47 protein-coding genes and 1 tRNA gene (2 of these 48 cut by a window edge) are annotated in these 57671 nt (G+C 55.7%); 16 read left to right on the top strand and 32 right to left on the bottom strand.

What is annotated here, in order from left to right; translation table 11 throughout:
- Together ACQKLP_RS01285 and ACQKLP_RS01280 are read left to right on the top strand one after the other, a co-directional pair.
- A protein-coding gene (locus tag ACQKLP_RS01285; RefSeq protein ID WP_427319312.1) for a sensor histidine kinase crosses the window boundary here: on the top strand, positions 1 to 763 show its 3' portion. 647 nt of this gene lie to the left of the window's left edge; the window shows 763 of its 1410 coding nt (coding positions 648-1410); its start codon lies beyond the left edge, outside the window; its stop codon occupies positions 761 to 763.
- A 48-nt stretch (positions 764 to 811) separates the two neighbouring features.
- The gene (locus ACQKLP_RS01280) at positions 812 to 2248 is read left to right on the top strand and encodes an ATP-binding protein (protein WP_427319310.1); all 1437 of its coding nucleotides are present in this window, start codon (positions 812 to 814) and stop codon (positions 2246 to 2248) included.
- A 4-nt stretch (positions 2249 to 2252) separates the two neighbouring features.
- Here the strand turns inward: ACQKLP_RS01280 and ACQKLP_RS01275 are convergent, their stop codons facing one another.
- Together ACQKLP_RS01275 and ACQKLP_RS01270 are read right to left on the bottom strand one after the other, a co-directional pair.
- Positions 2253 to 3167: a DUF6528 family protein gene (locus tag ACQKLP_RS01275; protein WP_427319308.1), complete on the bottom strand. Its 915-nt coding sequence runs from the start codon at positions 3165 to 3167 to the stop codon at positions 2253 to 2255.
- A gap of 85 nt (positions 3168 to 3252) precedes the next feature.
- Complete coding sequence (locus ACQKLP_RS01270; RefSeq protein ID WP_109695608.1) at positions 3253 to 3405, bottom strand: lmo0937 family membrane protein; 153 nt, start codon at positions 3403 to 3405, stop codon at positions 3253 to 3255.
- A gap of 235 nt (positions 3406 to 3640) precedes the next feature.
- On the opposite strand from ACQKLP_RS01270, the gene ACQKLP_RS01265 reads away from it, so the two are divergent.
- Entirely contained in the window at positions 3641 to 4102 is a 462-nt protein-coding gene (locus ACQKLP_RS01265) for a PA2169 family four-helix-bundle protein (protein ID WP_427319305.1), read from the top strand.
- Between the two features lie 286 nt (positions 4103 to 4388).
- Here the strand turns inward: ACQKLP_RS01265 and ACQKLP_RS01260 are convergent, their stop codons facing one another.
- On the bottom strand, positions 4389 to 4574 hold the full coding sequence (locus tag ACQKLP_RS01260; protein WP_427319303.1) for a CsbD family protein: 186 nt from the start codon (positions 4572 to 4574) through the stop codon (positions 4389 to 4391).
- A gap of 281 nt (positions 4575 to 4855) precedes the next feature.
- Between ACQKLP_RS01260 and ACQKLP_RS01255 the strand changes: the two genes are divergently transcribed.
- From ACQKLP_RS01255 to ACQKLP_RS01245, 3 genes are read left to right on the top strand one after another with little or no spacing between them, the layout of a single operon-like run.
- On the top strand, positions 4856 to 5242 hold the full coding sequence (locus tag ACQKLP_RS01255; RefSeq protein WP_427319301.1) for a response regulator transcription factor: 387 nt from the start codon (positions 4856 to 4858) through the stop codon (positions 5240 to 5242).
- Positions 5243 to 5276: 34 nt separating this feature from the next.
- Positions 5277 to 6737 carry a sigma-54-dependent transcriptional regulator gene (locus tag ACQKLP_RS01250; RefSeq protein WP_427319299.1) on the top strand — a complete coding sequence of 487 codons (1461 nt, stop codon included), beginning with the start codon at positions 5277 to 5279 and terminating at the stop codon, positions 6735 to 6737.
- A gap of 4 nt (positions 6738 to 6741) precedes the next feature.
- Entirely contained in the window at positions 6742 to 7200 is a 459-nt protein-coding gene (locus ACQKLP_RS01245) for a low affinity iron permease family protein (protein WP_427319297.1), read from the top strand.
- Here ACQKLP_RS01245 and ACQKLP_RS01240 read toward each other — a convergent pair whose 3' ends face one another.
- From ACQKLP_RS01240 to aspA, 5 genes are all read right to left on the bottom strand, one after another.
- The gene (locus tag ACQKLP_RS01240; RefSeq protein ID WP_427319295.1) at positions 7201 to 7689 is read right to left on the bottom strand and encodes a VOC family protein; all 489 of its coding nucleotides are present in this window, start codon (positions 7687 to 7689) and stop codon (positions 7201 to 7203) included.
- A gap of 105 nt (positions 7690 to 7794) precedes the next feature.
- On the bottom strand, positions 7795 to 8988 hold the full coding sequence (locus ACQKLP_RS01235; protein WP_427319293.1) for a porin: 1194 nt from the start codon (positions 8986 to 8988) through the stop codon (positions 7795 to 7797).
- A 19-nt stretch (positions 8989 to 9007) separates the two neighbouring features.
- A complete protein-coding gene (locus ACQKLP_RS01230; protein ID WP_427319291.1) occupies positions 9008 to 10348 on the bottom strand; it encodes an anaerobic C4-dicarboxylate transporter family protein in 1341 nt (446 codons plus the stop codon).
- A gap of 37 nt (positions 10349 to 10385) precedes the next feature.
- Positions 10386 to 11447, bottom strand: coding sequence for a type II asparaginase (locus ACQKLP_RS01225; protein ID WP_427319289.1), 1062 nt, complete (start codon positions 11445 to 11447; stop codon positions 10386 to 10388).
- A gap of 14 nt (positions 11448 to 11461) precedes the next feature.
- A complete protein-coding gene (gene aspA, locus ACQKLP_RS01220; RefSeq protein WP_341842233.1) occupies positions 11462 to 12868 on the bottom strand; it encodes an aspartate ammonia-lyase in 1407 nt (468 codons plus the stop codon).
- A gap of 127 nt (positions 12869 to 12995) precedes the next feature.
- On the opposite strand from aspA, the gene ACQKLP_RS01215 reads away from it, so the two are divergent.
- Together ACQKLP_RS01215 and ACQKLP_RS01210 are read left to right on the top strand one after the other, a co-directional pair.
- Positions 12996 to 14318: an APC family permease gene (locus ACQKLP_RS01215; RefSeq protein ID WP_427319287.1), complete on the top strand. Its 1323-nt coding sequence runs from the start codon at positions 12996 to 12998 to the stop codon at positions 14316 to 14318.
- On the top strand, positions 14315 to 14950 hold the full coding sequence (locus ACQKLP_RS01210) for a MarC family protein (RefSeq protein WP_427319285.1): 636 nt from the start codon (positions 14315 to 14317) through the stop codon (positions 14948 to 14950). The genes ACQKLP_RS01215 and ACQKLP_RS01210 overlap by 4 nt, the downstream gene beginning before the upstream one ends.
- Before the next feature lie 3 nt (positions 14951 to 14953).
- On the opposite strand, the gene ACQKLP_RS01205 is transcribed toward ACQKLP_RS01210, so the two are convergent.
- Positions 14954 to 15412, bottom strand: a complete 459-nt coding sequence (locus ACQKLP_RS01205; protein WP_427319283.1) for a hypothetical protein — start codon at positions 15410 to 15412, stop codon at positions 14954 to 14956.
- A 441-nt stretch (positions 15413 to 15853) separates the two neighbouring features.
- On the opposite strand from ACQKLP_RS01205, the gene ACQKLP_RS01200 reads away from it, so the two are divergent.
- The 3 genes from ACQKLP_RS01200 to ACQKLP_RS01190 are packed head-to-tail and all read left to right on the top strand — an operon-like array spanning position 15854 to position 17331.
- Complete coding sequence (locus tag ACQKLP_RS01200) at positions 15854 to 16036, top strand: hypothetical protein (protein WP_427319281.1); 183 nt, start codon at positions 15854 to 15856, stop codon at positions 16034 to 16036.
- Positions 16037 to 16045: 9 nt separating this feature from the next.
- Complete coding sequence (locus tag ACQKLP_RS01195) at positions 16046 to 16948, top strand: SAM hydrolase/SAM-dependent halogenase family protein (RefSeq protein WP_427319279.1); 903 nt, start codon at positions 16046 to 16048, stop codon at positions 16946 to 16948.
- Positions 16945 to 17331: an acyl-CoA thioesterase gene (locus ACQKLP_RS01190; protein ID WP_427319277.1), complete on the top strand. Its 387-nt coding sequence runs from the start codon at positions 16945 to 16947 to the stop codon at positions 17329 to 17331. Before ACQKLP_RS01195 ends, ACQKLP_RS01190 begins: the two co-directional genes overlap by 4 nt.
- Here ACQKLP_RS01190 and ACQKLP_RS01185 read toward each other — a convergent pair.
- The 7 genes from ACQKLP_RS01185 to rimP all read right to left on the bottom strand — a co-directional run bounded on the left by ACQKLP_RS01185 (position 17328) and on the right by rimP (position 28550).
- Positions 17328 to 18848, bottom strand: a complete 1521-nt coding sequence (locus ACQKLP_RS01185; RefSeq protein WP_427319275.1) for a serine hydrolase — start codon at positions 18846 to 18848, stop codon at positions 17328 to 17330. The genes ACQKLP_RS01190 and ACQKLP_RS01185 overlap by 4 nt on opposite strands.
- Positions 18849 to 19060: 212 nt before the next feature.
- The gene (locus ACQKLP_RS01180; protein ID WP_126245985.1) at positions 19061 to 19564 is read right to left on the bottom strand and encodes a SixA phosphatase family protein; all 504 of its coding nucleotides are present in this window, start codon (positions 19562 to 19564) and stop codon (positions 19061 to 19063) included.
- Positions 19565 to 19753: 189 nt separating this feature from the next.
- Positions 19754 to 21601 carry an amidophosphoribosyltransferase gene (locus ACQKLP_RS01175; RefSeq protein WP_427319273.1) on the bottom strand — a complete coding sequence of 616 codons (1848 nt, stop codon included), beginning with the start codon at positions 21599 to 21601 and terminating at the stop codon, positions 19754 to 19756.
- Positions 21602 to 21790: 189 nt separating this feature from the next.
- The gene (locus ACQKLP_RS01170; RefSeq protein ID WP_427319271.1) at positions 21791 to 23185 is read right to left on the bottom strand and encodes a peptidylprolyl isomerase; all 1395 of its coding nucleotides are present in this window, start codon (positions 23183 to 23185) and stop codon (positions 21791 to 21793) included.
- A 118-nt stretch (positions 23186 to 23303) separates the two neighbouring features.
- Positions 23304 to 26696: a translation initiation factor IF-2 gene (gene infB / locus ACQKLP_RS01165; RefSeq protein WP_427319269.1), complete on the bottom strand. Its 3393-nt coding sequence runs from the start codon at positions 26694 to 26696 to the stop codon at positions 23304 to 23306.
- Between the two features lie 128 nt (positions 26697 to 26824).
- The gene (nusA, locus tag ACQKLP_RS01160; RefSeq protein ID WP_126245989.1) at positions 26825 to 28072 is read right to left on the bottom strand and encodes a transcription termination factor NusA; all 1248 of its coding nucleotides are present in this window, start codon (positions 28070 to 28072) and stop codon (positions 26825 to 26827) included.
- 13 nt (positions 28073 to 28085) lie between these two features.
- The gene (gene rimP / locus ACQKLP_RS01155) at positions 28086 to 28550 is read right to left on the bottom strand and encodes a ribosome maturation factor RimP (protein ID WP_427319267.1); all 465 of its coding nucleotides are present in this window, start codon (positions 28548 to 28550) and stop codon (positions 28086 to 28088) included.
- A 175-nt stretch (positions 28551 to 28725) separates the two neighbouring features.
- On the opposite strand from rimP, the gene ACQKLP_RS01150 reads away from it, so the two are divergent.
- The 3 genes from ACQKLP_RS01150 to ACQKLP_RS01140 are packed head-to-tail and all read left to right on the top strand — an operon-like array spanning position 28726 to position 29688.
- The gene (locus tag ACQKLP_RS01150; protein ID WP_427319265.1) at positions 28726 to 29010 is read left to right on the top strand and encodes a DUF2752 domain-containing protein; all 285 of its coding nucleotides are present in this window, start codon (positions 28726 to 28728) and stop codon (positions 29008 to 29010) included.
- The gene (locus tag ACQKLP_RS01145) at positions 29003 to 29368 is read left to right on the top strand and encodes a TM2 domain-containing protein (protein ID WP_126245992.1); all 366 of its coding nucleotides are present in this window, start codon (positions 29003 to 29005) and stop codon (positions 29366 to 29368) included. Before ACQKLP_RS01150 ends, ACQKLP_RS01145 begins: the two co-directional genes overlap by 8 nt.
- Before the next feature lie 50 nt (positions 29369 to 29418).
- A complete protein-coding gene (locus ACQKLP_RS01140) occupies positions 29419 to 29688 on the top strand; it encodes a DUF4834 family protein (protein ID WP_427319262.1) in 270 nt (89 codons plus the stop codon).
- A gap of 3 nt (positions 29689 to 29691) precedes the next feature.
- On the opposite strand, the gene ACQKLP_RS01135 is transcribed toward ACQKLP_RS01140, so the two are convergent.
- The gene (locus ACQKLP_RS01135) at positions 29692 to 30315 is read right to left on the bottom strand and encodes an HAD family hydrolase (protein ID WP_427319260.1); all 624 of its coding nucleotides are present in this window, start codon (positions 30313 to 30315) and stop codon (positions 29692 to 29694) included.
- A gap of 130 nt (positions 30316 to 30445) precedes the next feature.
- Between ACQKLP_RS01135 and ACQKLP_RS01130 the strand changes: the two genes are divergently transcribed.
- Positions 30446 to 30519: transfer RNA gene (locus tag ACQKLP_RS01130), tRNA-Ile, on the top strand.
- Positions 30520 to 30694: 175 nt separating this feature from the next.
- Here the strand turns inward: ACQKLP_RS01130 and ACQKLP_RS01125 are convergent.
- Complete coding sequence (locus ACQKLP_RS01125; RefSeq protein ID WP_427319258.1) at positions 30695 to 31150, bottom strand: hypothetical protein; 456 nt, start codon at positions 31148 to 31150, stop codon at positions 30695 to 30697.
- A gap of 227 nt (positions 31151 to 31377) precedes the next feature.
- On the opposite strand from ACQKLP_RS01125, the gene ACQKLP_RS01120 reads away from it, so the two are divergent.
- On the top strand, positions 31378 to 32445 hold the full coding sequence (locus tag ACQKLP_RS01120; protein ID WP_427319256.1) for a mechanosensitive ion channel family protein: 1068 nt from the start codon (positions 31378 to 31380) through the stop codon (positions 32443 to 32445).
- Positions 32446 to 32500: 55 nt separating this feature from the next.
- On the opposite strand, the gene ACQKLP_RS01115 is transcribed toward ACQKLP_RS01120, so the two are convergent.
- The 14 genes from ACQKLP_RS01115 to ACQKLP_RS01050 form a co-directional block, all read right to left on the bottom strand.
- A complete protein-coding gene (locus ACQKLP_RS01115; RefSeq protein WP_427319254.1) occupies positions 32501 to 32986 on the bottom strand; it encodes a heme-binding domain-containing protein in 486 nt (161 codons plus the stop codon).
- Between the two features lie 23 nt (positions 32987 to 33009).
- Positions 33010 to 34416 carry a dihydrolipoyl dehydrogenase gene (gene lpdA / locus ACQKLP_RS01110; RefSeq protein ID WP_427319253.1) on the bottom strand — a complete coding sequence of 469 codons (1407 nt, stop codon included), beginning with the start codon at positions 34414 to 34416 and terminating at the stop codon, positions 33010 to 33012.
- Between the two features lie 252 nt (positions 34417 to 34668).
- Complete coding sequence (locus ACQKLP_RS01105) at positions 34669 to 36447, bottom strand: RagB/SusD family nutrient uptake outer membrane protein (protein WP_427319251.1); 1779 nt, start codon at positions 36445 to 36447, stop codon at positions 34669 to 34671.
- 18 nt (positions 36448 to 36465) lie between these two features.
- Entirely contained in the window at positions 36466 to 39885 is a 3420-nt protein-coding gene (locus ACQKLP_RS01100; protein WP_427319249.1) for a TonB-dependent receptor, read from the bottom strand.
- Positions 39886 to 40247: 362 nt separating this feature from the next.
- Positions 40248 to 41345: a FecR family protein gene (locus ACQKLP_RS01095; RefSeq protein ID WP_427319247.1), complete on the bottom strand. Its 1098-nt coding sequence runs from the start codon at positions 41343 to 41345 to the stop codon at positions 40248 to 40250.
- A gap of 81 nt (positions 41346 to 41426) precedes the next feature.
- On the bottom strand, positions 41427 to 42026 hold the full coding sequence (locus ACQKLP_RS01090) for an RNA polymerase sigma-70 factor (RefSeq protein WP_341842201.1): 600 nt from the start codon (positions 42024 to 42026) through the stop codon (positions 41427 to 41429).
- 178 nt (positions 42027 to 42204) lie between these two features.
- Positions 42205 to 43620, bottom strand: coding sequence for an arylsulfatase (locus tag ACQKLP_RS01085; protein WP_427319244.1), 1416 nt, complete (start codon positions 43618 to 43620; stop codon positions 42205 to 42207).
- 56 nt (positions 43621 to 43676) lie between these two features.
- On the bottom strand, positions 43677 to 45461 hold the full coding sequence (locus ACQKLP_RS01080) for a RagB/SusD family nutrient uptake outer membrane protein (RefSeq protein WP_427319242.1): 1785 nt from the start codon (positions 45459 to 45461) through the stop codon (positions 43677 to 43679).
- Positions 45462 to 45481: 20 nt separating this feature from the next.
- Positions 45482 to 48871 (bottom strand): TonB-dependent receptor, encoded by a 3390-nt coding sequence (locus tag ACQKLP_RS01075; protein ID WP_427319240.1) that lies wholly within the window; start codon positions 48869 to 48871, stop codon positions 45482 to 45484.
- Positions 48872 to 49105: 234 nt separating this feature from the next.
- Complete coding sequence (locus tag ACQKLP_RS01070) at positions 49106 to 50224, bottom strand: FecR family protein (RefSeq protein WP_427319238.1); 1119 nt, start codon at positions 50222 to 50224, stop codon at positions 49106 to 49108.
- Positions 50225 to 50289: 65 nt separating this feature from the next.
- Complete coding sequence (locus tag ACQKLP_RS01065; RefSeq protein ID WP_427319236.1) at positions 50290 to 50859, bottom strand: RNA polymerase sigma-70 factor; 570 nt, start codon at positions 50857 to 50859, stop codon at positions 50290 to 50292.
- 110 nt (positions 50860 to 50969) lie between these two features.
- The gene (locus tag ACQKLP_RS01060) at positions 50970 to 53261 is read right to left on the bottom strand and encodes an alpha-galactosidase (RefSeq protein ID WP_427319234.1); all 2292 of its coding nucleotides are present in this window, start codon (positions 53259 to 53261) and stop codon (positions 50970 to 50972) included.
- Between the two features lie 23 nt (positions 53262 to 53284).
- The gene (locus ACQKLP_RS01055) at positions 53285 to 55030 is read right to left on the bottom strand and encodes a RagB/SusD family nutrient uptake outer membrane protein (RefSeq protein WP_427319232.1); all 1746 of its coding nucleotides are present in this window, start codon (positions 55028 to 55030) and stop codon (positions 53285 to 53287) included.
- Positions 55031 to 55048: 18 nt separating this feature from the next.
- On the bottom strand, positions 55049 to 57671 hold the 3' portion of the coding sequence (locus ACQKLP_RS01050) for a SusC/RagA family TonB-linked outer membrane protein (RefSeq protein WP_427319230.1). It continues 431 nt past the right edge of the window; the window shows 2623 of its 3054 coding nt (coding positions 432-3054); its start codon lies beyond the right edge, outside the window — the gene reads right to left on this strand; the stop codon is at positions 55049 to 55051.

The raw sequence follows: 57671 nt of genomic DNA, 5'->3' as shown, positions 1-57671 counted from the left end.
CCAGGAAAACATCAACCTGCTCAATAAATCGAACCAGGAGCTCGAACAGTTCGCCTACGTGGCTTCGCATGATCTGCAGGAGCCCCTGCGCAAAATCTCCACGTTTTCCGACCGGCTGCTCCTCAAATACCGGGAAGATCTCCCCGCCGAAGCAGGCCAGCTGGTAGACCGGATGATATCCGCCGTAGGCCGCATGCGCGTGCTCATCAACGATCTGCTCGTCTTCTCCCGCGCCGGCCGCATCACGCCGGATACCATCGCAGAAGTAGACCTAAACGAACTGCTGCGCGACGTGCTCGGCGATCTCGAAGCGCCCCTGCAGGAAAAGAAAGGCGCCGTGTCTACCGACAAACTTCCGGCAGTGGAAGGCTCAGACACGGGGCTGCACCAGCTTTTCCAGAATATCCTTTCCAACAGCATCAAATTCGCCTCGCCCGACCGCCCGCTGGAAATCCGTATCACCGGCGAAACGCTTACCGGCGCGGAAGTCCGCGTTCCCAGCGAAAAACGGGCGCAGGAAAAATACCTCCGCATCCGCGTGCAAGACAACGGCATCGGGTTCGACCCCGCTTACGCAGACCGCATCTTCCTCATTTTCCAGCGGTTGCACGGCGTGAGCGAATATAAAGGCACCGGCATCGGGCTCGCCATCTGTAAAAAAATCGCCGACGCCCACCAGGGCTTTATTTCCGCCGAAGGCGAACCCGGAAAAGGCGCGGCATTCATTATCACCCTCCCGCTCCGCCAATTGCGGGAAGACTGATTTTTGAGCATGTTTCTTGCTTAAAAACAGGAATACACAGTCAACACTATGAAAGATAAACGTAAACGCATCCTGATGATCGACGATGATGAAGACGATTTCTTCCTCGTCAACACCGTGCTGCAGGATGTGGCTCCCGACCAGTACGAATTAACCTGGGCCCCTACCTACGACAGAGCCCTCGAAGCCATCGGGCGGCGCGAGCATGAACTGTACCTCGTCGATTACCGCTTGGGCATGCACACGGGGATCGACATCCTCCGGCATTTCCAGTCTATCGGCTACGAAGCCCCCGTGATCATGCTCACCGGCAAAGGCGACTACGCCATTGATAATGAAGCGATGATCGCCGGGGCAACCGACTATCTCGTGAAAGGCGATATCACCGGCCCCGACCTGGAACGCGCCATCCGTTACGGCATCTCCGAATTCAAGCACCTGCGCGCCATCGCGGAAAACGAGCGCAAATATTTCGGCATCTTCGAAAAAAGCCACGACATCATCATCCTGGCCGATTGCGACATGAATATCATCGACGCCAATCCCAACGCCCGGAAAAAATTGAATTACTCGCGCGATGAACTGCTGACCATGAACATGGACAAGCTCTTCTTCCTCGAATCCGAAGCCAAACGCTTTTTCGAAGAAATCTGTACGGACGACGCCATCCTGCAGAAAGAATTCACCTTCCGCGACAAAACCGGGAAAAAGATCGCCGTGCTCGTCAACGCCAGCAAACTCGACGAGCAGCTGGGCACCTTCCTTTGCGTGGCGGAAGACATTACCGACAAAAAACGCGAAGAACAGGAAAAACGGCAACAGGAAAAGTTCGTGATTTCGGGCCGCATCGCCCGGGTGATCGCACATGAAGTACGTAACCCGCTCACCAACATCATATTAGCGGTAGGGCAATTCAGGGGGGAAGATTCCACCGACCCCGAAGACACTACGCTCTACCTCGACATCATCGAGCGCAACTGCACGCGCATCAACCAACTCGTGACCGAGCTGCTGCAGTCGACCCGCATGATGGAGCTTCACCTCCAGGAACATGACCTGAACGATCTTATCCACAGCTCGCTGGCCCTGGCCACAGACCGCCTGCAGCTCAACGGCATCAGGCTGGAAGAGGATTATGCGAAGGAGAAAATCATGCTGACGGTGGATGATGAAAAGATCCGCATCGCGCTGCTGAACATTCTCATCAACGCCATCGAAGCCATGATGCCGGGGAAAGGCGTACTGACCGTTTCCACGTACGCCGAAGGGAAATCCGCCATCATCCGTATCCAGGACAACGGCACGGGCATTCCGGAAGAGAACAAATCCCGCCTGTTCGATCCGTTCTTTACGTCGAAAACGAAAGGCACGGGGCTGGGGCTCACCTCCACCCAAAACATCATCATCAATCACAAAGGCCACATCCAGGTGGAAAGCACTATCGGGGAAGGCACTACGTTCATCATCACGTTGCCGGCCAATTAGGTGCTTACCATTTTTTGAAGTAGGTCGTATCGCCTTTGGCGTTGATTTCCGCGTAAGAGCTCATGAAACCCTTCATCCAGCGCGCCTTGTAGATCTTGGCGCCGGGGATGCGCAGGACGGCATTGCCTTGCAGGTCGGTTACCTCGTCGGTCCACCATTGCTCTTTCGGAATAGTGACGATGGCCGGGTAATCGTTCCCCCCTTCCGAAAAGCTCTTGATATTGCGGGTGACCTTGCTGTTGACGGGATGGAAGGAATGGTCCTGGGTATGGAATTCCAGGAGAGTATCCACCGTTGTTACGTAAAAAACGCCTGTGCGGGAGCCATAGCTCATGTCGTGCGCACCTTTTCCGGGGATAGTGGCCGAGTTGGCGATTTGCACGTCGGCCACACCGTTGCGCTTTCCTTTCCGGAACAGGCAGATCCAAATCTTGTCCCTTCCGGCGATGTAAAAGCTGTCCTGGTAAAAATTGACGGAATGCGCGTCGGGGGCGGCGATAGACGTACGGGGCCGTCCGGGCTCGTAGGCTTTCGTGGTATCGTACCGGAAAACGGTGTACATGTTCCCGGTGCTGGAGGCCACTACAACGGTATGGAAGGGCGCGATGTCGATGGAATGGGGATTTCCGCCCACGGAGTCGTACCACAATGTTTTGGCGTCATTCAAGCGGATGATGGCGGCTCCGCCGCCGGAGGCGCACATGAGGATGTACTTCAGGTCGCGCGAGGCTTTCACTTCGCTGGGGTTGCGGAACCATTTGCGGTGGTGCTCCGGGATATCGGCCGCCCGCCATTCGCGGATCAGCTCGCCGGAAGGCAGATTCATGAGGAGGATGCGGTGCTCCGTCTGGTCGGTGACCAGCATCGGCATGGAATAAGCCTTAATAGCCAGGGTCAGGAATAACAGGATGGGATTCATATCCTGAATTAATGCAAAAAGCGGGAGAAATGGAAACAAGTATTTCCATTTTCCCCGCTTTTTATCTAGTGGCGTTACGGTAAAACTATGCCGCCCTGCCCCGGATGATATTGATCAGGATGGCGATGATGGCCAACACAAGCAAAGCATGGATGAGGCCGCCCGCGGAATACACGAAGAATCCCAGCAACCAGCCGATGATCAGGATCACCGCAATGAGATACAGTAAGGAATTCATATCTGACTGTTTTTGGTTCATGATTTATCATGTAAAATTCATGCCAGCGGCGCATCAGCCGTAGGTTTCCCATCCACCGGAAATATTCGCCCCAACCGATGTGGACGCACTTCCACCAACAGGGGCGCCGCTTCGCCAAAGCCACCCTCCATCCCCGCATAAAACCGGCATGGCAGCTTTTTTGGACGATATGGTACGGAACCATATCATTATATCACCCATAAAATAGCATATCATGGAACACCTGCAAAAAACGGCCTCGGTCGTGGAAGACCTGGTGAAAATCAATAACGACCGGGTAGAAGGATACAACAAAGCCCGCCTGCAAACAGACGATCTCGACCTGAAGGAATTATTCGATTCGATGATCGCCGACAGCAAGCAAAACACCACCGAACTGAATAAATACCTCCGCAGCCTCGGCGAAGAACGCGAGCGCGACACCACCTTCGCCGGGAAGCTGTACCGTACCTGGATGGACGTCAAAGTCTCCTTCGGCGGTGGAGACCGCCGCGCCATCCTCGCCACCTGCGAATACGGGGAAGACGCCGCCCAGAAATCGTACAACACCGCGCTGGAGCAAGACTTCCTCCCGCCCGAAGTGCGCACCATGATCTCCGATCAACGCATCAAACTGCGCGCCGCGCACGACAAAATCCGGTACCTCCGCGACCTCGAAACCGCCAACAAAGGCTGAGTCCTGTAGTATCGATATATAAAAACAGAAAGTTCCGGCAGTTTTTGCCGGAACTTTCATTTTATGAGCAGGATGATCAAATGGTCACAAACTGGATGAACGCTTACAATGGATCAATCTATGAAATACGTTTTTTTGCTCGACAAAAGGCTGTCCCGCACCGGATGATGCAGGACAGCTGGCAAGCTTTACGGTTTTAATGATGCTTTAACTGCATTTTAAAACCAATCGAAGCTGCCAATAACTAAAACAACAGCTATGATAAAAGTATAATCGTATACTGCGTTTACAGCTCGTCGATGAGCTTTTTCACTTCCTCTTTCGACTTGCCGAGTTTCTGCTGAAGCCTTCCCAGCAGTTCGTCTTCCTTTCCTTCCGTATACGTCAGATCATCGTCGGTCAGATCCGCGTACTTTTGTTTCAATTTGCCCTTGATTTCATTCCAGGCACCTTTCAATTGCAGACTGTTCATACGTTAACATTTTTGGATGAAGTAAATGACTCTGCATAAATTCGAACAATTTCCATACCACCGGGCCAATACGGGGGAAACGGCGAGGTTTGGGCGGGATGTCTGAACATTTTGGGGAAATAGCGCGTAAATTCCGGGGAAGATTATCCACAAATTTGTTTGTTGGAACAGATAAATGTTTCCGGCAGACAGTTTGCAGATACATAAGTTATAAATGACAGTAACATCCGGTTTGACGGCCTCGGTGGCAACCGTTTCCCGGTGTAAAAATTCGACGAGCCATGGGAGATTTGATATTAATTATAGATGACGAGCCGGATATTTGTCAACTTTTACAGTTAAGCCTGACGAAACACGGATATAAGGTAAAATATGTGCATGCACTGAAAGACGGACTGCTGTTTCTCCAGCAGCAGCAACCCGACATTCTGTTCCTGGACATTCACCTGCCCGATGGGTCGGGGCTAGATATACTGCCGAAAATAAAGGCAGATTATCCCGATTTACCGGTAATATCCATTAGTGCTTACGACAACGGGATGGAAAAACAGAAAGCCCTGACTTCCGGCGCAGTGCATTTCCTGCCAAAGCCGTTCAATGTGAACGAATTAACTGATGTCTTGTTTGAAATGAAGCGGAACGATGTAAAACCGCATATGCATAATTAGTTGTAAATTTAATGTCCGTCCAACATATTCGAATATGAAGAAAATCCTCATTGTAGATGATGAAATAAACATTTGTACCCTGCTCAGCCGATTCCTGGGCAAGCATGGCTTTAAGACAGAAAGTACGATGACGGGCGCCGGCGCCCTGAAGTTGCTCAAGGAAGCGCCCTTCGACCTGGTCCTTTGCGATTACCGGCTCAAAGATACCGACGGGTCGCAGCTGCTCAACGATATCCGGACCCTCAGTCCGCAAACCGTCGTTATTATCATCACGGGCTATTCCGATGTCCGCATCGCGGTAGACATGGTGAAGAACGGCGCATACGATTATATTTCCAAACCATTATATCCGGACGAGATCCTGGCCCTGGTCAACAAGGCCCTGGAAAGCCCCGGCGCCGCCATGCCCCAACCCGTGCAGGCGGCTCCCGCAGCGCCCGTCCGGGAACAGGACGCCCAGCGCCTCCAACCTTCCGGCGGCACCGGGAACGGCATGCAGTACGTCTACGGCGAAAGCGACCCTTCGCGCCAGCTCATCCGCGAGCTCACCCTCGTGGCCCCTACAGACTACAGCGTGATCATTTTCGGGGAAACCGGCACCGGCAAGGAATCCGTAGCCCATCTCATCCATGACCATAGCAGCCGCAAAAACCAGCCGTTCATCCCGATCGACTGTGGCGCGCTTTCCCGCGAGCTGGCCGCCAGCGAATTGTTCGGTCATGAAAAAGGATCGTTCACCGGCGCCATCGGCACCAAGATCGGCGCGTTCGAACAGGCGCACGGCGGCACCATCTTCCTCGACGAGATCGCCAACCTTCCCTACGACGTTCAGGTAGCACTGCTCCGCGTCATCCAGGAAAAACAGATCCGTCGCGTAGGAAGCATGAAAGAAATTGCAGTGGATGTGAGATTGATCGTAGCTTCCAACGAAAACCTGTTCGAAGCCGTGCAGAAAGGCAAATTCCGGGAAGATCTTTTCCACCGTTTCAACGAATTCACCATCCATATTCCGCCGCTGCGCGACCGTGGCGACGATCTCCGCTCATTCGTAGACGCTTTCCTGGCGCAGGCCGGCAGGGAGCTGAACAAGCCCGAAGCCACGCTCAGCGAGGAAGTCTGGGAATGTTTCCGGAACTACGACTGGCCGGGCAATATCCGCGAACTGAAAAACGTCATTCGCCGCGCGAGCCTGCTCACGCCCGCCGGAAAGGAAATTTCCATGGCGGCGCTGCCGCTGGAAATGAAAGCCGGTAAAATGACGCGCTCCCTGACGTCCTCCGGCATCGAGCCCGTTTCCGGGGAAGGGGCAGAAGAGCCCAATCTCCCGATGCTGGACGATAACGATCTCAAATCCGTAGCCCTGAAAGCGGAATACAACAAGATCATCAACGTCCTGAAAGAAGTGAAGTATAACAAGACGAAAGCCGCGCAGTTATTGAACATAGACCGGAAAACCCTCTACAACAAACTGCGCCTGCTGAACATCAATTACTAATATTATGCAGCAGCAAGAAGCAAAAAAGAAAGTGCCGCTCTTCGAGCGGTTCGCAGGCAAAGCCGTGTCCGCCACCGGCAGCCCCTGGGCCTTTATCATCGCCTTCTTCGTGATCGTCGCCTGGGCCGTCACCGGCCCGCTGTTCGGGTTTTCAGATACCTGGCAGCTGGTCATCAACACCGGCACCACCATTGTTACCTTCCTCATGGTTTTCATCATCCAGAAATCCCAGAACAAGGATTCCAAATCCATCCAACTGAAACTCAACGAGTTGATCGCCTGCACCAAAACGGCCAGCAACCGCCTGATAGACGTGGAATCGATCTCCGAGGAAGAACTGAACACCCTGCACACTTTCTATTCCAAGCTGGCGGAAGACACCAAGCACCACCTCGATTTACGGAAATCCCATTCCATCGACGAAGCGATGGAAAACAGCAAAGACAAACTGAAAATCCGGTAATTATCGCTCCAGTTCGTGCAGCAGATCGCTGATATTGAGGCGATGGGTGTACATGGTCAGGTTCCCGTTCTCGTCTTTCGGCCACTGCTCCCGGGGGCGGTCCCAATACAGTTCCAGCCCGTTCATATCCGGATCGTTGAGGTACAACGCTTCCGACACGCCATGGTCGGCGAAGCCGGTGAAAGCCACCCCGGCGCCGGTGAGCCTTTTGTAAATCTCCGCCAGGTCTTTCCGGGTAGGGTAGAGGATAGCCACATGATAAAGGCCCGCGGCATTTTCCGGCGCGGGCGGCATGCCCTTGCTATGCCAGGTGTTGAGGCCGATGTGGTGATGATAGCCGCCGGCGGAAATGAAAGCCGCCTGGTCGCCGAACTTCGTCATCAGTTCAAATCCCAGTAATCCGCAATAAAAATCGAGGGAACGCTGCAGGTCGGAAACCTTCAGGTGCACATGGCCGATGGTGGTGGCCGCAGGAACGGTATAGCTCATGTATAGTTGGTTCGTTTTGATACAAAGATAAACGGATCCCTCCTGCCTGCGATGTGTTGTTTGTCCGCTGATAAAACCGCCGGCGCTCAGGATCCGTTCCGTAAGTTATAAGATGACCAATGGGCTGATAATTCCGATCGACGCACGGTAATTATCCGTGTTGGCCATACCGAAATTCGATTTCGCGTAATCGGTATATACGTATTTTCTGCCGATGAAAGTCCCGAACACTTTGAGGTTCAGGTTTTTGAACGGGTACACTTCCACACCGGGAATATATCCCCAAGCCGTCCGCAACTTGTTGGTAGACGTGTTCGCCGGCAACGTGGTCCCCGAAGGTTTCCAGTAAGCGTCGTCCATCATGCCCACGAAAAACAGGTTGACTTTAGGCGACAGGTGCCAGTCGAGCCGCACCCAGTGGCTCATGTACCTGGCGCGATACGCGTGTTTGATGCCCATGTTGTCTGTGATCCCCGAAACGATGCCTTTCCGGTCAAGCGCTTCGCGGCTCCATTTGAAATCGTACTGGATATGGAACTTCCCGGTCTGGAACTGGTTCCCCAGTGCCAGGTAGTTCATGTATTCGTTTTCGGACTCGCGGAACACGGAGTACGACCACAAAGTGCTGAATTTCCCGAAATTGCCGCGCCAGTTCAGCACCCCCGCGAAAGGGAACTTCGCCGGTTTGATGCCCGGCAGCGCCGTGGTATCGTACAATTCCGTGAAACGCGCCGTACGGCTGTTCAGCAACTGAACGGTGAACTGGTTCTGCTTGTCGGGCAACATATACGAAACGCCCGCGCCTACCAGAAAATTGTCGGCGTACTCGATGATATCGGAATACTCGTAAATCTCGATGGGATTGGCGTCGAACTCGAACCCTCCCCAGTCGGCGCACAGTTTACCGGCGTAAATGCTCCAGCTGTCGCTCGCGTCGAACCGGAGAAAAGCCAGGTCGGTGCTGCGGCTGATATTGTCGATCGTTTGCGGCACCACGCCACGGGTATACCGGTCGCGGAACCGGAAATATACCTTGTCGTGTACCTTCCCGCGGATCTCCAGCCGGAACTGGTTCATCACGAAGCGGGACTGCTGATAAGTGCCTTCGTTGAATTCGTTCTGGAAAGACATCTGCATATTGGCGATCACGTCCACGTTCGACAGCAGCGACTGTTTACTGACCGGGATAAAGGGGATACTGTGGATCGACGTATCGTCTGTCTGCCGCTCGTGCACCTGCGCCATGAGCGCAGCGGGCATCAGGAGCAGCAACCAGAGAAGGGTACGGCTTTTCTTCATACATCGGTTTTTTAGGGTTCTACCAGAATAGGTGGGCAAACAGGAACCCCGAGGCCACGCTCGCCGACACGGCCACGAGCCCCGGTAACATGAAACTATGATTGATGAGGTATTTCCCGATATAGGTGCTGCCCGTGCGGTCGAAGTTGATGGCGGCCAGCAGCGTGGGGTAGCCCGGCAGCACGAAATCGCCGTTGGTAGCGGGGAACATGGCCACGAGGTTCATCGGGGCGATGCCCAGCAATACACCCAGTGGCATGAGCGCCTTGGTAGTGGCGGCCTGGCTGAAAAGCAGCATGCTCAGCAGGAACAGGGCGATGGCGAACGTCCATGGAGCGGCTTTCACCATATCTCCCAGCGCACCTTCGATGGCGACGGAATTCGCTTCCATGAAAGTGGCGCTCATCCACACCACCCCGAAAATCGACACTACGGCCTGTGCGCCTGCGGTAAACAGGCTGGCCTTGGCCACGTCTGTGGTGGATGTTTTGGTGAACAGTAGCATCAGCGCCGCGGCGCCCAGCATCACCAGTTCGATCACCGCCGCCATTTTGATGGTACCGTTGGCGTTCACGGAAAGGTTCGCGGCACCGGGCTCGAACGATGGCAGCATCGTCGGGAAAGCCCCTACCAGCACGATCAGCAGCACCGCCACGGCAAAAATGATCACGGAGATTTTGGCGCCGGGCTTCAGCGGGGTGTTGTCAGACGCGGAGTGCGCATCCAGCTCCCGCGCAAATTCCGGATCTTTCATTTTCTCCAGGAACACGGGGTCTTTCTCCAGTTCCTTCCCCTTCTTCCATACCACCGCCACGCCGCAGAGAATGCCGACAATACAGGCGGGAATGCATACTTTCAGGATATGCACCAGTTCGATCTGACCGGCCAGTATGGTGATCATGGCCGCAGTTGCCGCGGAAATGGGGCTGGCCGTGATGCCCAGGTGCGAGGCGATCACCGATATGCTCAGGGGCCTTTCCGGCCGGATGCGCTTTTTGGTAGCCACTTCCGAAATGATCGGCAGCAGGGAATACGTGATATGCGCCGTTCCCGCGAAGAGAGTGAACGCGAACGTCACCAAGGGTCCCAGCAGCGTGATCATCGATGGTTTGCTCCGCAGGATCTTTTCCGCAATGCGGACAAGATAATCCATCCCGCCGGCCGCCTGCATGGTGGCCGCTGTGGAAACCACGGCGAGGATGATGAGCATCACGTCTATGGGCGGCTCTGCCGGCCGCATGCGGAATACGAAAAGGTAAAGGGCTAGGGCCGCCATGCCCATCACGCCCAGGCCGATGCCTTTCATGCGGGCGCCGATGAGGATAGCCACCAGGAGAATGGCAAATTGGATCCAGATCATGTTTTCTTTTTACGTGGTTGTTATGTAGGAAGCGATGTCAATACTCAAAAAACATTTCCTGGATCTTCTTCGTGTCTTTCGTCTTCAGTAATGCCAGCTGCAGGAGGATGCGGGCTTTCTGCGGATTGAGGTCGTCTGCCGCGATGGTGCCCAATGCGGCGTCGTCGGTTTCCGCGTTCATCAGCACACGGCCGCTGCCGGTGCGGTTGGAGCGCACCACCGCGATGCCCTGTCGGGTGATCTTCTTCACGCGCTCTTCCACGGTAGGGTAAAGGTTACCGTTCCCCACACCCGCTATCACGATGCCCTGTACGCCGTCTTTCACCAATGCATCTACCAGCACGGGGTTCGTATTGGCGTACCCGTACAAGATATCGACTTTTGGCAAGGAATTCACCTTGTTCACGTCGAACTCCGTCTGGTGCGTATGCTTGCGGATGATGCGGTGATAAAATTCCACCTTCCCGTCCATCACCACGCCCAGCGGGCCCGTGTTCGGCGCCTGGAACGTGGAAACGTTGGTGGTATTGGTTTTGGTGACGTCTCTCGCGGAATAGATATAATCGTTCATGGCCACGAGCACACCGCGGTCTGCCGAAGTTTTATTCGCCGCCACCACGATGCCATTGTAGAGATTGAGCGGCCCATCGGCCGACAGCGCGGTAGCGGAGCGCATCGCGCCTACGAGGACTACGGGTTTGGTGGTTTTGACGGTCAGCTGGAGAAAGAAACCCGTTTCGCCTTCCGTATCCGTTCCGTGCGTGATCACGATCCCGTCTACATCGCTGCGCTGCGCGAGCTCGTTGATGCGGTGGGCGAGCTTCAGCCACACGCTGTCGTGCATGGCCTGGCTGCCGACGCTGGCCACTTGTTCGCCCCGGAGATTAGCGATTTTCCGCGCTTCCGGGACGGCGTTCAACAGATCGTCTATCGGGAGCTTCCCCGCCGTGTATGCCGTTCCCACGCTGGATTCCCCTGCCCCGGCAATCGTGCCGCCCGTTGCCAGGATCACGACATTGGGTAAATTGGCGTTCTGTCCGCGGGCAGGGCGCAGCATCCAGCAGGTGCTTGCCAGCAATAGTAACAATACGTTTTTCATAAGCACAACAACAATTAACTGTTAATGAATTTGGGGCGGATCATATTGTCGAACGTAAATATTTCATCCCACTTTTGCTGCGTCACCAATTTCTTTTCCTTTACGGCGATGTCGTGTACCGACTTTCCGGTTTCCAACGCCTCCCGCGCGATCGCGGCCGACTGTTCGTAACCGATGATGGGGTTGAGCTGCGTTACGATACCGATGCTTTGCATGACCATTTCCTGGGTATGCTTCGCGTTCGCCGTGATCCCGTCCACACATTTTTCGCGGAGGGTATTGCAGGCGTTCGTCATATAGGTGATGGACGTGAACAGCGCGAACCCGATCACCGGCTCCATCACGTTCAGCTGTAACTGGCCGGCTTCGGCCGCGAGGGTCAGCGTAAGGTCTTGCCCGATCACGTAAAACGCCGTCTGGTTCACGACTTCCGGGATCACGGGGTTCACTTTGCCCGGCATGATGGACGAGCCCGGCTGCATGGGCGGCAAATTGATCTCGTTGAGGCCACAACGCGGGCCGGAGGAAAGCAGGCGCAAATCGTTACATATCTTGGAAACCTTCACGGCCGTGCGTTTCAGCACGCCTGACAACTGCACGTACGCCCCCGTGTCTACCGTTGCTTCGATGAGGTCGCTGGCCAACACCAGCGGCAGGCCCGTGATCCTGGCGAGGTGTTTCGTCACGAGCTCGGCGTAACCGTCGGGCGCGTTCACGCCGGTACCGATGGCCGTAGCGCCCATGTTGATCTCGGAGATCAGCCGTTTGCTTTCTTCTACGCGGGCCAGTTCTTCACGGATAGTGGTGGCGAAGGCCTTGAACTCGTCGCCCATGCTCATGGGCACCGCGTCCTGCAATTGCGTGCGCCCCATTTTGAGGACCTGCTTGAATTCGTCGCCTTTTTTGTCGAACGACTCTGCGAGCGCAGCGAGGCTCTGTTTGTAGGACGACAGTTTATTGATCAGCGCGATGCGAAACGCGGTAGGATAGGCGTCGTTGGTGGATTGCGAGCAATTGACGTGGTTGTTGGGATGGCAGAAATCGTATTCGCCTTTCTTTTTGCCCATCATTTCGAGCGCCACGTTGGCGATCACTTCATTGGCGTTCATATTCACGCTGGTGCCAGCTCCGCCCTGGATGAGGTCGGTGATGAACTGGGAATCGAATTCGCCGTTGATCACCCGGTCGCTGGCTTTAATGATATGCTCCGCGATGTTCTTATCGAGCGCGCCGAGCTCTGCATTGGCCATGGCGGCACCTTTCTTCACATATGCGAGGGCTTGTACGAACAGGGGCTCCGTGTTCAGCGGGATGCCGGTGATGTGGAAATTCTCGATAGCCCGGAGGGTCTGGATTCCATAATATACGTCGGCCGGGATTTCGCGTTCGCCTAAAAAGTCATGTTCTCTGCGTTGTGCCATAATAGGGGGATTGAGATTGTTTGTGCAAAATTCGTTTCCATTAAAACAGTGCGGCGGCGGAATTTGTTTACAAGCGGAGAATGAACAATTTGTAGTGTTCCGCATTACTTAAGAACATACACCTCAAATGGTAAAAAAGACCAAGAAGGGCCATCTTTCCCTTTCCGCCGCCATATCCATGGGGATCGGCGCCATGATCGGCGCGGGCATTTTTGCCTTGCTGGGCCAAACGGGCGCCATCGTTGGTCCGGCCACCTGGCTGTCTTTCCTCATCGCCGGAGGCATCACCATCCTTTGCGGATATTCCTTTGCCCGCCTCGGCGCGCGCTACCCGTCTAACGGCGGGGTGCTCGAATACCTGGTCCAGGCTTACGGGGTAAACATTTACTCCGGCGGGATGGGGATTTTCTATTACGTCAGCATGATCGTACTGTCTGCCGTGGTCGCCAAATCCTTCGGCGCTTACGCAGCCGTGCTGCTGGGCTACGGCGGGGCAGACTGGGTACAGAACCTCACGGCCGCGGGCATCGTGGCGGCGCTGGTGGTCCTCAACTTCGTGAGCGTCACGGCGTTCGCGCGGGTGGAGAAAATTTTCGTGGCCGTAAAACTGACCGTATTGTTCGGTTTCGCCATCCTTGGTTTTTATACCATCCAGCCCGAAAATCTCGCCTACCCGGAACACCTGGCGCCCAGCAGTCTCCTCAGCAGCGTGGCCGTCACTTTCTTCGCCTATACCGGCTTCAACGTGATCAGCGGCGCCGTAGAGCATATCGACAATCCCGCCAAAACGCTCCCCCGGGCCATTATGACCACTATTCTGCTGGTGACCGGCGTGTACATTGTACTGGCGATCGTCGTGTTCGGGAACCTCAGCGCAGACCAGGTGGTAGCCGCAAAGGAAACCGCTCTCGCCGAAGCCGCGCGCCCCATGCTGGGGAACACCGGCTTCGTGATCGTGTCTGTAGCCGCGCTGGTGTCGAGCATCACGGCCATCAACGCCAATCTCTTTTCCACGGGCAATAATTCCTACGTCATGGCCGCATACGGCACGCTGCCGAAGGCTTTCGAGAAACACCTGTGGGGCCGCGGCACGGAAGGGCTCGCCATCACCGGCGTCTGCATCATCGCGCTGATCATGTTGTTCGACCTTTCCGTGATCGCATCCCTCGGCGGCATGGCCATGTTGCTTTGCTACAGCGCCGTCAATATCGGCCATCTCCGGGTGCTGAAAGAAACGAAAGCCACGCCGTGGATCGCATGGCTGGCGGCGATCGTCAGCTGCGGAACGGTAATACTGGTCGTGATCGTAGACGCCACCGGCGCACCGCGGCAATTACTCGTTACCGCGATCTTCCTTGTGTTCTCGTTCCTGGCCGAGTGGCTGATACGACTTTCTACCGGGCGGAAAGTAAAGCCCAATATCGTTCATCCGAAAAAAGACGCGTCATGACGGGCAGCTATATCGGTTTCGCGACGGCCGTGTTCATGGGTTTCTTTTCCATCGTCAACCCCATCGCCAACGTCCCCGTTTTCCTGGACCTTACCGATTACATGACGCCGGCCCAACGCCGGCAAATTGCGCTGAAATCCGTCATCGTGGCGTTTATCATCATCGTGGTATTCAGCGTGGCGGGGAATTCCATCCTCCATCTCTTCAACATTTCCCTTCCGGCATTGCGCATCACGGGCGGCATCCTGCTCTTTGTTGTGGGTTACAGGATGATCCTCGAAGACAAGCCCCATCCTGAAAAACGTATCGATACCAAAGAAGGCGACCCCGGCATTTCGGTAGCCGTTACCCCGCTCGCCATGCCCCTCATGGCCGGCCCGGGCACGATCACCACGGCCATGAACTATGCCGCGTCTGCCGATAAATGGCACACGGTCATCGTGATCGTCGTTTACGGCGTGCTATGCTATATCGCGTATTTGCTGTTCCTGTCTGGCGGGCACATCGTGCGGATACTGGGGAACAATACCATGACGGTCATCACCAAAATGATGGGCTTGATTTTAGCCGTGCTCGGCGTGCAGATGTTGCTGGCTGGTGTGAATGAAGGGATCAGGCTGGGTAGCCAGTGAAAGCTAAAAGCCTTGCGCCGCGCGGGTTTGCGGAGCCAGTTGCATTTGTTCCTTACGGATTTTCTCACGCTCTTCCTGGCGGTCTTCCACCTGGCGGTATTTGAAGTAAAAATAAATGGCGAGGAAAAGGCAGGCCTTGAACAGGAGGAACGCCGCAATGAAAATCCATTTCCAGACGCGGTGTACCGTGATGTACTGGTTCTGGTTCGGCGCGATGTTGATGAAAGTATAATTCGGTTTCTTCCCTTCCTTCTCCGTATTGGTATCTGCCCAGTCGAGCGGCTGAAGCGTGCGGTGGCGAAGGGTAGCAGGGGGCAATACGGCTTCTTCGAAAAGGAGCTGCTGGATCACGCGCTCCACTTCGTCGAATTCGGTTTCCAGCTCCGGATACTCACGGGCAAGCTTCCTCATCTCCTCGCGCTCGTCGGGAGTGGAAAGTCCGAGTACGTAACTTTCAACCATTCCATTATCTATGTATTCCCTGATATTCATATAAGGAATAAAAAAGTTCCATGCTTTTATTACTGGAGAGATACCATCTCATGTCTGTCTATACATCTGTCATAGTCCGATCGGTCGGAAATTTCCTTTGGGGATTACCCAAAAGAACAACGGCAGGGACTAATTTGTTTGTACGGAAACCTTCTAATTTAAAAATCCACTTAACCCCTTAGGGCGATTGCATCTTACCAGTTAATCCACCGCCTGATTCAGACGGTTTCATCGAAAATCGAATGAAAACGAAAATAAGGATAAATCGCTGTAAGTCGTTCAACCTGCGCCATTTTACCATTTTCGTGTGAAACATGGATTAACCGGAAATTGCATCAAAAGTAATTAATCGGTTAAAATATGATCGTAAAAAGGACGAAAATTCCGCAAACATGTTAGCAAAACGTTGACATGCAAGTATTTATTTTGCGGATCGGAATTTTTTGGCAGCATTACGTACTTCAGGTTAAAATCGTGTCATCCATGTTATGGCTGTTATCCGCCGGTTCCGGGGCGCGGAGCGAAGCTGAAAAAGTCCCATTTCCCGAGGTAAATGCGGGTGGTGCGAACGGTCGTTTCCTGCAATATGCGTAATTTGTTTGCATGAAACGGACCATTTTCCTGTTGATGGCGTGCCTGCTGCCGGCGATCGTTTTCGCGCAGCGCGCCCTCGTGCTGCAGACCGATTTCGGCCTAAAAGATGGCGCAGTAGCGGCGATGAAAGGCGTTGCGTTCGGTGTGTCTCCCGCCTTGCCCGTATTCGATCTCACCCACGAAATCCCCCCGTACAATATCTGGGAAGCGGCCTACCGCCTCTACCAGACTGCGGCCTACTGGCCCGCAGGCACCGTCTTCGTTTCCGTGATCGACCCGGGCGTGGGATCGTCCCGCAAATCGGTGGTACTGAAAACCAAATCCGGCCACTACTTCGTGACGCCCGACAACGGCACCCTCACGCTCGTAGCGGAACACCTCGGCCTGGACGCCATCCGCGAAATCGACGAATCCCGCAACCGCCTGCCCGGCTCCGGTCAATCCTACACCTTCCACGGCCGCGATGTCTATGCGTACACCGGCGCGCGACTCGCCGCAGGCAAAATCCCGTTCGACTCCGTAGGCCCGCGCCTCCCGGATTCCGTTGTCGCCATTCCCTACCAGAAAGCGCAGGTATCCGGCAACAAAATCCTCGGCAACATTCCCATCCTCGATGTCCAATACGGCAACGTCTGGACCAACATCGGTGAAAAAGAGCTCAACCTGCTCAACATCCAATACGGCGATATCCTGAAGATCTCCATATATAACGGCACCGCTTTCCGGTACCAGGGCACCATGCCTTTCGTGACCACGTTCTCCGCCGTTTCGCCGGGTAACTTGCTCGCCTATACGAATAGTTTGCTGCAATTGTCCATCGCGGTGAACGAAGACAGTTTCGCGGATAAATACCAGATCGGCAGCGGTGCGGAATGGCGGATCGAGGTGGAAAAAGTTAAAAAAGCAAGATGACGAACGAAACAAGAATACAACAGTCGGAAACCCGGATTTTCAAAGCCGTATTTCCCAACACGACCAATCACTACGACACGCTTTTCGGCGGAACGGCCATGCAGCTGATGGATGAAGTGGCCTTCATCACCGCCACCCGTTATGCACGCAAGCGCATGGTGACCGTATCTTCCGACAAGATCGATTTCAAAAAACCCATTCCCGCCGGTACGATCGTGGAATTGATCGGGCGCGTGACGCACACGGGCAACACGAGCCTGCAGGTACTGGTGGAGATTTTCGTGGAGGAAATGTATTCCGACGAAAGGTACCGCGCCATCAGCGGCACGTTCACGTTCGTAGCGATCGACGAGTATAAGCGCCCCGTACCGCTGGAAGCCTAGTCCAGCTTACGGAATTCGTATGGCGCGCTTTCCACGAAACCGGATACGCGGATGGTCACCGTTTTCACTTTATCCGCCTCTACCGTGAAGTGCGTTTCCTTAATACCGTACATGGTAAGATTGTAGAAGCACCAGAATTCGTCGTCCTTTTTGGGATAGAGCTTACCGACGAGGTTCGGGTGATGCTCGAACCGCATCGCCAGGCCGTCTTTTTCCATACGGATGTTCATTTTACCGTATACAGGATGTTCGTAATTCCCTACGAACGCCGTCAAAGGCACGGGGAGCTTCGGTTTCGCCGCAATTTCCTCCCGGATCTGCTGCAGCGTTTTTTTCACTTCCGCCAGTTCTTCCCGCTGTTGGTCCAGCGATTTGCGGGCGTAATCGCGGAAGGGAAGATCGAGCATGGCGTCGGTGAGCTCATCCGTAAGGTCGTTATAGAAGTTGTTGGATTCGGTATTGGTGAGCACCACGATGCCCAGGTTTTCTTCGGGCAGCAGCCGTACAGCCGTCACAAAACCGTTGACGCCGCCGGTGTGTTCCACGATCAGCCGGCCTTCGTAGGAATTGGTGAACCATCCGAGGCCGTATAAATTGAATTGCTTCCGGTTGAAAGCGTGCCCCCCTTCCCCGAGGCTGGAGTGCGGCAGCCGGGTTTCCATGATCGCATCGCCGGAAATCACTTCGCGGCCTTCGTATCGCCCGCCGGCCAGGAGCGCCTTCACCCAGTGCGACATATCCGCTACCGAAGAACCGATACTTCCTGCCGGCGCGAGGTTGTCCAGATTGCCGTAGGGGACTTTCTTCAGTTCGCCGAGAAAAACGGAGTGCGCCGCGGCAATGTTCTTCGCCGTCGGGATTTCGGCCGAAGTGGCGATGGTATTGCGCATGCCCAGGGGCTCGAAGAATTTCTCTTTCAGGAATTGCGCCCAGGTTTTGCCGGTTACTTTCGGAATGATCTCCCCCGCAGTGAGGAAAGCCGCATTACAATAGCCCCAGGTGGTACGGAAGCCGAACGGAGGTTCCAGTTTCGCCAGTCGCTCCCGGACCTGCGCTACCGTGAGGTCGGAATCGAAAAACATGAAATCTCCCTGGAAGGTATAAAAACCGAGCCGGTGGCTGAGCAGGTCGCGGATGATGGCATGTTCCGACACCCAGGGGTCGTGGAGCCGGAAGTCGGGGAGGTGCTTGCGGACGGGATCGTCGAGCTGCAATTTCCCTTCGGCCTGGAGCTGCGCGAGCGCCGTGGCGGTAAATGCCTTGGTATTGGAGCCGATCATGAACACGGTGTTGCTATCCACTTTATCCGTTTTCCCCACTTCTTTCACTCCGTATCCTTTCATCAAAACGACCTTCCCGTCTTTGACGATGGCCACCGCCACACCCGGGATCTGCCCCTCTTCCATGGCTTTAATTATGTAATTGTCCAGGCTGTCGGCCAGGAAAGTGCGCGTGCGCTGCTGGGCGTCCGCCTGCAGAAAAGTGAGCGCCAATACCAGGGATAAGAGTTGTTTCATGTGCTTCGGATTTTATCGGGATGCTGCAATTCTGTCACGCAGCTAATCGAATTCTATATGTAAATGTCCTTAAACCATGCGATTTCGAATTATTCGCGCAAATACACAAATTAAAAACCGCGGGTTTTGTAGTTATAAGACGACCGGGACGCGCAAAAGATACAGTCTCACGCTATAAATATATGTCATATTTTCAGGATGTTTCGGGAGGATTAAACAGCTTCTTCGCTTTTGGGGTAGTCGAAAAAGAGGAATTTTTTGGGGGCGCGATCGAAGTCTTCCCACTTTTCCGTGTCGGCCGAGATGGCGAAAACTCCTGCCGTGGGAACATTGTCGATGCGGATTTCTTCGGTGAGATAGTTGGCAAAATCGGTGATGCCGGGGTTATGGGCGAAGATGGCGACGATGTTGAAATCATCGTCGATGCGGGTGATATGCTTCAGGAAAGTGGAAGCGTAGCAGAGATAAAGCTCCTCTTCGAGGAGGATGGCCTCGCGGGGGTAATTCCATTCCTTGGCCATGATACGCGCCGTTGTGCGCGCCCGTTTCGCAGGACTTGATATGACCAGCTCGGGCAGTAAACCACGGCCCAGCAACCGGATAGCCATTTCTGGCGCGTTCTGTTTACCGCGTTTGTTGAGAGGCCGGTCAAAATCGTCCATGTCCGGGTCGTTCCAACTGGATTTTGCGTGGCGGATCAATAACAATGTTTTCATAGACATTGTAAGTAATTGAAAACAAACACTATCCTAAAATACGGGTTTTTGGCACAAAACACGCCAATTAAAGGAAATTTAACAATCGAAACCACGGAAAAGCCCACACGAACGCCCTGAAAATCAACGGGCCGGAACGCTTTTTCGCGCTCCGGCCCGTCTGGAGAATATCGGTAAACCGTCCAGGGATCAGTATCCCCTTTCGTTCTTTCCTTCCATATAGTTCATGAAGGCCTTGTTCACCACGCGGTTGCCGCCCGGAGTGGGGTAGTCGCCGGTAAAGTACCAGTCGCCCAGGTTGTTGGGGCAGCTGGCGTGCAGGCTTTCGATGTTTTGATAGATCACTTCCACTTTCGCTTCGATGCCGGGCGGAGTGATGATCTCTGCGATTTTCGCGGAAATCTGCTCGGGTGTGAAAGGTTTGTAGACGTTTTTCACCACGTTCTGCGCGTTCAGCGTGTTGGTGCGCTCCAGTTCTTTCGCCAGGCCGTAAGCTTCCTGCAGGATGTATTCCTTGCCCTGCTCGCGGATCAGCGCGATGGCCGCCTGGAAGGCGACGAACTCGCCCATCTTGCTCATATCGATGCCGTAGCAGTCCGGGTATCGGATTTGCGGGGCAGACGACATAACGATGATTCGCTTCGGGCCGAGGCGGTCGAGCATTTTGATGATGCTTTCGCGGAGGGTGGTACCACGCACGATGGAATCGTCGATCACTACCAGCGTGTCTGTGCCGGGGCGGACGGTCCCATAAGTGATGTCGTACACGTGCTGCACCATTTCGTTACGGCTGGAATCTTCGGTGATGAAAGTCCGCATTTTCACGTCCTTGATGGCGATCTTGTCGATCCGGACGCGGCGGTTCACCATTTCGGTGAGTTTTTCTTCGTCGAAATCCTTGCCCCAGCTCATGATCCTTTCCACCTTAATGCGGTTGAGGTAATCTTCGAGCCCTTTGATGAGGCCGTAGAAAGCCACTTCGGCGGTGTTGGGGATGAAGGAGAAGATGGTATTGCGGAGATCGTTGTCGATCGCTTTGAGCACGGTTTCGGAAAGATGGTATCCCAGTGCGTGGCGCTCTTTGTAGATTTTTTCGTCGTTGCCGCGGGAGAAGTAAATCCGTTCGAAGGAGCAGGCGCGGCGCTCGCGGGCGGGGATGATCTCTTCGATGGAGTATTCGCCGTTTTCCTTTACGATGAGGGCGTTCCCGGGCATCAGTTCCATCACTTCATTTTCGCCCACGTTGAAAGTGGTGCGGATGGCCGCGCGCTCGGAAGCGGTCACGATCACGTCTTCGTTCACATAGTAATACGAAGGACGAATGCCGTGCGGATCGCGGATAACGAAAGAGTCGCCGGAACCGATGAGCCCGCCTACATGGTAACCACCGTCGAACATGGAGAACGCCTGTTTGAGGATGTTCTTCACGTCCAGCCCGTTCTGCCGCGCCTCGTCCTCTTTGCAGAGGAAGTGGTGCACCACTTCGAGCATGGCGGCCAGGTCACTGTTCTTATGTTTTTCGCCAGGAGAAACTTTCGTAAAGCTGAACAGCTCATCCACATTCACCAGGTTGAAGTTACCGGCCATGGTGAGGTTGCGGGCGGGGATGGTATTGTATCTAACGAAGGGATGGCAAAGGTCGACGTCGTTTTTGCCCTGGGTGGCGTAGCGGAGATGCCCCAGCAACAGTTCCCCCAAAAAGCGGACGTGCCCTTTCATGAGGCCAGGGTAGCGGGTAATCTCGGGCTGGTATTTCTCAATTTCTGCGATTTCGTCGCGCACTTTACCAAAAACGTCGCCGATGGGTTGCGGCTGTGCGCTCCGGATCCGGTGCATGAAAGGCACCCCGGGCTCGGTGTGTAATTTTACAGTGGCAAGGCCTGCACCGTCTTGTCCACGGTTATGCTGCTTTTCCATGAGGAGGTACAGCTTATTCAGGCCGTAGAAAACCGTTCCGTATTTCTGTTGGTAATAACTGAATGGTTTTCTTAATCTTATGAATGCAAGTCCACATTCATGCTTTATCGCATCACTCATACCGTAAAATTGAAGTCGCAAAGTTACGCTTTAATTATCAAACGGCCGCATTCGCGGGAATGCCCTTTGCATGGGCATCGCAGGGGAAACGGGGTCCAAACGGGCCGGGGGCTTGACTGGCATGGGAACGTTAAAAAAAATCCCGGCGCTGTAGACGCCGGGATCGTATCATAAATTGCTGGAATTCGCTTAGTTGCTGGCCACCGTATTGCTCGCGGCGGACCATTTCGACACGTTTTCGCACTGTTTGTACTCGTCTTCCACGTGCACATAGAACGTCGGCACTTTGTCTACCAGCCATTTGCTGAGGGCCTGTGCCTGTTTCTCCTGCAGCGTGCGTTGCTGGATGCGCGAGTAATCGTCGGCCAGGTTCTCACGGTGAGGCTCGGTACGCGTTTTCAGGTACACGAGGCGAACGCCTTTACGGCCCTGCTCGTCTGTAAACTCGATGGGCTTGGTTACGCCGCCGGGTTTCAGCGAATCGAGGAGCATGACGATATCCTTGGTGGTAGGGTCGTTCAGCTGGTCGATCGTGATGAAAGTGCTGTTGGTCATGGGGTTGGTGAGCATACCGCCGCTGAACTTGTCCATCGGATTATCACTGTACTTGGCAACGGCTTCGCCGAAGGTCAGCTTACCGGCAATGATATTCGCGCGAACGGTGTCCAGTTTCTGGATGGCGTGACTGATCTCCGTGTTCATTACGTTGGGCTTGATGAGGATGTGCTGCACGGTCACGTTGTCGCCCGCGCGTTTCAGCATCTTGATCAGGTGGTAGCCGAATTGCGACTTCACGGGGTTCGACATTTCCCCTTCCCGCAGGCGGAAGCTGGCAGAGAGGAACTCGGGGTCCCAGTTTTTGTCGTAACGGTTGAGGGGATAGATACCGCTGTTCTCGCGAACGGCGGGGTCTTCGGAATACAGGTTGGCGAAGGTGCCGAATTCACCTTCCTTCTTTTCGACGCGCGCGCGGATGTCCATCAGCTTGTCGTAAGCGTATTTGTCCATTTCGCGGCTGGCTTTGGGAAGGATGATGAGCTGGCCTACTTCGAGCTCCGATTCATAGAACGGAAGGCTGTCTTTCGGTATTTTCTCGAAATTGTTCCTTACTTCTGTGGGCGTCACTTTTACCGAGTTCACGATTTTGTCGCGCATGGCTTTGGCGAGCATGTTTTCGCGGATGGCGTCGCGGAAGCGTTCGCGGAGCTGGTAAATGGTGTAGCCGGTAACTTTCGTCATGTTCTCACGGCCGTTGTAGCGCTGTTCGGCCCAGCGGATCTGGGATTCGATACGGCCTTCCACGTCGGATTCTGAGATGGGGAGGGAGTCCCGCTCGGCCTGGAGCACCAGGATCTTCTGCGCGATGATCTGTTCGATGGCGGCACAGTTAGCGTTGGGAGGAAGCGGCTGGCCTTCCAGGGCTTGCTGCTGCATATCCACCAGCGCCGATTCGATATCGGACTGAAGGATGATCTTTTCCCCCACCTTGGCGACGATTTTGTCGGCCACGATCTTCTGCTGTTGGGCTACTGCTACCTGGAACAGGAGCATGGCGCCGAAGGAAGATATGACGATTTTATTCATATAATTGTTACTGTCTTCTCAAAGTAACTGATAAAAAATTAGCCGCACAAAGACGGCTAATGTATTTAACAAAAATTTCGGAATTGCGGCGGGCGGTGATGCCCGCCGCAACTGAATTTTAGAGGGTACGTTTAACTTCCACTTCTTCGAAGCCTTCGACGATGTCGCCGACTTTGAGGTCGCTGTAGTTTTTGATGGAGAGACCGCATTCCATGCCGGAAACCACTTCTTTCACGTCGTCTTTGTAACGTTTCAGTGATTGCAGTTCGCCGGTGTGAACTACGATGCCATCGCGAACGAGGTTGATGCGCGAATTGCGGAAGAGTTTGCCATCGAGCACGAAACAGCCCGCAACGGTTGCCTTGTCGAATTTGTAGGTTTCGCGGATTTCGACGTTCGCGGTAACCTTTTTCTCGATTTTCGGTTCCAGCATCCCTTCCATCGCGGATTTGAGCTCGTCGATGGCGTCGTAGATGATGGAGTAGGTGCGGATTTCGATATTCTCTTTCTCGGCGAGGCGTGCTGCGTTGAGCGAGGGGCGCACCTGGAAGCCGATCACGAGTGCGTCGGATGCGGTGGCCAGCAGTACGTCGGATTCGGTGATCTGACCTACGCCTTTCAATACCACGCTCACTACGATCTCTTCTGTAGACAGTTTCTGCAGGGAGTCGGACAGTGCTTCCACGGAACCGTCCACGTCGCCCTTGATGATGAGGTTCAGCTGCTTGAAGTTGCCAAGGGCAAGACGGCGGCCGATCTCGTCGAGGGTAATGTGTTTCTTCGTACGGATACCTTGTTCGCGGACGATCTGGGCCCTGCGGTTGGCGAGGTCTTTCGCTTCGGATTCGTCTTCGTACATCCTGAACTTCTCACCTGCCTGCGGCGCGCCGTTGAGGCCGAGCAGCTGAACAGGAGCGGAGGGGCCGACTTTCTCGACGCGTTGTCCGCGTTCGTTGAACATGGCCTTGATCTTGCCGAAGTGCGCTCCGGACAGGATCGTATCTCCCTGGCTGAGGGAACCGTTCTGCACGAGTACCGTTGTAACGTAGCCGCGGCCCTTGTCGAGCGTGGCTTCGATCACCGTACCGGATGCTTCGCGGTTCGGGTTCGCTTTCAGGTCGAGCAGCTCGGCTTCCAGCAGGATTTTTTCCAGCAGGATGTCGATATTCATACCGCTTTTGGCGGAGATTTCCTGGCTTTGGAATTTACCACCCCAGTCTTCCACGAGGATGTTCATACCGGCCAGCTGTTCCTTGATTTTCTCAGGGTTGGCGCCGTCTTTATCCACTTTGTTGATGGCGAATACCATCGGCAGGCCGGCGGCCTGGGAGTGGGAGATGGCTTCACGCGTCTGGGGCATGATGGCGTCGTCTGCCGCGATCACGATCACGGCGATGTCGGCCACTTTGGCACCACGCGCACGCATGGCCGTAAAGGCTTCGTGGCCCGGGGTATCGAGGAAGGTTACTTTTTTGCCCGAAGCGGTGGTAACCTGGTAGGCACCGATGTGCTGGGTAATGCCCCCGGCTTCACCGGCTACTACGTTGGCGTTACGGATATAGTCGAGCAGGGAGGTCTTACCGTGGTCTACGTGGCCCATGATGGTCACGATGGGAGCGCGCGGTTCGAGATCTTCCGGATCGTCTTCGATTTCATCTTCGTCGTCGTCGGTAGCATCGTCTACACCAATGAATTCCACTTCATAGCCGAATTCTCCGGCTACGAGCTCGATCACTTCGGCGTCGAGACGCTGGTTGATGGATACCATGATACCGAGGCCCATACATTTCGAGATCACTTCAGCGAAGGAAACGTCCATCAGGGTGGCCAGTTCGCTCACGGAGAGGAACTCGGTTACCTGCAGTTTGTTGCCGTCTGCGGAATTCATGGCCTCGCGTTCTGCCATTTCGTGACGCTTGTCGCGACGGCGGCTGGCTTTGGAGTTTTTGCCTCCGCGGGTGTTGCCACCCAGTTTGGCCATGGTTTCCTTGATCTTGTTCTGGATTTCGTTCTTATCGATTTCACGGTCTTGCGGTCCGCGGGGAGCGCCCTGACCGAAGTTGCCCTGACCGGGCCGTTGGTTACGGTTGCCGGGGCCGCGGTTGCCTTGATGGCCGCCGCCGGGGCCGCGATTACCCTGATGACCGCCGGGGCCACGGTTGCCCTGGTGACCGCCGGGACCACGATTGCCCTGCTGGCCGCCGTGTTGGCCGGGGCCGCGCTGGCCGGGGCCTCCGGGGCCGCGGTTGCCACCATGCTGGCCGCCTTGCTGGCCACCACCATGTTGACCGGGGCCGCGCTGGCCTGGCTGTCCGCCTTCGCGGGCGAATTCGCCGGGTTTGATGGGCTCGGGTTTCTTTTCTATAACGATGCGCTTGCGCTTACGTTTTTCGTCTTTGTTGAAGCCGCCTTTATTGTCTCTGCGGTCTTGCGAAACGGGGAGTTCGATCTTCCCGATCACTTTGGGGCCGGAGAGGCGGGTGGCCTGGATATTTTCGATCACGGAACCGGCATCTTCGCTGCCGCCTGCGTCAGGGGTGCTGGGTGCGGCGGGAGCTTCGGGGGTTGCTGCGGGCGCTGATTCCGCTTTGGGAGCGGGGGCGGGAGCGGCTTCTTCCTTGGCGGCGGGTTTGGGTTCCGGCTTCGGTTCGGGTTTGGATTCGGCTACGGGTTTGGGCTCCGGTTTGGCTTCGGCGGCAGGCTTTTCGGGCTGCGGTGCGGGGGCCGGTTGGGCGGGAGCTTCTTCCTTTACGGCTTTAGGCTCGGGAGCGGGCTGCGGCTTGGGCTCGGGTTTGGCTTCAGCGGCAGGTTGGGGCTCCTGGGGAGCGGGGGCCGGGGCCGGTTTTTCTTCTTCCGGTCCGGGTTTGGCGGCTTTCTTGCGATTGGCGGGATTGAGGGCTTCGAGATCGATGGTGCCCATGATGCGGGGACCGTTGATCTTGGGCGATTCCGGTTTCACGACCTCTTCCGTTTTCTCGGCTTTGGGCTCGGGGGCCTTTTCCTTCGGCTCGGGGGCCGGTTCGGGTTTGGGCTCGGGTTGGGCTTCGGCTACGGGTTTGGGTTGGGGAGCGGGGGCCGGTTCCGGCTTGGGCGCAGGCTGCTCCGTGCGGGCCTCCGGCTGGGGGGCCGCCTGGGGAGCTGGCTCAGGCTGGGGCGCGGGAGCGGGTTCCGGTTTGGCGGGCGCGGGTTCCGCTTTTTTGGCGGCTGCGTCTGCTTCCTCTTTTTTCTTCGCCGCCAGTTCTGCCTCCTCCTTCTCCTTCTTCTTGGCTGCGTCTAACACCGTTCCTTTCGGCAAAGCGATCTGGTCGCTTTTACGCTTGTTGGCCTTATCCTGTTGGAACTCATTCTGCAGCGCGTGATACATCTGGGCGGTGAGACGGGCGTTGGGAGAACCGAATCCATCCATATCATAGCCTTTACCGGCTAGGAAATCGATCAGCGTTTCCTTGCCAATGTTGAATTCCTTGGCTGCGGCCAGCAATCTCGGTGTGTTGTTTGTTACTTCAGGCATATTGTTTTCTCGTCCTTCCCGTTTAATCCCCACCAACCGGCGGAGCAAATCTTTTAACATTTTAACAATAACTCAAATATCTCTGCAATCAAAAAAGCCAACCCTATGGGAAGGGTGTAGCGGAAGGCTTATTCTTTTTCAAATTCTTCCTGGAGGATCCTTCTCACTTCCGTTACGGTTTCCTCCTCGAGGTCTGAGCGGCGAACCAGCTCTTCGGCGGTCAGGTCGAGCACGCTGCGGGCGGTGTCGCAACCGATGCGTTTCAGCTCGTCGATGATCCAGGGTTCGATCTCGTCGGAGAATTCTTCCAGGTCGATGTCAAATTCTGTCTGTTCCTGTTCTTCGTCGCGGAATACGTCGATTTCATATCCGGTCAATTCGCAGGCCAGTTTAATATTGACGCCTTTTTTACCGATGGCCAGTGATACCTGGTCGGGTTTAAGGTAAACGGAGGCGTACTTATTATCATTATCCACTTCCATCCGGCTGATGCGGGCGGGCGTGAGGGCACGCTGGATCAGGAGCTGGATATTGGCGGTGTAATTGATGATGTCAATGTTCTCGTTGCGGAGTTCACGAACGATGCCGTGAATCCGGCTTCCTTTCATACCCACGCAGGCGCCTACGGGGTCGATACGGTCGTCATAGGATTCCACGGCAACTTTGGCTCTTTCGCCGGGCTCGCGCACGATCTTTTTGATCACGATAAGGCCGTCGAAAATTTCCGGAACCTCAATTTCGAGGAGTTTGGCCAGGAAGGAGGGATGCGTTCTGGAAAGGATGATCAGCGGGGAGTTGTTCTTCAGTTCCACTTTCTTCACGACCGCTCTCACGTTCTCACCTTTCTTGAAATAATCCGTCGGTATCTGTTCGGATTTAGGCAATATTAGTTCATTCCCTTCATCATCCAATAATAAAACTTCTTTTTTCCACACCTGGTAAACTTCCCCGGTCACGATCTCACCCACACGGTCACCATATTTCTTTACAAGGATGTTCTTTTTCAGGTCGCCGATGCGGGCCGTCAGCGTTTGTTTCGCTGCCAGGATGGCGCGCCGTCCGAAGTCCAGTATTTCCACTTCCTCATACAAATCCTCACCTACCTGGTAATCCGGCTCGATCAGAATGGCTTCGGAATATGCAACCTGCGCGTTCTCGTCTTCCACGGTGCCATCTTCCACGATGGTACGGCGGCGGAGGATTTCCAGGTCACCTTTCTCAGTATTTACGATCACGTCAAAGTTCTCATCTGAGCCATACTTCTTACGTAACAGGGTCTTAAACACGTCCTCCAACACTTTCATCAGCGTTGGCCGGTCGATATTCTCGGCCTCCTTAAACTCGGTGAATGACTCAATCAGGTTAATACTAGCCATGTTATATATTATTTTAAAACACGATGCACACCTTTGTGTGCTTGATTTCGTTTAAATTGATGTTAGATATTCTGATTTCTTTCTTTTTCCCTACCGTTTCCTCTAGGGTCAGCGCTTCTTCGGTTGCCGCCGTGAGCTTTCCTTCTTTAACGGTCCCGTCCAGCAAAGTCACCTCCACCTTCCGGCCCACGTTCTTCACGAATTGCCGATGCGTCTTCAAAGGCTCGTCGAGCCCCGGTGAAGACACTTCCAGCGAAAAATCATTGTCGGGGAAAAGACCGGCCGCTTCCAGCTGAGGGTACAATTGCCGGTTCAGCGACACCAGCTTGTCGATCGACGCGCCGCTATCAGCATCCACGTAAACCTTCACGTTATTGGTAGGCTTGATCCTGATATCCACCACGAAATATTCCGGCTTGTCGGCCAGCAGCGCGTCCAGCATTTCCCGTATCCGCGCCGTAACTTGTTCGTTTGCCATACAAAATAGAAGAAGGGGACTCCCATCGTCCCCTTCATTTGAATCTTTATTCCGTTACAAAATTAGCATTTATTTTCATTTCAAAAACTATTTCTTTCACGCAAACCCAATACCAGACATATGATTAAAGTTTATAATTGGTAGTCCGCTTCATTTGCCGTAACTTCCCATTCGCATGATCCTCCGCATTCAGCCAGAGCTGGTGGCCTGGACGGCCGGCCTCGTTTTACTCGCGTGCATGGACCCGCATGCAGACCTTCCCAGCCTCTGCGTCTGGCGATGGTTCGGGCTCGGGAAATGCCCCGGTTGCGGCCTCGGCCATTCCATCTCCCACCTTTTCCACGCCCATTGGCAGGAAAGCTGGAACGCCCACAAGCTCGGCGCCCCCGTACTGGCGGCATTGCTCTGGCGGATCGGACAATTGACCAAATCGCAAATTCACTCTTTCCGACATGGATAACTTTTATTACGCTTCCCTTCCCGGCATCGACCAGGAAGAAATGATCTGGCTCGAAGAGCTGACCAAAAAATTCGACCCCGAAACGCGGAAAAAATTCCTGTTCCTGTACCAATCCCGCCGAAAAGACCCGCAAACCATCCTTTTGACCTGCCTCGTAGGGCTCATCGGGCCCAACGGCATCCACCGTTTCCTGCTCGACCAGATCCTCCTCGGCATCCTGTTCGTCGTAACTTTCGGGTTCTGCCTTATCGGCACCATCATCGACGCCGTGAATTACCGCAAGCTCACCTGGGAGTATAACAAACAGGTAAGCCTGGAAGTGGCGGCCATGCTCAGCAGGACCTGGACAGATCGTTAAAAAAAACTTAAAACCGGGTAAAAAAAGGGGGTATCTGCTATCTTTGCGGGATGGGATCGCTAATAAAATTACTCTTCTATATCCTCGCGATATGGTTCTTATATAAACTGATTTTCGAATTCATCGTTCCGGTTTACCGTGGCACCAAGCAGGTGCGCCGCCAGATGCGCGACATGCAGGACGCCATGCGCCAGCAGTTCGAGCAACAGCAACGCCAGCAACAACAGCAGCAGGCCGGCCCGCAGGTACCTCCCCAGGCACAGGAACCCGTGCGCAAGCGCGACGATGGCGATTACATCGACTTCGAGGAAATCAAATAATCCTTACTTTTTCGGCTTGAAGATATCCAGCACGGTGCCGGGCGATTGCAGGTGGACCGACTGGATCCCCAGTGCCCGCGCGGCTTCCACGTTGGGCAGCGTATCGTCTATGAACAGGGTATGTTCGGGCTTGAGGCCGTTTTCGTCAAGCACCATCTGCCAGGCTTCCGGCTCCGGTTTGCGGCAGCCCATGAGGTGGGAATAATACGTTTTATCGAAAAACGCGGCCAGCGACGGAATACCGCGTTCCCTTTCCAGAATTTTGTTGAACGCTTTCATGTGGATCGCGTTGGTATTGCTCAGCAGGAAAAGATCGTAGTGGTTCCGCAACTGCTGCAGCAACTGGAGCCGCGCCACGGGGTAATCCAGCAACAATGCGTTCCAGGCGTCGATCACCTGCTGGTCGGTAGTGCCTTCCGGCAGCACGCACTTCATTTTATCCACGAACTCCTGCTCCGAAACGCGCCCAGTCTCGAGATCGTTGAACAGGGTGCTGACGTGCGCCTGGGAGTAGTGCTTCCCGAAATTGTCGAGCCCGAGCGCTTCGAAAGCGCGGGCGGTGCGGCTGATATCGATGTTGAGGATGACGCCCCCGAGGTCGAAAATGATGTGTCTGATTCCTTGCATGGCATGACAAATGTACGCGACACGTCAAAAATTTGTGACGGAATGCGGAAAAAATATTTACTTTTGCCATCCCCTGAAAATGGGGCACCCAATAAAGTTTGTTATACATTTTTGTCCTGAAAGACGGACCGGTCCTATAGCTCAGTTGGTTAGAGCATCTGACTCATAATCAGGGGGTCCCAGGTTCAAGCCCTGGTGGGACCACTTCAAGACCCCTGCCCTCGGATTTGGGCAGGGGCTTTTTATTTTTAGCCCGTAACAGGAACCCGCACTTCCTCCCCTCCGCATCCCGTATCGCCGTTATCAATTCCATTGCATAGATAGCAGGCAATAAAAAACCCGCAAACATGTGCGGGTTTCAAATGATTTAAAATTCATTTTACTGCGGACTGATCTTCCATTCATTCCGGATCTTCAGCATTTGCCATAAATACAATCCCAGCAGCACAATTTCCAGCCTCAAGGTAAACCCGCCGTTGTAAAAAACGATGATGCTGGTAGTCAGGCACAAAATGATCCCAAGCAAAGCATCCACGATGGCCAGATCAACCGCCCATTTCTGCGCGCCCAGCAGCCCAATGGAAACAATGCCTTTCAATAGAAATGTGAAAATGATAATGAGCCCCGTCAGCGAGAAACCATCATTCGCCTGCAGACCAAAGAAAGCAAGCGTCACGGGAATTTCCAGCACGGCCAGGAACAGCGCCAGCACGGACATTGCCCCCATGAAAACGAAAATCCAGCAGAATATTTTTATCCAGACCGGAAGCAACTTCCGGCGGGGGGTGGCAGGGATGTCAAATTCTTCACCGAGGTGGGATACGGGCTCATTCATGGTACGAGGGATTTTAATTTCAGTCCTAAGATAATCATACTTCGGAAACGTTTCAACTTGCCCTTCCCGCTCATTTTCCTATATTTGCCCGATACGCTTCGATCTGCACAGATGGATCAAGATGAAAGCAGGACTGATATTTTCAGCAATGTCACCTGCACGGACCATGCGGTAATATTCCTATTGCGGCCATTTGTTAACCGGTTTTCCACCACAAAAAGAAAGACATGGAAAATGTATTACACCAGACATGGGGAGGCAATTCCGTTGCATCCTGGATCACCGCCTTTGTTATTATCCTCGTATCTTTTCTCGCCATCCGCATTTTGCGGTCGATCGTGCTGAAGAAACTCCTGCATTGGACCGCCGGCACCGCGCGCACCTGGGACGATTTCATCATCCGCCTCGCCGGGCGCACCATCCTGCCGGCTTTGTACGTGCTGGCCGTTTGGTTCGCGCTGCAATCCCTCACCTTGCCCGACCAGCTGCGCAGCGTATTCCGCGTGGCTTTCCTCGCCTCGATGACGTTCTTCGTACTGCGCGGCATCAGCGCGCTGTTCCGCCGGTTCGTGTTCAGTTACATCAAACGGCAAGACAACAGCGAAACCAAGGAAAAGCAAGCCAACGGCCTCATTCTCATCGTCAACTTTTTCATCTGGACGCTCGGCATCCTGTCTTTCATCAGCAATCTCGGCTACAACGTCACCACGCTGATCGCAGGGCTGGGGATCGGCGGCATCGCCATCGCGCTGGCCGCACAAACCATACTGGGCGACCTTTTCAGCTATTTCGTCATCTTTTTCGACCGGCCTTTCGAGATCGGGGATTTCATCCTGGTAGACGATAAGCTCGGACTGATCGAATACATCGGTATTAAAACCACCCGCATCCGCACGTTGAACGGCGAACAGCTGGTGTGCTCCAATACCGACCTCACCAATTCGCGTATCCACAATTACAAAAGAATGGAAAGGAGAAGGGTGGTGGCCCAATTGCGGGTCACGTACCAAACTCCGGAAGAACAACTTTCACGCATCCCCGATATGCTCCGCGAAGCAGTGGAAAGCCAGGAAAGCGTGCAGTTCGACAGGGCGCATTTCGCGGGGTTCGGCGAATCGAGCCTGAATTTCGAGCTGGTATATTACATCCTCAGCCCGGATTACGTCCTGTTTATGGACAAACAGCAAGCCATCAATCTCGATATCTACGGCGCTTTCCGGAAGGCAGGCATCCAGTTCGCGCATCCCACGCAGACATTGTATCTCCGGCAAACGGCCGCGCCATCACTGTCGTGACGCCGCATAAAAAAGCCGGCCCGATGAGGCCGGCTTTTTCTTTCCTTCAAATTTTTCAAATCCCGGCCTGAATTTCCTGTTGCATTTCAGCCTGGATGTCTGTCCGTAACCCGTTGGCCCAGTCTTTCAGGAGTTTCACCTGGTCGGCGGAGAGTTTCGCGGCGCGGTGGATCAGTAAATATGATTTCAGGGGCATTTCCCGTTCGTCGATCGTTTCTATCACTTCTTCCAGCTTATGGTCTTGCCGTTTGAGCGGATACCCGAGGAATTCGGAGAAATTCAGTTCCCGTTTTCCGTCACGGACATGGCTGTCGAGCCACCAAGCCACCGGTTGCACGTTGGCATACCAGGGGTAGACGGTGGTGTTGGAATGGCAGTCGTAACAGCTTCGCTGCAGGATGGCGGACACGTTTTCCGGCACGGTGTATTTCCGGTTAATGTCGTTGTCGGACGGCGCGGCGGCCTGGTTCCTGGCGGGCCGGAAGAACTGGATGACGGCCAGTACGATGATCAATCCGATGAAAATGCGTTTCCATATCATAGCGTAGGTTTTGGTCCGATGGGTCAGAAATTGATCGCGCCTCTTCCGGAAGCGGCCAGGAAAGCGTCTTTGAGCGTTTCGGCGAAGGTGGGGTGCGCATAGGATATCTTGCCCAGTTCGATATCGGTGAGCTCGAATTCCATGGCGGAAACGCCCAGTGCGATGAGGTCTGCAGCGCGGGCGCCGATGATGTGGACCCCGAGGATTTCGCCGTATTTCGGATCGGTCAGCACTTTGGAGAAGCCTTCGGTGTCGTCGGAGGCGCGTGCCCTGCCGCTCGCCATGAAGGCGAATTTGCCTTTGTTGAAGGGGATATTCTTTTCCTTGAGCTGCTCTTCGGTGTAGCCTACGCCCGCCACTTCCGGCCAGGTGTATACGACCGAGGGGATGCAGTTGTAATTGATGTGATGGGCTTTGCCGTGGATGGCTTCGGCTACCATCACGCCTTCGTCTTCCGCTTTATGGGCCAGCATGGCGCCTTTCACGACGTCGCCGATGGCGTAGATGCCGGCTTCGGCGGTTTGCAGTTGCGCGTCGGTTTCGATGCGGCCGCGCTCGTCGGTTTTAACGCCCGTATTTTCGAGGCCGAGGCCTTCAGTGTAAGGGCGGCGGCCTACGGCTACCAGGCAGTACTCGGCGGTAATGGTGGCGTCTTTGCCGGAGGGGTCGGTATAGGTAGTGGTTACGTCTTTCCCGTTATTGACAGCCCCTTTCACCGCGCATCCCGTCTGGATATCGATGCCCGATTTCACGAGGATTTTCTGCAATTCCTTTCCCAGCTCGCCGTCCATGGTGGGAATGAGGCTTTTCGCGTATTCGAGGACCGTCACTTTCACGCCGATGCGATGGAAGATGGACGCCATTTCCACACCGATCACGCCGCCGCCAATAATGGTCATCGTTTTGGGCATTTCCTTGAGGTACAATGCTTCGGTGGACGTGATGATGCGCGCTTTATCGATTTTGATACCCGGCAGGGTGGAGGGTTTGGAGCCGGTGGCGATGATGATGTTCCTGCCGGTCAGTTCCACCGTTTTCCCGTCGGCCTGCTTTACCGTTACTTTTTTGCCTTTGCCGATGGAGCCGGTCCCGTAGAAGGTCTGGATTTTGTTTTTCTTCATGAGGTAGACGAGCCCATCATTATTCTGTTTCACCACATGCCGGTTCCGTTCCGTCATCTCCCCGAAATTAATTTCCACGCCGCTCACATGTATGCCCTGCCTGGCTACCTTATGCTGGATGATATCGAAATTCTCGGAGCTGTCGAGCATGGCCTTGGAAGGGATGCAGCCCACGTTGGTGCAGGTGCCCCCCAGCACGGGGTACTTCTCGATGATGGCGCAGCTGCTGCCCAATTGGGCGGCGCGGATGGCGGCCGTATAGCCTCCCGGCCCGGAACCGATGACGATGACGTCGAAATGATTCTCCATGGTTGTTCGGTTTTGCGTTCAATAAATACAATCCAGCGAATGTATTGTTTTAAAGTTCCCCCATCAATGGACATCTTCGGGCCTTCACGGTACAAATCACGGTAAAAAAGCGAAAAAGCGCCCGAAGGCGCTTTAAAACCGCAGTGAACAAGCGGCGGGATTTCATTCCCAGGTATGGCACCCCGGCAGCAAAACCGCTGCCAGGGCGCCTTCAGGACAAATAGGGCATGAAGAAGAGTAGCTGCTAACGGCTTATTGCGGCCAACCCGGGTTCTGGCCCAGTTTGGGATTCAGTGTCAGTTCGTTCGTAGGCAACGGCAACAGGTAATCGCGGTCTACCCGGAACTTGTACCCATTGGCCATCGACGCGATGTTTTTGAACAGCTCGATGTAGCCCAGATCGTTTACTGGATAGGAATTGAGCAGATTTGCGGGAACCAGCGTCGTCCACTGGTCTTTTTTCGCGCCTTGTGGCTTTTTGCCTACGATCAGCTCGTCGGCCGCCGCCCAGCGGAAGATATCGTCGCGGCGGAAGCCTTCACAGGCCAGTTCCACCCTTCTTTCGCGGCGCACTTCGTTGATGACCGGCCCCAGTGCGGGGAATTCCCAGTTGGGATCGGCGGCGATGGCGCTGAGGGTCAGGCCGGGCATGCCCACACGGTCGCGGAGCTTGTTGATGGTGATGTCTACGTCTCCCTGGCTGAGGGTCCCCAGTTCGGCTTTGGCTTCCGCGAAGTTGAGGAGCACTTCCGCGTAGCGGAAATAGATCACGGCGGTAGTACCGAGGTTGCCGGCGTTCTGCTGGTTGTAATCGGTGTTATGGCCTTTATACACCTGGTAACCGGTAGACGGCTTGCCTTCGTTGGCCTGGTTGAACGAGGGGATCTCGAAGATCACGTTCGGCGCACCGGCGGGCTGGTTGCTGGTAATGATATGCTTTCCGTCGGGGACGTACATCGTTTGCGCCAGGCGCGGATCACGATTGGCCACAACACGGTTGATGGAGTCGTCTCCCTTGTACAAGGTGCTCAGTGCGATCGGCGAACCGTCTGTGCAGAGGTACGCGTCTACCAGGTTTTTCGTCAGGCCGCGGCCGGCGCCGCTGGTGGTATAGCGGTGCCAGTTGTGATGCAGCCCCAGCGCCACGTCGAATTTGCGCCAGAACATGATTTCCTTGCTGCTGCCGTAATCCGACTGGTTGAACAATCTCCAGTACCCGTCTGTGGCGCCCACGTTATCGAGCGTGAAAAGCCCGCTGTTCATGACCGCTTGTGCGGCGTCTGCGGCTTTCTGGAAATATTTTGCGCCGTTGGAACCGGTGACGCCGAAAGGCGTTCCGGCATGGTATTTTTCCCAGGAACCTTCGTAGAGCGCTACCCTGGCCTGGAAAGCCATCGCCATTTCCCGGTACACGCGGGATGCCTGCGCATTGGCTTTGGACGGCAGATAAGAGATCGCCTTGTCCAGGTCGCTGAGGATGGAATCTGCCACCTGGTTCCTCGGCAGGCGGGGGCCGTAGAGCATGGTGGTATCGGTCAGCTTCAACGGCGTGCCGATCCAGGGCAGTGCCCCGTAATTTTTCATCAGGTTGAAATACATCATGGAGCGGAAAAACAGGGCTTCGCCGACGTAGGGTTTTACGTTGTCCCAGCTGTCTTGCACCTTTCCGTAGTTGGCGAGGAAATAATTCGCATTCCGCACGGTGCCCCAGCTCCAGTCGCCGCTGGTGGCGGGAACGGTCCTTTCGCCATTGAGCATGCCGTTCACGCCCATGTTGATCATGTTATCGCTTCCCTGGTCGGCGTCCAGCCCATAAATACCAATGGTGCCGAAAGCGCCCAGGCCGTAATGGGGCAGCAGCGAAGAGTTGTTATAGAAGTTGTTGACGTACAGCTTCATGTCGTTGGTGCTTTTCCAGAACTCCGCTTCGCTGATGCTCGTTTCGGGCGCGCGCTCCAGGAAGTCTTTCGTGCAGGACGTGAGCGCCGCCAACGAAAGGGCCATCATCCCGATGATATTTTTCAATTGCATTGTCTTCAATTTTTTTGCTTAGAAACTAACATTCAAACCCAGGGAATACGTCCGCTGCAGCGGGTAGATCTTGGCATCGCCGATAGACAGTTCGGGGTCCATCGTTTTCACCAGGCTGGTGAAGGTGGCGAGATTCTCCAGGCTCACGTACATCCGTACTTTCTGCGCGTTGATGCGGCGGATGAGGTTCCCCGGCAGGGTGTAACCGAGCTGCACGTTCTTGATCCGCAGGTACGAAGCGTTTTGCAGGTATTTCGTCTGTTGCTGCGTATTTTTCCCGTTTTCGCCGCTCATGTAGAATTTCGGGAAGTAGCCGTTCGGGTTGGTGGCCGACCAGCGATCGCGGTGCACGGTGAAGGGCGAGCTTTGCCATTCGTCTCCGTTGATGCCCCAGAAGTAGTTGGAGCCTACCCAGGCGTCGCGTTTACCGACCCCCTGCATGAACACATAAAAATCGAACCCTTTCCAGTTCGCTTCTCCGATGAAGCTGTACGCGTACCGGGGCGTGGTGTTGCCGATCACGCGGCGGTCGCCCGTGTTGCCCAGCGTATTGTTTCCCCAGTCGATAACGCCGTCGTTGTTCAGGTCGGCATAGCGGATGTCGCCGGCCGTCCAGTTCGCCGCGGAAATCTTGCTTTGGTCGGCGCTTTTGGATTCTTCGTCGTCTGACTGGAAGTAGCCCATGGTCGTGTATCCCCAGATGTTGCCCATCGTTTCGCCGGCATACCAGCTGGTAATGAGGTTCGTGGGATTGGGGTAGCGCAGCACTTTACCGCGGTAATCGCTCAGCACGCCGCGAACACGGTAGTTGACGTTGCCGATGTTATCGGCCCAGTTGAGCATCAGTTCCCAGCCGCGCGTTTCGATGTCGGTATTATTCGCCGAAGGCACGCCGGTACCGAGCACCTGCGGCAGGATTTGCGAGGGCCCTGCGAAATTGTTCGCTTTCCGGATGTACCAGTCGAAGGTCGCCGTCAGCCTGTTTTCGAAAAACGCCGCGTCTATCCCGAGGTTGAGGGAAGTGGTGGTTACCCATGTAAGGTCGTTGTTCACGAGCCCGGGCTGCGAAACCATCGCCTGCTGGGCGCCGCCGAAAAGCCAGTTGGTGCTGGTGGGCCGGGTGGTGCCAAGACTGGGATAGAAAGGATAATAGTTGGGCGCGCCGATCGCGTCGTCGATAAACGCCTGGTCGCCCAGCTGGCCGTAAGAGCCTCTGATTTTGAAGGCGTTCACCGTTTTGGCGAGCGGCTGCCAGAAGTTTTCCTTATGCAGGTTCCAGCCGGCGGAAACACCGGGATAGAACTTCCAGCGGAAACCTTTCAGGAAGCGGGAAGCCCCGTCGTACCGGCCGTTCACTTCCAACAGGTATTTATCGTCATAAGAATAGTTCGCCCTTCCGAAAAACCCTTCCACCGCCAGTTTCCGCACAAAATCGGAGATCGACGGGCTTACGCCGTAAGCGAGGCTCAGTGCGGGAATGTTGTCGGAATACAGCTGGCTGTTGCTGGCGCCGAAGGTGGTGTAAGACGTCAGTTCGCGGATATACCCGCCCAGCACTTTGAAGTTATGTTTCCCGATGCCGCGCTCGTAGCTCGAGAAGGCGTTCAGGACGTGGTGCTCGTTGTTGATGTCTGACCGGGAGAAACCGTTCGGGAATGTACCGCCGATATTGCTGGTGGTGCCGTCGGGGAGGAATTGGACCACGGTTTTGGTATGGTTGGTTTCGCCCTGGCGGAAACCGTCGAACGTGTAGTTCGTTGTCAGCGTCCATCCTTTGGCGAGATTGAACACGAACTCCCCGGTCAGGAAAGTCCCGTCTTTCACGCGGTTGAGCCGGCCGCCGTTGAGGTGCAGGAGCACGTCGCTGGTTTCGGAGTATTGTCCGTCGGGGTTCATCAGCGGCACCGTGGGCCATTTCCGGCCGATCTGGTGCATGTAGTTGCCGCCGGTCCGGTTGCCGTAGGTGTTGGGCGAGTTGAAGGCTTCGCGGGTGAAGGAGCTTCTGAGGTTGATAGACATCCAGTCTGTGAGCTCGCTGCTCATATTCGCACGTACGTTGTAGCGTTTGAACTTGTCGTCGCCGAAATTATACATCCCTGCACGGTCGTTATAACCCAGGCCGATATAGTAGGTGGATTTGTTGCCGCCGCCGGTTACGCCGACGTTATGTTGCTGGCTGAAAGCCGCGTCTTTAAAATATATTTTGAACCAATCGTTGTTGGCATTGCCGCCGCCCCACGACTGCCAGTTGTTGGAAGTGGGCGATTTGATGGTCTCGTCTTTCAGCGTACCGTTCTGGTAATCCTTGATGCGCTGGATGGTGGCGTCGTCGAAGGCTTTGGCGCGGTTGGCGTTGGTGAATGCTTCGTTGTAGAGCTCCGCGAATTCGAGGGAATTGAGCATTTGGGGCAGGTTGATGGGCGTGGCCCAGCTGAGGTTGTTGTTATACGAGATCCTCGGCGCTGCACCTTTCCGGCCCTGCTTGGTGGTGATCAGCAATGCGCCGTAAGGGGCGCTGGAGCCGTAGATCGCCGCGGAGGCCGCGTCTTTGATGATGGAAATGCTTTCGATATCGCTGGGGTTGATGGCGTTGATGTCGCCTCCGGGAACCCCGTCTACCACGATGAGCGGAGCACCGGTGGTGCCCATGCCCGTGTAACCGCGGATGTTGATGTTTTGCGTGGCGTTGGGAGCGCCGCCGGCGGAGGTGGACGTGATGTTGAGGTTGCCCACCATGCCCTGGAGCGCCTGGGAGATGCGGGTAACGGGCCGGTCTTCTATGTCTTTCCCGCTCACCTGGTCTACCGCGCCGGTAAGGTTCGCTTTCTTCTGGGCGCCGTATCCCACTACCACCACTTCTTCCAGCTTACTGTTGTCTATGTCCATGGTAATGGAAAGGGCGCTTCGCCCGTCCAGCCTCACTTCGCGGTTGGCGTACCCGGTAAACCGGAATTCCAGCACCGCGTCTTTCTGCACGTTGCGCAGGCGGAACACGCCGTTCACGTCTGCCACGCCGCCCTGTTTCGATCCTTTCACGATCACGGTGGTGCCGATGAGGGGCTCGCCCTTTTCATCTATCACCTTTCCGGTCACCTCGGGGACCACGGAGGTATCTGCCGCGGGGAAGTAGCGCAATACGGGTATCGGCTGGCGGCGCAGTACGATGTTTTTCTCCACGATCTCGAATTCGAGGTCGGTATTTTCAAAAATCTGCTCCAGTGCCTGTTTCAGGGGAACGTTGTTCAGCCAGACGTTCGCTTTCTGGCCGGCGTTGATCAGCTTGTCGTCGTACAGGAACAGGTGCCCGCTCTGCTTGCGGATTTCCTTGAACACCTTCCGCAGCGGCGCCTTGTTCATGACCAGCGTGATATTCTGCGGCAATGCCTCGCCGCTGACGTGTAAGAATCCGATAAGGAGCAAAAAAGCGGTCATCTTCATAACCTTCCAGATTTTGGTTGCGGCACGCCCCGGACCGTCCGGCGCATGACCATTCAAGTACAAATGCATAATTTTGCAGTGTTTGGGTGTTGTTTAATGAATCGCAGCTAATGATGATTTAGGTAATGCCCGGCAATCAAGGTCGGGGGTGTTACCAGCACCTCCGGCTTTTTTGTTTCGGGCAGGGACGTGTACATTACGTTTTCATGTGGATTTGTTTTTGTTGATGAAATATATCTCCCTTCCGCGGGCGCCTGCCCGCAGTTACGCTGGTGTTGTTCCTGTCTGTAAATAATAGTTTTCCCTTTCCGTGGTATGGTTTACCCACGGCGGCTCATGCTAATTCCGGATGTTGCTGTGCTTTAGGTGATGATGATCAATTTCCTGGCCTCAATTTTAAACTGTAATCCTGTGGCTTTCAGTACTGTCAATACTTGCGACAAACTGTAATTCCTGTATACTGCTCCATTTAGTTTCATGTCTGACGGGCGGCCCTGGTATTCGATTTCCACATCGTACCACCGGGCCAGCTGGCGCATGACCGATTTCAGGTCTGCATCCTGGAAGATGAAAAGCCCGTTCTTCCAGGCCAGCACTTCTTCTACGTCTACCTCGCTCACTTCCGGCGTTGCGCCGCCGGCCACCACGGCCTGTTCTCCCGGCAGCAACCGTTTCGCCCCGCCATTGCCTTTCACGATCACCGCGCCCTGCACCAGGGTGGCGTCTACCGACTTTTCTTCGGGATAGGCCATGACGTTGAAGCTCGTCCCCAACACATCCACCGTGGCTTCGCTGGCTTTCACGCGGAAAGGGCGTATGGCGTCTTTCTCCACTTCGAAAAATGCCTCGCCCGTCAGCTCCACTTCGCGGAAATCGTCGCTGAAAGTGGTGGGATAGGTGAGCGAGGATTCGGCGTTCATCCAGACTTTCGTACCGTCTGACAGGATGACTTTGAACTGTCCGCCGCGCGGTGTGCGCAGGGTATTAAAAGCCTGCGCCGCCTTGACGGAACCGGCATCATAGCTCAATTGTCCGCCGGCCGCGCTGATACTGGCGCTTCCCTGGCGGGGGATCGTGACAGCACCGGTGCTGTCCAGTTCTATGACCGAGCCGTCGGCCAGGGTGAGCATGGCTTTGTTGGAGCCGGGCAAGACTTCTGCCACCGAAGCCGCGTTCGGCAGGCCGGCGCCTTCGCTTTTCAGCAGTTTCATGGCGAAGAAAGTCGAAATGCCGCCGATGAGGACCGCTGCCGCGGCGGCTTTATACCGCCAGGCACCCAGCATCCGCACGATCCCGTTGCGGGAAGCGGGCGGGTGCGACAAAGCCTTGAGCACATCTTGCTGCACCAGCTCGTCGAACTGGCCGGAAGCGGCGGCTTCGGCGAATTCAGCCTTCTCGCGGGGAGAAAGCCGGCCGTTTTTATACCGGGAAAGCAGTTTCAAAAATTCGGGTTCGGTCATTTGCTTGGACTTGACTTTTGCGCCTTTGGGATAAAGACAGTTGAAATATGGGGCCGGACTATTCCGCGAAAAAATATTTTTTTACCACCCCATCAAAAGACCAATGGCGGCGGCGAGGGTGTGCAGGTGCTGGAGGAGGTACAGGCGGATGGACTGGAGCGCCTGGGCCATGTGGTTCTTTACCGTGAACCGGGAAATCCGCAGTTCGTGCGCGATTTCTTCATAGCTCATCCCTTTTTCGCGGGCGAGCTGGTAAATGCGTTTGCGTTGCGGGGGAAGGCTGTTGATGGCGGTGTGGAGGATGCGCTCGCAGTCGCGGTTGAGGACGCGGAAATCTGCGCCGCCGGTGGAAAGATCGGCGTTATACAGTAATTCCTTTTGTGCGGCGGTTTCCTGTGCCGATTTTTTGAACTGGTTGAAAATAAGATTGCGGGCGATGATGAAGAGGTAATTCCGCATATCGCGGACTTCGGCGAGCTTGTCTCGGTTTTCCCACAATTTGCGGAAAACGTCCTGTACGATTTCGCGGGCGGCGTCGCGGTCTTTTACGTACAGATTGGCTACCTGTAAAATGTGTGCTTCGTAACGGTGGTACAAGGTCGTGAATGCATGTTCATCCCCCTCCGCTACCTGGCGCAACAGCTCCAGATCCTGGTTGATCCATAACATGTTATTGTCCACTGTTACCGTTTTCGATTGGTTAAATGAGTACTACGTACGCGGCATAATATTACAGAATTAAGCGGATTGCAAACTGCGCGTATCTTCACATATAATGTTGCTATTTTATCAAAACCACAAGATAAGAACCCCGGCCGCCCTGTCCACAGCGGGTTTCGGGCGGCCGGGGCTTATATCGTCATTTTCCCGTCAACAGCGGAAAAACCGGTGATTCAACGTGCGCTTCGTTGATTTTCTCCCCGATTTTCCGGACGATGTCCGGATGCTGTGCGGCGATATCGTTTTTCTCCGCAGGGTCTTTTTCGAGATCGTAGAGCGCTATCGGCGCGTTGGGATCTTTCTTCACCTGGAGCTTTATTCCTTTCCATTTGCCCATGCGCACGGCCTGGCGGCCTCCGCCTTCGTGGAATTCCCAGTACAGGTAATCGTGCTTCGGTTGACGGCCTTTGCCTTTCAGCGCGGGCAGGAACGAAATGCCGTCTGTGAACCTCGGCGCCGGGGCGCCGGTAATGTCCACGAACGTAGGCATCACATCCCAGAAAGCGCCGATGTGGCCGGAAGTGGAGCCGGGTTTCACGGTGCCGTTCCATTGTACGATGAAGGGCGTTTTGATGCCGCCTTCGTACAGGTCGCGCTTGGTGCCGCGCAGGCCGCCGTTGCTGTTGAAGAATGCGGGATCGGCGCCGCCTTCGGTATGTGCACCGTTATCGCTCGTAAAAATGATGATGGTATTGTCGATGAGTTGCAGCTCGGTCAGTTTTGCGATCACCTGTCCTACATATGCGTCCATCCGCGAAACCATGGCCGCGTAAGTGGCGTGGGGCTTTTCCACCGATGCGTACCCGGCAATGGTGGCGCCGGGCCCGTAACCGTTCCCTTTGTGCGGCTTTTCCTCGAATTTGCCGTCGTACATCTTAAACCATTCGTCTTCCGGCCCCTGCAGCTCCGCGTGCGGCAACACCACCGGGATGAACAGGAAGAACGGTTTATTCTTGTTCTCGTCGATGAAAGCCAGCGCCTGCTGCTGGATCAGCTCCGGCGCATAGTGTACTTTCTTCGTGAGGTCGTTCCCTTCGAGCACTACTTTTTTGTCGTTGTCCCACAGGTGGGTGGGGTAGTACCGGTGCGACTGCCGTTGGCAATTGTATCCATAAAATTTATCGAACCCTTTGCGGTCGGGCGCGCCGGTGGTGCCAACCATGCCGAGGCCCCATTTCCCGAAGGCGCCTGTCACATATCCGGCCTGCTGCAGGAGCGTGGCCATGCTCTGGACCGTATCTGCCAGGGGCTCCTGGCCTTCCGGTTCGATTTCCTTGTTGCCGCGAACGTAGGTGTGGCCGGTGTGCTGGCCCGTGATGAGGCTGGAGCGGGAAGGCGCACATACCGAAGTGCCGGCGTAAAACGAGGTGAAGCGCATGCCGTTTCTGGCCATCCCGTCGATGTTGGGCGTCTTGATCTTTTGCTGGCCATAAGCGCCGAGGTCGCCGTAACCGAGGTCGTCTGCGAGGATGAAAACGATGTTCGGTTTCTTTTGCTGCGCCATGCCGAGGGATGCCAGCAGCAGCATCCCTGCCGTCAGAAAGTGCTTTTTCATGTTGAAAAGATAAAAAAAGGCCGGTCAATCGCGTAACCGGCCATGAAAAATCAGGTTTATTTCCACCCGGGGTTTTGTTCCAGGTTGGGATTGAGCACCCGTTCGTTGGAAGGGATGGGATACAGGTAGTAATATTCCGGCCAGGGCGCGGGCGGCACGCCTTCATAGGCGATGTACCCTTCGGTGGCGTTGTTCAGGATGGGGATTTTGGCGTCTGCGCCAACGTCCGTCCCTTTCTTGATCCAGCGGCCGAGTTTCTGCGTCACGGCATATTCCATTTTCTTCCAGCGGCGGAGATCGTCAAACCGGAAGCCTTCGCCCATCAGTTCCACCGCGCGTTCCCGGCGAATTTCCCACAACACCGGTTCCACGCCCGGGTCGCGCTGCGGATCATTTGGGATGGCGCCTACCTGCAGCGGGGCCACGGCGCCTCTTTCGCGTAAAACATTGATGGTGGCGTTAGCGACGGCCTGGTTGAATTCGCCCAGTTCGTATTTGGCTTCGGCGTAATTGACCAGCACTTCGCCCATCCTGAAAATCGGCGCGTCGTTGATGTCCTGGTTCTGGATCCGCGCGATCTTGTTGCTGAATTTATAGAACCGGTAGCCGGTGTACGTCACGCAAAACGGCTGCCCTTGCGGGAAATCCACGAAATGCGGTTCCTGCCGGAGCACGATGCCCTGCCAGTTGAGCACGGGAAGGGTTTTACGTTTTTCGCTGGAGATGTTCGCCATTGTATCGATGTACTCGCGGTCGGCGGGATTGTTGGTGAGCGTGAATACGTAGCTGGGATGTACGGTGTTCACGGCATACGGCGGCGACACGGTGAAATAGAGGCGCCGGTCGCGGGAGCGGAATTCGGTGTAGGGCGATTTGTCTCCCTGGAACTGGGGGCTCGTCCACCGGGTTTGCCCGTCGCGCATCAGGTACATGTCGGCCGCTTTCTTGGTGAGGTCCCACCGGCCGGAGGAGTTCCGCGCCAGCGAGGCGAGCGAATGCACGATCTGGCCGATCTCGTATCTGCGGTACAGCAAAATCCCCGGCACGCCGGCGAGTGATTCGCTGTTGAAATCGTCATCGTAATTGGGCGCCGGTTTCGGGAAGCTGGCCATGAGCTTTTCCGCCGCGGCGGTAGCGGCCTGGTAGTAGGGTTTGGGATCGCCAAGCTGGTGGTATTTCCGCCAGGCGCCTTCCATCACGCCGAACCGTGTGATGAATGCGCGTACCACGTGTACATCGACCGTATTCTCGCCGTCGCCGTCGGTTTTGATGTTCGCTTCCGCCCATTTCAGGTCTTCCAACAGTTTGCCGGTGATCTCTGCGCGGGGCGTGCGCGGCGCGGTGAGGAGGTCCTTGTCGGTGTCTGACAGCGGTTTATCGATGTAGGGCACGCCGCCGAATTTGTTCACCAGCAAATAGTAATTAAATGCGCGGAAGAAATAGCCTACCGCGCGCCAGTGCCTACGGTCGGCATCCGACAAGGTCGCGGCCTTATCGATATTGGCGAGCATGATGTTAATGTCCCGAATGCGGCTATATACCGCTGTGTAATCGGAGGTATTTTCCGAAGGAATGGTCTGCCGCTGCCAGATCCAGTCGGAAATGCCGTTGGGATTGGCATTCAGGAAAAGATCCGCATTAATTTCCGAATTGGGCGCGGCGCCGGAATATCCCGGGAAGGCGCTGTAAAAATTCCAGGCGTAGGTTTTGAAATTCTGGTAATTGGTGAAGGTATACGATTCCGTGAGCTGGTCTTTCGGCTGCAGGTCGAGGAAGTCCTTACAGCCCGCGAGCATCAGGGCGGAAACGCAACCGGCGACGATATATCGGTGTAGGTTCATGTGTTTCTTTTTTTAATGGATCAGAAAGTAAGGTTCAGGCCGCAGCTGAATTTCTTCAGGGAAGGATAGATACCGCCGTTGCTGATGTCTGTCGCATCGCCTTCCATGCCGGCGGGCAGATGGTCGAACAGCGCCAGGTTTTCGCCAGAGGCGAAGATGCGGAGCCCTTCCACTTTGGCCCTCGAAAGGATCTGTTTGGGCACGTTGTAGGCGAGGGTCACGTTCTTCACGCGCAGGTATGCCCCGTTTTGCAGGTATTTCGTCTGCACGTTCCGGCTAGTGCCCGTGTTGCCGCTACCGTTAGGATAGATACGCGGATAGTAGGCGCCCGTCCGCTGTGCCGTCCAGTAGTCGAGGTTGTGGGTATAAAGGGCGCTGAACTGGTCGATGTATCCCCAGAACAGGCGGTTCCCCATCCAGAGGTCCCTTTTGCCCACGCCCTGCAAAAAGAAGTTGAAGTCGAAGTTTTTGTAAGACGCGTTCCCGAACATCCCGAACTGGTAGCGGCGCGCGCTGCTGCCGATGATCTTCCTGTCTCCCGGGTCGGCGAGCGTACCGTTGCCACTGAAAATAACGCCGTCGCCGTTGAGGTCTACATACTTCACGTCTCCCGGGTTCGGGGGAACGCCTTTGAAAAACGGTATCCCCGGCAGCAGTTTGCCCCCGGTCAGGTTCGCGTTCAGCGACCCTTTCTCGAAATCGTCGACCGTATAATACCTGTCGGTCACGTATCCCCAGATCTCGAACACGTCTTGCCCGGCGTACCGGTCGCTCAGCAGCCCGCCCGGATTGTGGAACTTCGTGATATGCGTCTGGTTGTCTGACAGGTTGAAGCCCAGTCCATAGCTGAAATCGCCTACCTTATCTCCCCAGCTGATTTCCAGTTCCCAGCCTTTCGTTTCGAGATCGGCCACGTTCTGGTTCGGCGCCTGGATACCGAGCACCGCGGGCAGTGCCGCGCCTTTGGCCAGCATGCCGAGGGTTTTGCGGTTGAAGATGTCGAACGTGATGGCCAGCCGGCTGTTGAGCAATGTTACGTCAGCCCCTCCGTTCAGCGTTTGCACGCGCTCCCAGGTGAGCCTGCCGCTGGGAAGGGTGGGCGATTGCAGCGACGAAGCCCTGGTCCCGGTTTCATCCACCCAGCCAGACAAGTACGGGTCCATCCCGGGGAAATAGGGGAAGTCGGTTTGTGTGTCCTGGTTGCCGATCTCGCCAAATGAACCGCGCAGCTTGAATTGCTGCACCGCCTGCCTGGCGAAGCCCATGAATCGCTCTTCCATCACGTTCCAGCCGGCAGACACGGAGGGGAAGAAGCCGAAACGGTCGCCCGGCGGGAATTTCGATGAGCCATCGTACCGCCCGTTCAGTTCGAGCAGGTATCTGCCTTTATAATCGTAATTGACCCGACCGAAAAACCCCTGCACAGCGTATTGCGGATAAGCGTCCGAGGAGTTGGCCGGCCCGGAAGACGCGGTCAGGGTCGGGATGAATGCCGAAGCCTGGTTCTCGCGGTAAGTGGTGAGGTCGTCGCCTTTCTCGATTTCCATGTTGGTCCCCGCCATGGCCTTGAAGTTATGGCCGCCGTTCAGTTCCAGGTTGTAAGTACCGTAAAGGTTGAAGGCGTGGTGGCTCCTTTGCTCGAGGGTACGCGTAAACCGCGATGTGGTAAAGAACGACTTCACGTCGTACGTGCTGGGATCGATGTAATCGTTCACCAGGCGGGTGTTGTAGCCGTTGTCGGTATTCTTGAAGAAGGTATATTCCGCATCCACCCTGAAGTTTTTAAAGGGTGTATATTCTACTTTACCGAACAGCCGCAGGTTCTCGGTCTTCGCAACGTTCGCCGCCTCGATGCGCGCCACGTTATTGGGCGTGCTGTAGGGCAGCGTCCGGCCGTTATTGGCGACAGATTCGCCGATGGGCACGAACGACGCGAGCGTGATGGCATTGTAGAACAGATCGGTGAGCGCGGAAGGTGTGCGCCGGTGATCGTTCCGGTAAAACGCGCTCACGGTGGAGCGGAGTTTGCTCGTGAGGTCGGTGGTAAGACTGGCGTTGAAGTTATAGCGGTTGAGCTTGTCGTTGGCCGACGTCATGATCCCGTCTTCGCCGGAGTAACCGCCAGAAACGCGGTAGGTCGATTTTTCGGAACCGCCGGAAAAGGAGAAATTATGTTGTTGTTCCACGCCACCGTTAAAAAGCTGGCCGTAGAGGTCCTGTTGCGCCAATGGGTAATGCAGCCCGTTGAGGATGGCCTCCCCGTTCGGAAATTTCCCCGGATCTTGCCGGTATTCCGCCAGGTAACCGAGCCATTTGTCCACATCCTGGCCGCTCCAGTAGCTGGTGTTCCCGAAATCCTTCAGCGCCTGGACCATTTCCACCGGCGTCGCTTTTTCCGGCAACGAAGCGGGTTTGCTCCAGGTGAAGTTGTTATAGTAATTGAAACGGGTCGGCGAATTGCGCCGGCCTTTTTTGGTAGTGATGAGGATCACCCCGAACGCCGCACGGGCACCGTAAATGGATGCCGCCGCCGCGTCTTTCAGCACTGTGATGTTCTCGATATCGCGCGGGTTGATGTCATCGAGCGACATCGGCACGTTGTCTACCAGCACCAGCGGCCCGCCGCCGTTGATAGACGCATAACCGCGGAGGTTGATGTTTGCGCTGGCGCCCGGCTGCCCCGATCCGAACGTGATCTGCAATCCCGGAACGGCGCCCTGCAGCGCCTGGGCGGTGCCGCTGACGGGGCGGTTGCCCAGCACTTCGTCCATGCTCACGGAGCTTACGGCGCCGGTGAGGTTCGCTTTTTTCTGGGTACCGAATCCGACAACCACCACTTCGCTGAGCGCGGCCTGGTCGTCTTTCAATACGATCCGCATGTTGCCGGGCGCCACTTTCACTTCCTGGGTGGTAAAGCCCATGGAGCGGACAATGAGGGTAGCGGTGTCGCTTTTCACGCGGAGGGTGAAACGGCCGGAGCCGTCTGTAATCGTGCCGTTCCCGGTCCCGCGCTCTTGCAGCGAAGCGCCGGGGATGGGGTCTCCGCTGGTGTTGGCTACCGTGCCCGTCACCGTCATCTCCTTTACCGCCGGCAGTTCGAAGATAGCCGTGGGAGAGGGTTTCAGCGTAACGAGGATCATGCGGTCTTCCAGTTTGTAGGTCAATGGCTGGCCGTTGAAAATCTGGGCCAGCGCATGTTCGAGCGTAGCGTCTTTGAGCCGCACCGTTACCGTTTCGGCCCTGTCCAGCGCCTCGTTGCTGTACAGCAGCTGGAAACCGGATTGCTCGCGGATGGCCGCCAGCACGGACCTGAGCGAGGCCTTGTCTGCCTGTATGGTGATCTTTTGAGAAAAGGCGGCGTTTGAAACCTGCATCAGGACCACCGTCAGCATCAGGATGGTCAATTTCATAACCTTAATCAGTTTTGGTTGACATTGGAAGAGGGAAGCCCCGGCGGATAGGCGCAAAAATCCCCCGCAATGCATGTTTTTAGTCATACATTTGTTTTGTTAGGTGATGGAAAGCGTTGTTACTGAATGTGAAATTTGGTAATACGATATTACCTGGCACCGGCCGGTCACGCTGCTACGTGGCCGGTCTTGCTTTTTACCGAGTCATTTTACTGCATAGGCGATTGCTATTTTTTACTTAACGTGAATGGTATTTTGGTTGATCTCAAATTGAACGTTCCCCGTGATCTCCAGCATCGTCAATGCTTTGTCCAGCGGCACATTCCGGGGAATGGTACCGGTGTACCGGATGCGCGGTAGCCGTGTATAATCGGCCTTCACATCGTACCAGCGCGATAATTGCCGGATCACATCGGAGAGGTAAGTATCATTAAAAACAAAAAATCCGTTTTTCCATGCTGCCGCGGCGGCCACATCGGCGGGCCCCGACTTCAGCTCGCCCGTTTGCGCATTGAGGCTGCTTTGCTGGCCGGGCGCGAGCGTCGCCGAGCTGTTGCCTGCTGTCACTTCCACGCGGCCTTCCAGGAGGGAGGTTTTGGCGAGGGGCTCATCGGCATAGGCCTGTATATTGAAATGCGTACCGAGCACTTTTACCTGTTGCGCGGGGGATTGCACGATGAAGGGCTTCGATTTGTCGGGCGCCACTTCAAAATATCCTTCCCCTGAAAGTTCCACCCGCCGCTCGTTCCCCGCGAACGCCGCCGGGAACCGCAGTGCCGATGCGGCATTCAGCCACACCTTGGTGCCATCGGGGAGGAGCAGGCGGAATTGCCCGCCGCGGGGCGTCGTCAATTCGTTCCACACCGGCTTCCCTTCGGGACCATCCGCAGCGGGGCGCGCTTCGTAGACCACTTCTCCCTTGTCGGTTTTCGTGATCCGGATATTTCCCTGGCTGGCCACGTCTCCGGGCTGCACATCGTCCAGCGAAATGCGGCGGCCGTCGGCGAGCGTGAGGAAAGCGCTGTTGCCGCCGGGTTGGATGAGCGGCCGTTCGGGGCGCGCCTTTGCGATGGAGGGCGCGTCTTTGCGGACAAACATCCAGATGCCTGCGGAAATGGCGAGCGCCACGGCAGCAGCCGCGGCCACCTTCGGCCAGGAGAAACGCAACACACGGGCAGGCGCCGTTTTCCGGCGGATGCTTTCCAGCAGCGCTTTTTCCTCCGGCCAGGCCGGCACTTCCCCTCCCGAAGCGAGCAGGGCGTCGTAATACGCGTTGAACCGGACGATCTCCTCGTCTGTGGCGTTGCCGTCTGCGATTTTGGCCGATAGTGCCTTGAATTCTTCCTTGTGCATAGTAGGTCCTTACCATATCGGCACGCCACAAGGCCCTATCCCCCAAACTCCGGGAAAATATTTTTTTACAGGAAAAGTACTGCCCAGGCGGATAGCGCCCCGAGGCGCGTGCGCAACCGTTTCAAGGCGATGGTGAGCTGGTTTTCCACCGTTTTTTCGGAAATGCCCAGGCGGGCGGCGATTTCTTTATTGGAGAGGTATTCGAATCTGCTGAGGTAGAAAATGTCGCGGCAACGGCCGGGGAGCTCTTCGGTAAACTGCGCGATGATGGCCCGCAATTCCTTCAGTTCCAGCGTCATTTCCTGCACCGGTTCGGGAATCTGCAGGATTTCCGCCTCGGCAAAGAGCCCCGTGCGCACCTTCTCCCGCCGGATGTAATTGGCGACCTTGTACCGCACGGCCATATTAAGATATCCGCCGAGCGAGCTCACGGCCATCAAGCCCCGCTTTTCCCAACACCAAACGAAAATGTCCTGTACAATATCGGTACTGGCGGCATCGTCGTGCAGCATGAGCCAGGCGGTCCTGTACATATCCCTCCAGTAACGGCGATAGATTTCTTCGAAGGCCAAACGGTCGCCGGCCTTTAGATGTTCGAGCAGTTCACTGTCTGTGTAGGTTTGATAAACTCCCATTTCCCCAACGCAATGCTTACGAAAGTAGAACATTCGGGGGTAAAAATGAAAACCCCGGTGCCAAAAGGCCCCGGGGGAATCCTGCGAGTTTGCGTTAAGAGAAATGTAAACTATTTCGTGATTTCAGCCCATATATAACCGTTGGCGGGAATGGTCACGGCCACAAAAGCCGCCTGCCGCCCGTCCAGCGGGTACCGGCGCGGGGCGGCCCCTTTCACGGTAATGTTGGCCGAATCTTTCAGGCCGGTGTAGTACAGCGGCAGGCGGACCGTCCGCGTAACCGCTTCAGGGAGCGGATTGTACAGCATGGCGAAGCCGCAGGTATCCAGCCGGTGGTCCACGTGCAGGATGCCGTCCCAGTCGCGGCCGTCGGGCCTCCGCAGGTGGATGATGTCGGAATGGAGGATGGCGCGGCGTTGTTTATAAAACGTCACCATCCGTTTCACCATTTCCTTCGTTTCTTCGGTATCGTACAGCCTCGGGCCCCGGTAAATGGCCTGCACGCCCGCGCCGAGGAGGTTGGCCATGCGGCGTTCGTAGTGGCCGAGGTGCGCGTGCAGCGGCTCGATGGTGGCGGCCGCTCCGCCGCCGTGGTATTGGGTGAGCGGTACAAACATCCAGCCCATGGAAGGCGTTTTCTGCCAGGTGCCGTCGTAAATGTTCTGCCGCTCTATCACTTCCTGGAATTCGCGGGGGAGCGACCAGTTCGTTTCCACGTACCCCATGGCGGTTTTGTTGCTGCCGGAAAGGAAAAACCAGTCGGGCACATTGAGGTAAATCCCCTCGCCGCGGCACCATTTGTAAAACGCATGGATGCGCTCCCACTGGGCCCATTGCGAATCGTCGTACCCTTTGTGGAACGCATGCTCCGTGGAGGCACAGGCATCTCCGGGATACGCGCCGTCGTTCTCGAAAACGTTCATGCCGGTGGTTGTGAAATATGCTTTCAACGTCTGGAAATACTGCCCGCCCCAATCGGTGGCCAGACAAGGCGTTTTGCCGAAATGCGCGCCGTTTTGCGGATTGGTGGCGGGAAGACCGGTGCGCTCGCTGATGATGAGGTTTTCCGGTCTGCCGCCGCGGCTCGCCAGGAGCGAATATCCGCCGAGCGCGATGCCTTTGCTTTTCGCGTAACCGGCCAGCGTTTTCATGCGCCGGAGAAATGCGGTGTCTTTGTTTTCGATATTGAACCCGCTGCCGAAAGTCATGATCACCATTTCGAAGCCGGTTTCTGCACATTGGTCGATGGCGAGCTGCACGGCATCGGTTTCCGCGCTGCGTACATGCATGAACATCGGGTTCTCCTGCGTCCATGGCGCCATGGCGCGCCAGAAGCGCATCTCGGCAAGGCCGCGGCGCTCGTCGTCTGTTGCGTCGCGCAGCATCTCGAAAGCGCGGAACGATTCCCACGACTGGCCCGGCGCGAGGGTAATATCTGGCCCGAAGGGCGGCGTGCATTCCACCCGGGCGGGCTTATACTGGCCGTAGTAGCGGATGCCCGTTTTTTCGTATTCGGGATGATCGTGGACCCAGCGCACGCCGGGATTATCCTTCATCGCTTCCATATCGCCGCCCATGGCGTAATCGGTCACCACGAAAAGTTGTGTGAACCGGTCGATGTAATCGCGCGGGGCGTCTGTCTGGGCTTCTTTGGACGGCGGGCCCTTCCTGCCCAGGATGCGATATTCGCGCGGGGAGCCGGCGTCCACTTTGGGCGCGGTTTCCACGAGGGCGAGTATTTCGGATTTGAAACGCTCCAGGCGGAGGGAAGTTTTACCATTGTTCAAAATCCGCATCCACTTGCTCAGAACGGGCATCCCGTCATACAGTTCATACGTGATCTCCACGGAAACGCCCTTCAACGCCGCCGGCCCGCTGTACCGGAACGTGATCCTCCTGCCGGGCGCGGGCCAGGGAAGGTCCTCTGTCAGCCAGGCCCTATTGCGCTTCCAGGGGAACCGTGGCTGGGTGGGCCCGGTTTCGAACCCCTGGTACCTGAAACCGGTCGTGTCTGCCGTCATTTTATCGATCGCGGCAGCGGTGAGGAAATTCTGGACGGGCTGACCGTCCATGCCGCCGATGCGCCAGGTTTTCCCGTCGATCACCAGTTCCGCTTCCGGCCGCACGGCGCGCAATTCCTGCTGGCCCGTCATCCCGTTCTCCAGGCTCACGGTGGCGCATCCGGCGCCGATGCGGAACGTCCGGCCGAGGAGGCCGTTGGTCAACACGATATCCTTTCCCGACGCGGAGCGGTACACGCCCGCAGGGTATTTTCCCGTTTCGAGCATCCAGTCGCCGTTCACGCTTTTTTTCTCCGGCAGCGCCGGGAGCTGCTGTTGAGCAACAATGCCCATGGGTGCGAAACCCATGAGCATTGTCATCATTACAAGTTGTCTATTCATCAATGTATGATAAGCCTTCATCATTACCATCCGGGGTTTTGCACGAGATTCGTTTCCGTGTTGATCTGCGTTTGCGGCAGCGGTACGTAATACATTTCCGGACGGAAGAACCGTTTCTCCTGTTCGATCAGTTCATATTTCCAGTTGCCTTCGGTGCCGGTGATCTTGGTAGCGTAAAACGGTTTGCCTTCCGGGCTTCCGTCTGTAAACTCCGCGATTTTGGTGCGGCGGTTGTCCCAGAACCGGTGGCCTTCGAATGCCAGCTCGATGCGGCGTTCGTTGAGGATGAAATCGCGCAGGGCGTCTTTGTTCGCGGTGACGGGTATGCCGAAGTTCCCGCCGGTCCCGGGCTGGATGCCGGCGCGGCGGCGGATGTCGCGGAGGATGGAGAACACGGCTTCCGAGGGGCCGCCGATCTCGTTTTCCGCTTCCGCGAGGTTGAGAAGGATTTCCGCATAGCGGATGAGCGGATAATTGTGCTCGGTGCTACCCTGGCTGCCGGTCACGTTTTCGTCCAGCAACTTGCGGACGTAAGCCCCGGTGCGGGTGGCGTAGCCGCTGGGATCGGAGCCCATGCCGTCGTTAGGCGCCATGAAATACGTGTAGATGGCGGAATAGGTGCCGCTGTTGTTACGCCAGACCGTTCCGTTGTGCAGGATGGAATATTTGAACCGGGGCTCCCGTCCCACGTAAGGGTTTGCCGGATCATATCCCGAAGCGGGGTCGGTAATCGCAAGGCCGTTCGCCATGGGGAACGCATCCACCATCGACTGTGTGGGATAGAGATACGCCACGTTGCTTTGCGGCGCGCGCGATTTCGGCAGGTACAAAAACTCCAGCGAGCGGCCGGGCGTATTCATAAAACAGAAGATCATTTCGTTGTTCACACGGGTGAGGAAAGTTTTGTAAAACCCGTATCCCGGCTGTGTATTATCGACATACAAATTGTACCTGTTCAGGTTGATGACGGCGAGCGCCGCATTCTTCGCCAGCACCCAGCGGTTGGGGTCCGCATCCGCCTGTACGAACTGCTTCGCTGCGTCGAAGCCGGACAATGAACTGATGCCGCCGCCGTTGTACAGCGGACTGGCCGCATACAGCAGGATCCGCGATTTCAACGCCAGGCAGGCGCCTTTCGTAGCGCGGCCATAATCTGCCGGTTCGTGCTCCAATGGCAACAGCGTGGCTGCTTCGTCCAACTCCTTCACCATATAATTCACCACATCCTGGTAGGAATTGCGGGGCAGGTTCAGCTCGTCCGTGATCGCCAGCAGCGGCACGATGGGCACACCGCCGTAAGTACGCCAGAGTAGGAAGTAATACCACGTCCGCAGAAACTTCGCTTCGCCGGAAGTGCGGTTTTTCAGCGCATCGCTCAACGGCACGCCGCTCACTTTCGACAGGTAACGGTTGGCCCGGCGGATGTTGGCGTAACAATCGTTCCACATGCCGTTAAACGGACAACTTGCCGGCGTGAACGAGCCGTTGTTGTAATATACGCCGGGCTGTGTAGCGCCGGAGTAAGACACTTCGCCGTTATCTGTACACACATCGGTAGGCACGCCCATGTAGTTCACCGGCAGCGAGCTGTGCTGCACCTGCGTGTAGATCCTGTTGAGGAAGTTCATGGTGCGGGCGCTGTCGCTGAACACGGTTTCTTCGTTGAGATCGCTCGGCACTTTGGCGTCCAGGAAGTCGGACGATTTCTTGCAGCCCACCGCGGCAACGATCAGCGCGGCGGCGAAGAGTGAATATTTTCGGAACAACATTTTTGTCAGCATTTCAGGTTAGAAATTGATTTGAATACCCGCGTTGATGATCCGTTGCAAAGGGTAATTGGCGTTGCCGTCCGGCCGCTCGGGATCCCACTGCGCATAGAGGTCATGCATTTTTGCCCAGGTATACAGGTTGTAGGTGTTCGCGTAAATCCGCGCGCCCCCGAGCCGCAGTTGCTGCGCGAAACTCCGCGGCAGCCGGTAAGCCAGCTCCACGTTCTTCAGGCGCAGGTAATCGCCGCGGCGCAGCCAGAAAGTAGACATGGAACCGTTGCTTTGCGCCGTGGTGGCGGCGAGGGAATAAAACTTCGCGTCGTTGCCCTTGCCCGGCGTCCAGCGCTCCTGGTGAATAGGCAGGAGGTTCGACTGGAAAGGCGCGGAAGCCTGGCCGCCGTAAGACACGCTGAACAGCGCGGCGCCCTGCAGCAGGCACGACAGGTCGAACTGTTTCCAGCTCAGCGACAGCGTTACGCCATATTGTATCTGCGGCACGCGGCTGTAACCGATGGGCACCTGGTCGTTGTTATCGATCTTCCCGTCGCCATTGATGTCTTTGAATTTGAGCGCCCCTGCAATGAGGCCCCCTGCGGGGTTTGCGCTGGTATCGATGTCCGTCTGGTCCTGGTAAAACCCGTCCCAGATGTAGCCGAACGGCTGGTCGATGGGGCGGCCGGTGCGGCGGAGGTGCGGATACCGCGGCTCGGGCTCGTCGCGCTCGATCACTTTGCCTTTCTGGAACGAGAACACGCCGTTCACGCCATATCCCCAATCGCCTTTACGGTCGTTGAAATTCAGTTCCAGCTCGATGCCGCGCGTCTGTACCTTTCCGAGGTTCACCGGCGGCAGGCCCACGCCCACGATGGTAGGTACGGAACGGGTGGTGAGGATGTCGTAACGGAAACGGTCGAAATACTCGACGGTGACGCCCAAACGCCCGTCGAACAGCGACGCGTCGAGCCCGAGGTTCCATTTGCGGTCTTTCTCCCAGGTCACGTTGTCGTTGCCGAGCGTTCCTTCGATGATGCCGGGCAATCCTGTCGCCACTTCCCCGAAATATACGGTGCCATTGTTCTGGTACACCTGTTCGTAGACATAGCTGTTCGTTCCCACGTCATCGATACCGGTGAGCCCGATCGATCCGCGCAATTTCAGGCTGGTGATGAATTTCATCCGGTTTTTCATGAAATTTTCGTCGCTGATGTTCCAGCCTGCGGATGCGGCGGGGAACCAGGCGAAACGCTGGCGGCCCTTGAAACGGTCAGACCCGTTGTAGGCACCACTTACTTCGAGGAGGTATTTATGATCGTAGTTGTAGGTGGCCTTGCCGGTGAAACCCCTTTCCGCGTAAATCACTTTTTCGTCCCCGCCGCCGCTGTTGGTGCCGCGATGGTGGCTGGCGGAATTGAGGAGCGCCATGAGCGTGAGGCCGTGCTTTCCGAAATTGCGCGCATAATCTACCTGGAAGATGTTGGTAAAATCGTGGTTCACAAATCCCATCGATCCTCCGCGGCCCGGCGGATCGAGCTTGGTAACGCCCTGGTCGCGGGGCTCGTAGAGATCGTTCACCGCATCGTACCGGTAGGAGGGGAAGTTGCCGCGCGTGAGGGAGCGGCTGTGCCGGTTATCGTTGTTGAAACCCAGCAGGAAGCGGGCCGAAAGGCCACGGGTAATGAAATCCAGCGACTGGTTCACGCTGAGGTTGGTGTACAGCTTGTTGGTATAATCGCGGTTGTAGCCCATATATGTCAGCAGGCCAACGGGGTTGCGGAAGAGCGTGGAGCCCCCGGCGCCGAGCGTCCCGTTCTTATTGAAGATGGGATAGGCATAGGGCGGGAGGTTCTGGAACGCACTGATGGCGCTGTAGAGATCGCTCGTTCCGTTAGGGCTGTTCACTTCGTTGAAATTGCCTGCCGCGCTCACTTTCACGAGCGTGGTCTTAGTCACGTTCATGTCGATGTTGGAACGGAAGGAATAACGCTTCAGATAGTAATTCGCGTTATATCCCTGCGTTTTGCTGAAGTCTTTGAAAATACCGTTCTGGTAATCGTACCCGAAAGACGTAAAGTATTTCACGCGTTCCGTGCCGCCGGAGATGTCGATCTTGTTCCGGTTTTGATAGGAGCTTTTCTTGAGCACTTCGCTGTACCAGTTCACATCGGGGTAGAGATAGGGATCGGAGCCGGTGCGATAGGCTTCGAGGGCTTCGTCGGAAAGGAAGCCGGGTTCCTGGACCACGGGGTCTTTCCCTTCGTTCTGCCAGGCTTCGCGGCGGAGAAGGGCGGACTCGTAGGAGTTGAGGAATTTCGGCAGCGCGGTGGGCGATTGCATGCCGTGCTCGGTAAGGAAATTCACTTTCGGCGGACCGGTCTTCCCGCGCCTGGTAGTAATGAGGATCACGCCATTGGCGCCCTTGATCCCGTACACCGCCGTAGATGCCGCGTCTTTCAGCACGGATATGGATTCCACCTCGTTCACGTCCATCGTCCCCAACACATCATATCCCACTTCGATGTCGTCCATGATCACCATGGGGCGGTTGTTGCCGTTGAAGCTGCCCTGGCCGCGAACGTACAGGTTGCCGAGGTCGGCGCCGGGCTGGCCGCTGGTTTGCAATACCGTTACGCCGGAAAGCCGC

It is taken from the genome of Chitinophaga sp. NPDC101104 (assembly GCF_050277495.1).
Classification (GTDB): domain Bacteria; phylum Bacteroidota; class Bacteroidia; order Chitinophagales; family Chitinophagaceae; genus Chitinophaga.
This window is presented reverse-complemented; position numbering and strand designations above follow the sequence as displayed.

Bases quoted from the DNA above. Each gene is read 5' to 3' on its own strand.
- ACQKLP_RS01195 (WP_427319279.1), top strand. From the start codon at position 16,046: ATGAAACGGACCATTTTCCTGTTGATGGCGTGCCTGCTGCCGGCGATC.
- ACQKLP_RS01255 (WP_427319301.1), top strand. From the start codon at position 4,856: ATGGGAGATTTGATATTAATTATAGATGACGAGCCGGATATTTGTCAA.
- ACQKLP_RS01230 (WP_427319291.1), bottom strand. From the start codon at position 10,348: ATGATCTGGATCCAATTTGCCATTCTCCTGGTGGCTATCCTCATCGGC.
- ACQKLP_RS01055 (WP_427319232.1), bottom strand. From the start codon at position 55,030: ATGTTGTTCCGAAAATATTCACTCTTCGCCGCCGCGCTGATCGTTGCC.
- ACQKLP_RS01175 (WP_427319273.1), bottom strand. From the start codon at position 21,601: ATGAGTGATGCGATAAAGCATGAATGTGGACTTGCATTCATAAGATTA.
- ACQKLP_RS01275 (WP_427319308.1), bottom strand. From the start codon at position 3,167: ATGAATCCCATCCTGTTATTCCTGACCCTGGCTATTAAGGCTTATTCC.
- ACQKLP_RS01215 (WP_427319287.1), top strand. From the start codon at position 12,996: ATGGTAAAAAAGACCAAGAAGGGCCATCTTTCCCTTTCCGCCGCCATA.
- rimP (WP_427319267.1), bottom strand. From the start codon at position 28,550: ATGGCAAACGAACAAGTTACGGCGCGGATACGGGAAATGCTGGACGCG.
- ACQKLP_RS01145 (WP_126245992.1), top strand. From the start codon at position 29,003: ATGGATAACTTTTATTACGCTTCCCTTCCCGGCATCGACCAGGAAGAA.
- ACQKLP_RS01075 (WP_427319240.1), bottom strand. From the start codon at position 48,871: ATGAAATTGACCATCCTGATGCTGACGGTGGTCCTGATGCAGGTTTCA.
- ACQKLP_RS01180 (WP_126245985.1), bottom strand. From the start codon at position 19,564: ATGAAAACATTGTTATTGATCCGCCACGCAAAATCCAGTTGGAACGAC.
- ACQKLP_RS01260 (WP_427319303.1), bottom strand. From the start codon at position 4,574: ATGAACAGTCTGCAATTGAAAGGTGCCTGGAATGAAATCAAGGGCAAA.
- ACQKLP_RS01095 (WP_427319247.1), bottom strand. From the start codon at position 41,345: ATGACCGAACCCGAATTTTTGAAACTGCTTTCCCGGTATAAAAACGGC.
- infB (WP_427319269.1), bottom strand. From the start codon at position 26,696: ATGCCTGAAGTAACAAACAACACACCGAGATTGCTGGCCGCAGCCAAG.
- ACQKLP_RS01265 (WP_427319305.1), top strand. From the start codon at position 3,641: ATGGAACACCTGCAAAAAACGGCCTCGGTCGTGGAAGACCTGGTGAAA.
- ACQKLP_RS01065 (WP_427319236.1), bottom strand. From the start codon at position 50,859: ATGGGAGTTTATCAAACCTACACAGACAGTGAACTGCTCGAACATCTA.
- ACQKLP_RS01250 (WP_427319299.1), top strand. From the start codon at position 5,277: ATGAAGAAAATCCTCATTGTAGATGATGAAATAAACATTTGTACCCTG.
- ACQKLP_RS01270 (WP_109695608.1), bottom strand. From the start codon at position 3,405: ATGAATTCCTTACTGTATCTCATTGCGGTGATCCTGATCATCGGCTGG.
- ACQKLP_RS01205 (WP_427319283.1), bottom strand. From the start codon at position 15,412: ATGGTTGAAAGTTACGTACTCGGACTTTCCACTCCCGACGAGCGCGAG.
- ACQKLP_RS01080 (WP_427319242.1), bottom strand. From the start codon at position 45,461: ATGAACCTACACCGATATATCGTCGCCGGTTGCGTTTCCGCCCTGATG.
- ACQKLP_RS01245 (WP_427319297.1), top strand. From the start codon at position 6,742: ATGCAGCAGCAAGAAGCAAAAAAGAAAGTGCCGCTCTTCGAGCGGTTC.
- ACQKLP_RS01100 (WP_427319249.1), bottom strand. From the start codon at position 39,885: ATGAAGATGACCGCTTTTTTGCTCCTTATCGGATTCTTACACGTCAGC.
- nusA (WP_126245989.1), bottom strand. From the start codon at position 28,072: ATGGCTAGTATTAACCTGATTGAGTCATTCACCGAGTTTAAGGAGGCC.
- ACQKLP_RS01085 (WP_427319244.1), bottom strand. From the start codon at position 43,620: ATGAAAAAGCACTTTCTGACGGCAGGGATGCTGCTGCTGGCATCCCTC.
- ACQKLP_RS01280 (WP_427319310.1), top strand. From the start codon at position 812: ATGAAAGATAAACGTAAACGCATCCTGATGATCGACGATGATGAAGAC.
- aspA (WP_341842233.1), bottom strand. From the start codon at position 12,868: ATGGCACAACGCAGAGAACATGACTTTTTAGGCGAACGCGAAATCCCG.
- ACQKLP_RS01150 (WP_427319265.1), top strand. From the start codon at position 28,726: ATGATCCTCCGCATTCAGCCAGAGCTGGTGGCCTGGACGGCCGGCCTC.
- lpdA (WP_427319253.1), bottom strand. From the start codon at position 34,416: ATGGAGAATCATTTCGACGTCATCGTCATCGGTTCCGGGCCGGGAGGC.
- ACQKLP_RS01070 (WP_427319238.1), bottom strand. From the start codon at position 50,224: ATGCACAAGGAAGAATTCAAGGCACTATCGGCCAAAATCGCAGACGGC.
- ACQKLP_RS01210 (WP_427319285.1), top strand. From the start codon at position 14,315: ATGACGGGCAGCTATATCGGTTTCGCGACGGCCGTGTTCATGGGTTTC.
- ACQKLP_RS01120 (WP_427319256.1), top strand. From the start codon at position 31,378: ATGGAAAATGTATTACACCAGACATGGGGAGGCAATTCCGTTGCATCC.
- ACQKLP_RS01105 (WP_427319251.1), bottom strand. From the start codon at position 36,447: ATGCAATTGAAAAATATCATCGGGATGATGGCCCTTTCGTTGGCGGCG.
- ACQKLP_RS01225 (WP_427319289.1), bottom strand. From the start codon at position 11,447: ATGAAAAACGTATTGTTACTATTGCTGGCAAGCACCTGCTGGATGCTG.
- ACQKLP_RS01135 (WP_427319260.1), bottom strand. From the start codon at position 30,315: ATGCAAGGAATCAGACACATCATTTTCGACCTCGGGGGCGTCATCCTC.
- ACQKLP_RS01170 (WP_427319271.1), bottom strand. From the start codon at position 23,185: ATGAATAAAATCGTCATATCTTCCTTCGGCGCCATGCTCCTGTTCCAG.
- ACQKLP_RS01125 (WP_427319258.1), bottom strand. From the start codon at position 31,150: ATGAATGAGCCCGTATCCCACCTCGGTGAAGAATTTGACATCCCTGCC.
- ACQKLP_RS01060 (WP_427319234.1), bottom strand. From the start codon at position 53,261: ATGAATAGACAACTTGTAATGATGACAATGCTCATGGGTTTCGCACCC.
- ACQKLP_RS01240 (WP_427319295.1), bottom strand. From the start codon at position 7,689: ATGAGCTATACCGTTCCTGCGGCCACCACCATCGGCCATGTGCACCTG.
- ACQKLP_RS01140 (WP_427319262.1), top strand. From the start codon at position 29,419: ATGGGATCGCTAATAAAATTACTCTTCTATATCCTCGCGATATGGTTC.
- ACQKLP_RS01200 (WP_427319281.1), top strand. From the start codon at position 15,854: ATGCAAGTATTTATTTTGCGGATCGGAATTTTTTGGCAGCATTACGTA.
- ACQKLP_RS01115 (WP_427319254.1), bottom strand. From the start codon at position 32,986: ATGATATGGAAACGCATTTTCATCGGATTGATCATCGTACTGGCCGTC.
- ACQKLP_RS01235 (WP_427319293.1), bottom strand. From the start codon at position 8,988: ATGAAGAAAAGCCGTACCCTTCTCTGGTTGCTGCTCCTGATGCCCGCT.
- ACQKLP_RS01185 (WP_427319275.1), bottom strand. From the start codon at position 18,848: ATGAAACAACTCTTATCCCTGGTATTGGCGCTCACTTTTCTGCAGGCG.
- ACQKLP_RS01190 (WP_427319277.1), top strand. From the start codon at position 16,945: ATGACGAACGAAACAAGAATACAACAGTCGGAAACCCGGATTTTCAAA.